The organism is Nguyenibacter vanlangensis (assembly GCF_038719015.1).
In the GTDB taxonomy this organism is placed as follows: Bacteria; Pseudomonadota; Alphaproteobacteria; order Acetobacterales; family Acetobacteraceae; genus Gluconacetobacter; species Gluconacetobacter vanlangensis.
Window position 1 is genome coordinate 2656537 of record NZ_CP152276.1, and the last position, 57671, is coordinate 2714207.

Annotated in this window: 56 protein-coding genes and 4 pseudogenes (2 of these 60 only partly in view); 11 read left to right on the forward strand and 49 right to left on the reverse strand. The window is 60.5% G+C overall.

The genetic code is table 11. The features are described 5' to 3' along the window. Nucleotides 1–260, forward strand: partial view of a hypothetical protein gene (locus AAC691_RS12310; protein ID WP_342627104.1) — the 3' portion only. The gene continues 7 nt to the left of window position 1, outside the view; 260 of the gene's 267 nt are visible here — the last part of the coding sequence; the start codon falls outside the window, past its left edge; it ends in the stop codon at nt 258–260. Between the two features lie 448 nt (nt 261–708). On the opposite strand, the gene AAC691_RS12315 is transcribed toward AAC691_RS12310, so the two are convergent. After that, entirely contained in the window at nt 709–1257 is a 549-nt protein-coding gene (locus AAC691_RS12315) for a cupin domain-containing protein (RefSeq protein WP_342627105.1), read from the reverse strand. A 142-nt stretch (nt 1258–1399) separates the two neighbouring features. Between AAC691_RS12315 and AAC691_RS12320 the strand changes: the two genes are divergently transcribed. Both AAC691_RS12320 and AAC691_RS12325 read left to right on the forward strand, forming a co-directional pair. Further along, entirely contained in the window at nt 1400–2734 is a 1335-nt protein-coding gene (locus AAC691_RS12320) for an aspartate aminotransferase family protein (RefSeq protein WP_342627106.1), read from the forward strand. Nucleotides 2735–2777: 43 nt separating this feature from the next. Then, nucleotides 2778–3167, forward strand: coding sequence for a tautomerase family protein (locus AAC691_RS12325; protein ID WP_182984525.1), 390 nt, complete (start codon nt 2778–2780; stop codon nt 3165–3167). A gap of 52 nt (nt 3168–3219) precedes the next feature. Here the strand turns inward: AAC691_RS12325 and AAC691_RS12330 are convergent. Next, a pseudogene (locus AAC691_RS12330) lies at nt 3220–3420 on the reverse strand (transposase); the annotation flags it as partial. An 84-nt stretch (nt 3421–3504) separates the two neighbouring features. Between AAC691_RS12330 and AAC691_RS12335 the strand changes: the two are divergent. Beyond that, a pseudogene (locus tag AAC691_RS12335) lies at nt 3505–3600 on the forward strand (IS5/IS1182 family transposase); the annotation flags it as partial. A gap of 59 nt (nt 3601–3659) precedes the next feature. Here AAC691_RS12335 and AAC691_RS12340 read toward each other — a convergent pair. From AAC691_RS12340 to AAC691_RS12350, 3 genes are all read right to left on the reverse strand, one after another. After that, nucleotides 3660–4577, reverse strand: coding sequence for a LysR family transcriptional regulator (locus AAC691_RS12340; RefSeq protein WP_342627107.1), 918 nt, complete (start codon nt 4575–4577; stop codon nt 3660–3662). Between the two features lie 159 nt (nt 4578–4736). Next, a complete protein-coding gene (locus AAC691_RS12345) occupies nt 4737–6179 on the reverse strand; it encodes an amidohydrolase (protein ID WP_342627108.1) in 1443 nt (480 codons plus the stop codon). A gap of 43 nt (nt 6180–6222) precedes the next feature. Continuing rightward, a complete protein-coding gene (locus AAC691_RS12350) occupies nt 6223–7395 on the reverse strand; it encodes a TonB-dependent receptor (RefSeq protein ID WP_342627109.1) in 1173 nt (390 codons plus the stop codon). A 65-nt stretch (nt 7396–7460) separates the two neighbouring features. On the opposite strand from AAC691_RS12350, the gene AAC691_RS12355 reads away from it, so the two are divergent. After that, nucleotides 7461–8530 (forward strand): IS630 family transposase gene (locus AAC691_RS12355; protein ID WP_342627110.1). Its coding sequence is split into 2 segments (ribosomal slippage): nt 7461–7947 and nt 7947–8530, totalling 1071 coding nucleotides; the frame shifts between segments, so codons are not numbered across the junction. On the opposite strand, the gene AAC691_RS12360 is transcribed toward AAC691_RS12355, so the two are convergent. The 10 genes from AAC691_RS12360 to AAC691_RS12415 all read right to left on the reverse strand — a co-directional run bounded on the left by AAC691_RS12360 (nt 8496) and on the right by AAC691_RS12415 (nt 18557). Then, a complete protein-coding gene (locus tag AAC691_RS12360; protein ID WP_342627111.1) occupies nt 8496–9725 on the reverse strand; it encodes a TonB-dependent receptor plug domain-containing protein in 1230 nt (409 codons plus the stop codon). The genes AAC691_RS12355 and AAC691_RS12360 overlap by 35 nt on opposite strands. Before the next feature lie 96 nt (nt 9726–9821). Continuing rightward, entirely contained in the window at nt 9822–11231 is a 1410-nt protein-coding gene (locus AAC691_RS12365; protein WP_342627112.1) for an amidase, read from the reverse strand. A 48-nt stretch (nt 11232–11279) separates the two neighbouring features. Then, entirely contained in the window at nt 11280–12572 is a 1293-nt protein-coding gene (locus AAC691_RS12370; RefSeq protein WP_342627113.1) for an MFS transporter, read from the reverse strand. Between the two features lie 400 nt (nt 12573–12972). Then, the gene (locus AAC691_RS12375; RefSeq protein WP_342627114.1) at nt 12973–13485 is read right to left on the reverse strand and encodes a PqiC family protein; all 513 of its coding nucleotides are present in this window, start codon (nt 13483–13485) and stop codon (nt 12973–12975) included. A 245-nt stretch (nt 13486–13730) separates the two neighbouring features. After that, entirely contained in the window at nt 13731–14705 is a 975-nt protein-coding gene (locus AAC691_RS12380) for an MlaD family protein (RefSeq protein ID WP_342627115.1), read from the reverse strand. Between the two features lie 3 nt (nt 14706–14708). Beyond that, the gene (locus AAC691_RS12385) at nt 14709–15470 is read right to left on the reverse strand and encodes an ABC transporter ATP-binding protein (protein ID WP_408906107.1); all 762 of its coding nucleotides are present in this window, start codon (nt 15468–15470) and stop codon (nt 14709–14711) included. Between the two features lie 55 nt (nt 15471–15525). After that, nucleotides 15526–16662 (reverse strand): ABC transporter permease, encoded by a 1137-nt coding sequence (locus AAC691_RS12390; RefSeq protein ID WP_342627117.1) that lies wholly within the window; start codon nt 16660–16662, stop codon nt 15526–15528. 55 nt (nt 16663–16717) lie between these two features. After that, nucleotides 16718–16933: a CoA transferase gene (locus AAC691_RS12395; protein WP_408905995.1), complete on the reverse strand. Its 216-nt coding sequence runs from the start codon at nt 16931–16933 to the stop codon at nt 16718–16720. Between the two features lie 523 nt (nt 16934–17456). Next, nucleotides 17457–17816, reverse strand: coding sequence for a hypothetical protein (locus AAC691_RS22330; protein WP_408905996.1), 360 nt, complete (start codon nt 17814–17816; stop codon nt 17457–17459). Nucleotides 17817–18170: 354 nt separating this feature from the next. Beyond that, nucleotides 18171–18557 (reverse strand): phosphate acyltransferase, encoded by a 387-nt coding sequence (locus AAC691_RS12415; protein ID WP_342627118.1) that lies wholly within the window; start codon nt 18555–18557, stop codon nt 18171–18173. A gap of 417 nt (nt 18558–18974) precedes the next feature. On the opposite strand from AAC691_RS12415, the gene AAC691_RS12420 reads away from it, so the two are divergent. After that, nucleotides 18975–20531 carry an ISL3 family transposase gene (locus AAC691_RS12420; protein WP_342627119.1) on the forward strand — a complete coding sequence of 519 codons (1557 nt, stop codon included), beginning with the start codon at nt 18975–18977 and terminating at the stop codon, nt 20529–20531. Nucleotides 20532–20634: 103 nt separating this feature from the next. Here the strand turns inward: AAC691_RS12420 and AAC691_RS12425 are convergent, their stop codons facing one another. The 14 genes and pseudogenes from AAC691_RS12425 to AAC691_RS12490 form a co-directional block, all read right to left on the reverse strand. Continuing rightward, on the reverse strand, nt 20635–21768 hold the full coding sequence (locus tag AAC691_RS12425; RefSeq protein WP_342627120.1) for a zinc-dependent alcohol dehydrogenase family protein: 1134 nt from the start codon (nt 21766–21768) through the stop codon (nt 20635–20637). Between the two features lie 27 nt (nt 21769–21795). Then, nucleotides 21796–23457: an acetolactate synthase large subunit gene (locus AAC691_RS12430; protein WP_342627121.1), complete on the reverse strand. Its 1662-nt coding sequence runs from the start codon at nt 23455–23457 to the stop codon at nt 21796–21798. 26 nt (nt 23458–23483) lie between these two features. Further along, the gene (locus tag AAC691_RS12435) at nt 23484–24437 is read right to left on the reverse strand and encodes an AEC family transporter (protein WP_342627122.1); all 954 of its coding nucleotides are present in this window, start codon (nt 24435–24437) and stop codon (nt 23484–23486) included. A gap of 55 nt (nt 24438–24492) precedes the next feature. After that, the gene (locus AAC691_RS12440) at nt 24493–24879 is read right to left on the reverse strand and encodes a carbohydrate porin (RefSeq protein ID WP_342627123.1); all 387 of its coding nucleotides are present in this window, start codon (nt 24877–24879) and stop codon (nt 24493–24495) included. A 187-nt stretch (nt 24880–25066) separates the two neighbouring features. Next, on the reverse strand, nt 25067–26038 hold the full coding sequence (locus tag AAC691_RS12445) for an AEC family transporter (protein WP_342627124.1): 972 nt from the start codon (nt 26036–26038) through the stop codon (nt 25067–25069). Nucleotides 26039–26099: 61 nt separating this feature from the next. Further along, nucleotides 26100–27026, reverse strand: coding sequence for a triphosphoribosyl-dephospho-CoA synthase CitG (citG, locus tag AAC691_RS12450; protein ID WP_342627125.1), 927 nt, complete (start codon nt 27024–27026; stop codon nt 26100–26102). 17 nt (nt 27027–27043) lie between these two features. Further along, nucleotides 27044–27577, reverse strand: a complete 534-nt coding sequence (gene citX, locus AAC691_RS12455; protein WP_342627126.1) for a citrate lyase holo-[acyl-carrier protein] synthase — start codon at nt 27575–27577, stop codon at nt 27044–27046. A 17-nt stretch (nt 27578–27594) separates the two neighbouring features. Continuing rightward, nucleotides 27595–29115 carry a citrate lyase subunit alpha gene (gene citF, locus AAC691_RS12460; RefSeq protein WP_342627127.1) on the reverse strand — a complete coding sequence of 507 codons (1521 nt, stop codon included), beginning with the start codon at nt 29113–29115 and terminating at the stop codon, nt 27595–27597. 28 nt (nt 29116–29143) lie between these two features. Next, the gene (locus AAC691_RS12465; RefSeq protein WP_342627128.1) at nt 29144–30010 is read right to left on the reverse strand and encodes an aldolase/citrate lyase family protein; all 867 of its coding nucleotides are present in this window, start codon (nt 30008–30010) and stop codon (nt 29144–29146) included. Continuing rightward, entirely contained in the window at nt 30007–30303 is a 297-nt protein-coding gene (citD, locus tag AAC691_RS12470; RefSeq protein ID WP_342627129.1) for a citrate lyase acyl carrier protein, read from the reverse strand. The genes AAC691_RS12465 and citD overlap by 4 nt, the downstream gene beginning before the upstream one ends. Continuing rightward, nucleotides 30300–31364: a [citrate (pro-3S)-lyase] ligase gene (gene citC / locus AAC691_RS12475; protein ID WP_342627130.1), complete on the reverse strand. Its 1065-nt coding sequence runs from the start codon at nt 31362–31364 to the stop codon at nt 30300–30302. Before citC ends, citD begins: the two co-directional genes overlap by 4 nt. Before the next feature lie 78 nt (nt 31365–31442). Further along, the gene (locus AAC691_RS12480; protein WP_342627131.1) at nt 31443–32102 is read right to left on the reverse strand and encodes an aldolase/citrate lyase family protein; all 660 of its coding nucleotides are present in this window, start codon (nt 32100–32102) and stop codon (nt 31443–31445) included. 602 nt (nt 32103–32704) lie between these two features. Further along, nucleotides 32705–32833 carry a hypothetical protein gene (locus tag AAC691_RS12485; RefSeq protein ID WP_342627132.1) on the reverse strand — a complete coding sequence of 43 codons (129 nt, stop codon included), beginning with the start codon at nt 32831–32833 and terminating at the stop codon, nt 32705–32707. A 251-nt stretch (nt 32834–33084) separates the two neighbouring features. After that, nucleotides 33085–33213 (reverse strand): annotated as a pseudogene (locus tag AAC691_RS12490) (IS110 family transposase); the annotation flags it as partial. Between the two features lie 604 nt (nt 33214–33817). On the opposite strand from AAC691_RS12490, the gene AAC691_RS12495 reads away from it, so the two are divergent. From AAC691_RS12495 to AAC691_RS12505, 3 genes are read left to right on the forward strand one after another with little or no spacing between them, the layout of a single operon-like run. Further along, nucleotides 33818–35404, forward strand: a complete 1587-nt coding sequence (locus AAC691_RS12495) for a carbohydrate porin (protein ID WP_342627133.1) — start codon at nt 33818–33820, stop codon at nt 35402–35404. 49 nt (nt 35405–35453) lie between these two features. Beyond that, complete coding sequence (locus AAC691_RS12500) at nt 35454–35735, forward strand: hypothetical protein (RefSeq protein ID WP_342627134.1); 282 nt, start codon at nt 35454–35456, stop codon at nt 35733–35735. A gap of 35 nt (nt 35736–35770) precedes the next feature. Further along, nucleotides 35771–37495 carry a thiamine pyrophosphate-binding protein gene (locus tag AAC691_RS12505; protein ID WP_342627135.1) on the forward strand — a complete coding sequence of 575 codons (1725 nt, stop codon included), beginning with the start codon at nt 35771–35773 and terminating at the stop codon, nt 37493–37495. Nucleotides 37496–37627: 132 nt separating this feature from the next. On the opposite strand, the gene AAC691_RS12510 is transcribed toward AAC691_RS12505, so the two are convergent. The 16 genes from AAC691_RS12510 to AAC691_RS12585 form a co-directional block, all read right to left on the reverse strand. Continuing rightward, nucleotides 37628–38401, reverse strand: a complete 774-nt coding sequence (locus AAC691_RS12510) for a Crp/Fnr family transcriptional regulator (RefSeq protein WP_342627136.1) — start codon at nt 38399–38401, stop codon at nt 37628–37630. A gap of 32 nt (nt 38402–38433) precedes the next feature. Beyond that, on the reverse strand, nt 38434–39000 hold the full coding sequence (locus AAC691_RS12515; RefSeq protein ID WP_342627137.1) for a hypothetical protein: 567 nt from the start codon (nt 38998–39000) through the stop codon (nt 38434–38436). A gap of 105 nt (nt 39001–39105) precedes the next feature. Beyond that, complete coding sequence (locus AAC691_RS12520; RefSeq protein WP_342627138.1) at nt 39106–40485, reverse strand: efflux transporter outer membrane subunit; 1380 nt, start codon at nt 40483–40485, stop codon at nt 39106–39108. Next, a complete protein-coding gene (locus AAC691_RS12525) occupies nt 40482–41642 on the reverse strand; it encodes an HlyD family secretion protein (protein WP_342627139.1) in 1161 nt (386 codons plus the stop codon). Before AAC691_RS12525 ends, AAC691_RS12520 begins: the two co-directional genes overlap by 4 nt. Further along, entirely contained in the window at nt 41639–43201 is a 1563-nt protein-coding gene (locus tag AAC691_RS12530; RefSeq protein ID WP_342627140.1) for a hypothetical protein, read from the reverse strand. Before AAC691_RS12530 ends, AAC691_RS12525 begins: the two co-directional genes overlap by 4 nt. Nucleotides 43202–43285: 84 nt before the next feature. Then, nucleotides 43286–43732 (reverse strand): MarR family transcriptional regulator, encoded by a 447-nt coding sequence (locus AAC691_RS12535; RefSeq protein ID WP_342627141.1) that lies wholly within the window; start codon nt 43730–43732, stop codon nt 43286–43288. A 450-nt stretch (nt 43733–44182) separates the two neighbouring features. Beyond that, nucleotides 44183–45925, reverse strand: coding sequence for a DUF3363 domain-containing protein (locus AAC691_RS12540; protein ID WP_342630211.1), 1743 nt, complete (start codon nt 45923–45925; stop codon nt 44183–44185). Between the two features lie 228 nt (nt 45926–46153). Next, the gene (locus AAC691_RS12545) at nt 46154–46801 is read right to left on the reverse strand and encodes a lytic transglycosylase domain-containing protein (RefSeq protein ID WP_342627142.1); all 648 of its coding nucleotides are present in this window, start codon (nt 46799–46801) and stop codon (nt 46154–46156) included. Then, the gene (locus AAC691_RS12550; RefSeq protein ID WP_342627143.1) at nt 46798–47139 is read right to left on the reverse strand and encodes a DUF736 domain-containing protein; all 342 of its coding nucleotides are present in this window, start codon (nt 47137–47139) and stop codon (nt 46798–46800) included. The genes AAC691_RS12545 and AAC691_RS12550 overlap by 4 nt, the downstream gene beginning before the upstream one ends. A gap of 1 nt (nt 47140) precedes the next feature. Further along, the gene (locus tag AAC691_RS12555) at nt 47141–47698 is read right to left on the reverse strand and encodes a S26 family signal peptidase (RefSeq protein WP_342627144.1); all 558 of its coding nucleotides are present in this window, start codon (nt 47696–47698) and stop codon (nt 47141–47143) included. Next, nucleotides 47695–48171 carry a DUF2840 domain-containing protein gene (locus AAC691_RS12560; RefSeq protein ID WP_342627145.1) on the reverse strand — a complete coding sequence of 159 codons (477 nt, stop codon included), beginning with the start codon at nt 48169–48171 and terminating at the stop codon, nt 47695–47697. The genes AAC691_RS12555 and AAC691_RS12560 overlap by 4 nt, the downstream gene beginning before the upstream one ends. Continuing rightward, nucleotides 48168–48923: a site-specific DNA-methyltransferase gene (locus AAC691_RS12565; protein ID WP_342627146.1), complete on the reverse strand. Its 756-nt coding sequence runs from the start codon at nt 48921–48923 to the stop codon at nt 48168–48170. Before AAC691_RS12565 ends, AAC691_RS12560 begins: the two co-directional genes overlap by 4 nt. Before the next feature lie 283 nt (nt 48924–49206). Continuing rightward, nucleotides 49207–50013 carry a replication initiator protein A gene (locus tag AAC691_RS12570; RefSeq protein WP_342627147.1) on the reverse strand — a complete coding sequence of 269 codons (807 nt, stop codon included), beginning with the start codon at nt 50011–50013 and terminating at the stop codon, nt 49207–49209. Continuing rightward, entirely contained in the window at nt 50010–50285 is a 276-nt protein-coding gene (locus tag AAC691_RS12575) for an AlpA family transcriptional regulator (protein WP_204737152.1), read from the reverse strand. Before AAC691_RS12575 ends, AAC691_RS12570 begins: the two co-directional genes overlap by 4 nt. A 107-nt stretch (nt 50286–50392) precedes the next feature. Beyond that, entirely contained in the window at nt 50393–50926 is a 534-nt protein-coding gene (locus AAC691_RS12580; RefSeq protein ID WP_342627148.1) for a DUF2285 domain-containing protein, read from the reverse strand. Between the two features lie 58 nt (nt 50927–50984). Continuing rightward, complete coding sequence (locus AAC691_RS12585; RefSeq protein WP_342627149.1) at nt 50985–51203, reverse strand: transcriptional regulator domain-containing protein; 219 nt, start codon at nt 51201–51203, stop codon at nt 50985–50987. Between the two features lie 227 nt (nt 51204–51430). On the opposite strand from AAC691_RS12585, the pseudogene istA reads away from it, so the two are divergent. Together istA and istB are read left to right on the forward strand one after the other, a co-directional pair. After that, nucleotides 51431–52724 (forward strand): annotated as a pseudogene (gene istA / locus AAC691_RS12590) (IS21 family transposase). Further along, a complete protein-coding gene (gene istB / locus AAC691_RS12595) occupies nt 52724–53524 on the forward strand; it encodes an IS21-like element helper ATPase IstB (protein ID WP_342626975.1) in 801 nt (266 codons plus the stop codon). The pseudogene istA and the gene istB overlap by 1 nt, the downstream one beginning before the upstream one ends. Nucleotides 53525–53764: 240 nt before the next feature. Here the strand turns inward: istB and AAC691_RS12600 are convergent, their stop codons facing one another. The 4 genes from AAC691_RS12600 to herA all read right to left on the reverse strand — a co-directional run. Next, nucleotides 53765–54172: a hypothetical protein gene (locus AAC691_RS12600; RefSeq protein WP_342627150.1), complete on the reverse strand. Its 408-nt coding sequence runs from the start codon at nt 54170–54172 to the stop codon at nt 53765–53767. Between the two features lie 31 nt (nt 54173–54203). Continuing rightward, entirely contained in the window at nt 54204–54374 is a 171-nt protein-coding gene (locus AAC691_RS12605; protein ID WP_342627151.1) for a hypothetical protein, read from the reverse strand. A gap of 985 nt (nt 54375–55359) precedes the next feature. Beyond that, nucleotides 55360–55686: a DUF736 domain-containing protein gene (locus AAC691_RS12610; protein ID WP_342627152.1), complete on the reverse strand. Its 327-nt coding sequence runs from the start codon at nt 55684–55686 to the stop codon at nt 55360–55362. Nucleotides 55687–56981: 1295 nt separating this feature from the next. Next, on the reverse strand, nt 56982–57671 hold the 3' end of the coding sequence (gene herA / locus AAC691_RS12615) for an anti-phage-associated helicase HerA (protein WP_342627153.1). It continues 1050 nt past the right edge of the window; the window shows 690 of its 1740 coding nt (coding positions 1051–1740); the start codon falls outside the window, past its right edge; the stop codon is at nt 56982–56984.

The window sequence follows — 57671 nt, forward strand, 5'->3', positions numbered from 1 at the left end:
GACGAGACGAGACGAGCGTTGAGCAGATTGGCGATCATCATGCCAATGACGCCAGCACCGAACAGGAAGCCATAAAACTGCGCGCCGACGTGATAATACGAAATATAGACAAACGGACTGCCCGCCACATAGGCGAAGCAGCCTCTGTAAATCAGAGCGCCTGCCCCGGCAGTCCCGAGCAGGCGTGGATTGAGGATCAGGGAGCCATCGCCGGCAAGAATGCGCCTCACGGACCGACGGAGCCGGCGCTCCGCCGGTAGGGTCCACAACGCCGCCAGCGTGACGACGCCGATGGCCACGAGGGTCCAGAAGATTCCACGCCAGCTCGTGACGCGCCGTTCTGGCGTCGAACATGTCTTCACCTACGAGAAAGGGTCCGTCCGTCCCCGCGTGAGGCCCTATCATAGATCGCCGTAAGGCCGGAAGCCGGCGCGACTGCGCCGTCTGTTTCGTCGCCCGAGCCAGAACACGAAGGGTTGCAGCACCATAATCGTCACGAAACACCAGCGCGTTGCCCGTCCTCATGAATCATATTGCGCCTCTCATGTTACCCCACGAACCCGCATCATTTGTCGAAGCAAAGCCAAATTGGTATAATGCCGATTTTGTGAAAGGGTGGACCATTCCATAAATTCAGGATAGGCCCATGATCCATTCTTTCTCGGCCGCCCTGAGCTTGGCATTCAGCGCCTCTCACGCTAATTTCTGTTAGAAGCTCGGGGGCGTGCAGGCACTGATGACCTGACACGCTTCCGACCCCACGCAACGAAAGCGATGCGGCCGATGGCTTTCGAAATAATAGGCATCGCCCGGCCCAAGGATCTTGCGTTCATCGTCGACCGTGACCTCCAGTCGGCCCGACAGAATAATGCCCCCCTCTTCTCCGTCATGAATCAGGGGGACCTTCCCTGTATCCGAGCCCGGCTGATAGCATTCCTTCAGGATCTGAAGACTGCGACCGAACAGATTGTCACCGACCTGTCGGTATGAAATCGCCCCCTTGCCGATTTCTGCCAATTCCTCCGATGCGTAGAACACCTTCCGGGAACGATCGGGCTCAAGCGCAAAGAATTCGGCCAGCCCGATCGGAATTCCATCAAGAATGCGCTTCAGCGCACCCACGGACGGGTTCGACGAGTTGGACTCTATCAGGGAAATCGTCGAATTCGTGACACCCGTCCGTTTGGCCAGTTCCCGCTGCGACAGATTATGGGCCAAGCGAAAATGGCGCAGACGATTGCCGATATCGACCGACATCTTGTTCCGTTCCCGGTGTTGAATATATCGCAAATCTAGGCATGACGCTCACGCCGATTCAAGAGGTTGCGCGCGAAGAGAAAAGGACTTGTTCACACGGCCGGAATCGTTGATCCCACAGGCTCATTCATGGGAGCCCGGCATGAGCCCGACCGCGAAAACGAATATGCCTGTTCTGGATAATTTCTGGATGCCCTTTACCGCGAACCGGCAATTCAAGGCGGCGCCGCGCCTCCTAGCCGGTGCCGAAGGCATGTATTACACCGACATCGATGGCCATCGGGTCATGGACGGTACCGCGGGGTTGTGGTGCGTCAATGCGGGCCATGGCCGTCGGCAGATCACCGACGCCGTCACCCGCCAGCTTGCGACGCTGGACTTCGCCCCGACCTTCCAGATGGGCCATCCGATCGCCTTTGAATTCGCCGAGAGGCTGGCCGCGATCGCTCCTGGCGGCCCGGCGGCCGGGCTCGACCGCGTGTTCTTTACCGGGTCCGGCTCGGAATCCGTGGAAACAGCGCTGAAAATTGCGATCGCCTATCAGCGGGCCATCGGCCAGGGCACACGTACCCGCGTCATCGGCCGGGAAAAGGGCTATCATGGTGTCGGCTTCGGAGGTATCTCGGTCGGCGGTCTGGTGAACAACCGCCGGGTCTTTCCCCAGATTCCCGCCGCGCATTTGCGCCATACGCTCGACATCCCGCGCAATGCCTTCTCGAAGGGGCTGCCGCGGCACGGGGTCGAACTGGCGGAGGATCTGGAACGTCTGGTCGCGCTGCACGGCGCCGAGACCATCGCCGCCGTCATCGTCGAACCGATGTCGGGATCGGCGGGTGTCGTCCTGCCGCCCAAGGGCTATCTGGAGCGACTGCGCGCCATTGCCGACCAGCACGGCATTCTTCTCATTTTCGATGAAGTCATTACCGGCTTCGGGCGGCTGGGCACCCCGTTCGCGACGGATTATTTCGGCGTGATCCCCGATCTGGTCACCACCGCCAAGGGCCTGACCAACGGTACCATCCCGATGGGCGCGGTCTTTGCCAGCCGCAAGGTCTATGATGGTCTCATGACCGGGCCGGAACAGCAGATCGAACTCTTTCACGGCTACACCTATTCCGGCCACCCGGTCGCCTGCGCGGCGGGTCTGGCGACACTCGACGTCTACGCCGAAGATGGACTCCTGACGCGGGGCGCCGAACTCGCCACCTATTGGCAGGACGCCCTGCACAGCCTGGCCGACCGGCCGCATGTCCTCGATATCCGCAATCTCGGACTGGTCGGCGCAATCGAACTGGCCGCGCGCGACGGCGCGCCCGGCGCGCGCGCCTATGACGTCTTCGTCGATTGCTTCCACAAAGGCCTGCTCATCCGCGTCACCGGCGACATCATTGCCCTCTCTCCGCCCCTGATCGTCACGACGGATCATATCGATACCATTGTCTCGATTCTCGGCGACGTAATCACCCGCGCTGCCTGACGGAGAAGCCTTCGTCAACGTCATTCACACGAAAGGAACGCCTATGCCCCTGATGAAATTCCACGTCCTGAAGGGACGGACACCGGCAGAGATCGATCAGCTTCTCGATGCCGCCCATGAGGCGATGCTGCGTGCGTTCAAGGTACCGGCCCGAGACCGCTATCAGATCCTGGTCGAACACGAGCCCACGCATCTGCGCGCGCTGGATACCGGCCTCGATATCCCGAGAACCGAGAAATTCGTCCTGCTCGAAGTCGTCTCGCGGCCACGCAGCCGCGAGGCCAAGCTGGCTTTCTACGAGATCCTCTGTGCCGAATGGCAGGACAAATGTGGAATCGCACCGTCGGACGTCATGATCTCGTTTGTCCAGAATACCGACGATGACTGGTCTTTTGGTAACGGTCGTGCCCAGTTTGTGACGGGTGAATTGTAATCTTCCAACCATGCGCGGATGACAAGACCGATGGGAATAGCCTTGCACGGTCAAAGTGCCTGGGCAAGCGCCGCCATTGGCAACCGGTCGTGACGATATAGAGGATCACCTCCATGACGCGGCGCAAATCAGTACGTCGCGGCCTCCCCAGTCGTTTCCGCTCGGGCATCAGTGGCGCAAGCAGCGCCCATTCCGCATCGCGCAGGTCGCTTGCATACTCCAGATTGTCCTCGCAATACTGCGCACGGGCGATTTCAGTCTACGTCCTGTCTGCATTCAGGGACTTCTTTTGAATTGAAGTTCAGATTCAGGGTTGCCGATGGAGGACGAGCCTTTCCAACGCTTCCGACGGATCGCCCTGCGATGCGAAAAGACACTCACCGCCATCATGGGCTTCACCCATCTCGCATGCGCCATGATCTGGCTACGCTGAAGGCAGACAGGACCTGGGCCATCTTGATCGCATCAGGTTCTCGCAAACCCACGGATCAGTCACAGGTGATGTGACGGCAACAGGGTCGGATCTGAAAGCGATTTCCGAACCGTCTCATACAGCTGTAGCACCGGCGCGGTAAAGACATGCCGGTTGCGGGCGACCAGCACCAGTTCTCGCGCGGGCAGCATCTCGCGAACCTGAATCGGCACCAATGTCTCCGCAATGGCGCGATGCGTGAACGACGCACTGGTCAACATCGTCACGCTGTCGGTGTTCACGGTCAGGAGATGCGCCGTCACCGTGGCCGTACATTCCGTCACCCGTTCGGGAAAGCGCAGCCTCTCCTGGGTAAACAAGCGGTGGAACGGCGCGGTCACATCGTCGCGCGGATCGTGGACCACCCATTCCTGGTCCAGCAGATCACGTATCGACCGCGCCTCACGCAGCGGATGCCCCTTGCGGCAGGCCAGCAGAGAGGGAATATGCCGTAGCAGCACACACTCGTCTGGCCGGCTATAGGCAGGCATCTGTGAACTGAGGGCGAAATCGAGCGTACCGTCGCGCAGTTCCTGCATCAGCTGGCTGGGACGCATTTCCAGAACCCGTAGACGGATCTTCGGATTACGTCGGCGAAATTCTATGATACAGTCACCGATTTCCTTCATGATCGAAACGACCGGGGTGATACCGATCGTCGTCGTGATGTTCCCGGAATCCTCCGCTTCCAGCAGGTCGTCCTTCGCCCGGCGCACGCTTTCATTGATGAAGCGGGCATGCATGACCAGCCGCTGCCCCTGCGACGTCAGACGCGCCCCCTTGTTCGATCGTTCGAAGAGCGCGATGCCCAGTGACGATTCCAGTTCCTTGATCGCCTTGCTCAGCGCGCCCTGGGTGATATTCAGCGTCTCGGACGCGGCATTGAAGCTCCCGGTTTCGGCCAGCGCGACGAGTGCGCGCAAATGGTGCAGCTTCACCTGGCCCTCCTCTCGGTCGCATCGCTTGCCCTGCTCCCGCGACGACACGACAAGCCGCCGGGAGCGTAACAGAACCCTAAAGGCCCGAAGACCATGTCACAAGACACGACCGGACGGAAAAGGCGACCGTGCCACCAGCCCGCATTTTCAATCAGGGTCTCAGATTTCGGGAACCAGGTCGAGCGACGGCGAGACATCCGCCGGAATCGGGCAGACATAAGAGGCCCTACGCAGCTTGTCCGCCAGAGCCGAACGGGCCGCATCCAGCAGGCCGGGCTGGGTCAGCACCTCGATGGCGGTGGCAGCCATCAGTTTCGCCACATGGATCATCCCCGTATGCGCAAGCGAGGATTTTCCCTGGGCCACCATCTGCCAGGAATGGAGCGCCGTCCCGATGGCACAGGTCGCGCCGAGGGCCTGCACGGTCGGCACCTGCCAGCTCACATCTCCGACGTCGGTTGACCCCATCATCCCGCCGGGCGACTGCCCCTCAGGCAGCAGGGGCGGCACCACGTCACAGACCACCAGTTCTTCGCTCCCCCGGACGAGGGGCGCGAGCAGCCGGCGAGCGGTCTGCAATTCACCTTCCGAGAAGGTCTTCCGCATCTCTCGGGCAACAGCGCGATCGGCCTCCGAGAACCGCGGCGGCCCCAGGCGCTCCAGGCATCGCTGCATCGCCTGCTCCAGCGGGCGGTTGGGCAGCAGCTCCGCCATGCCGCTGATCACGCGCGACGACATCGTCGTCTCCGTCATCATCGCGGCCCCTTCCGCGATTCTCCGCACCCTTCCTGCCAATTTCAGCATTTCGTCCAGTTCCATGGCGCGGACGGAATAGGCCAGAACGGCCCGGGACTGCACGACATTCGGCGCGGTGCCCCCCGCATCCACATAGGCATAATGGATCCGCGATGTCGGCAGCATATGTTCACGCAGGTAATTCGCCCCGATATTCATCAACTCTGCAGCATCCAGTGCCGACCGGCCCAGAAAGGGAGCGGCGGCGGCATGGGCGGCCCGCCCGACAAACGTGAAATCAATCCGCTGCGAGGCCAGCGATGCGGCGGGTGCCACGCCCGCTATCCAGAACGGATGCCACGAGATCGCGATATCGACGTCATCGAACACGCCCTCACGCACCATGAACCCCTTTCCGGCCCCGCCTTCCTCCGCCGGGCAGCCATAATACCGTACCCGGCCGGGCGTGCCGGTGGTCGCCAGCCACTCCCTGATGGCATTCGCGGCCAACGCGGCGCCCGCACCCAGAAGATTATGTCCACACCCATGACCGTTGCCATCACCCGACAGAGGCATGCGTTCCGTCGCGCCCGCCTGCTGGCTCAGCCCCGGCAGCGCGTCATACTCCCCAAGAAAGGCAATGACCGGCCCACCCTCCCCAGATTCGGCCATGATGGCGGTCGGCAGTCCCCCCACATCGACGGTAACGCGGAAGCCTTCTTCCTCCAGCCGCCGCTTGTGCAGCGCGACCGACCGGTATTCCTTGTAATTGAGTTCCGGCGCCTCCCACACGGCGTCGCTGAGGGCGGTAAAGCGCTGGCTGCCGGCATCGACCAGCCTCCAGATCGTCTCGCAATTGCCGCTCATGAAATATTCTCCTTCCAGGATTTTCTCTTTTTAAAAAAAATGTTCAGAAATTGAATCCGAACCGCCCGCCGATGAAGCGCGGTGGAGAAGGCATATAGTAATAGGTGGTGGTTTCCATGCCAGCGCTCACCTCGTAATGGCGCTGCAGGATGTTGGAGGCATAGGCGGTCACAGACCAGCGGCCGGAAGCAGGCCGGAACGTCATATGCGCACCCAGCAGGAAATATGACGGCATCAGGGACATGCCGGAGGTCACGCCGGGCGACATGGCCTGCGCGCCGCGATAACTGCCGTCGACGGCGGTGACCCATTCATATCCGTTCAACGGATTGAACCGGTATTCTGCCGTTCCACTCATGGAAAGTTTCGGCATGCCGGTATCGGTCCCGGAATAATCGGTATAGAAGGCCTGCCACACACCACCATGGGTCTGAGCATATGCGGCGACGGCAGCCGTGTTAAGCGTCTGGTATATCTGGTAGTTTCCACGCTGGTAACCAAGATTCCCACTAAGGAAGATATGCCTGAAAGGATGGATTTCCGTATTCAGTTCAATCCCCCAGATCTGTGATTTTGGCGCGTTCATGAACATTCCCAACGGCCCGTAATTCGGCACGAGAAGCGACGTCAGCACCTGCTGGTCGTGGTAGTCGTAATAGAATGCGGCCCCGTTCAGGCGAAAGACATTCGGAACGATATCGCTCTTGAAGCCCACCTCATAAGCCAGCAGCGTTTCTGGCTTATAGGGTGCAAGTTGCGCCTGGACCACGGTATTGTTCGCGGTAAACCCTCCGGGCTTGAACCCCTTGCTGACCTTGAAATAGGCCATCAGGTTTGAGACAGGCTGCCACTGCACGCCAACAACGCCGCTGAACTGGTTAGCAGACGTCGCTTCATTGTTGAAGTTCAGGGTGCTGATCCCGAAATGCCTTGTGGCCAGTCCCAGAAGCTGCCGGTCGTCTGCCTCATGCGTAATGCCGCCAAACAGGGTAACGTTATGCGGAAATCTGTACGAAAGATGCGCAAACTGCGAAAATGTCTGCTGGTTCTGCTGGTACGATGTTTCGGACATATAGCCGCGCTGCGGCAGATATTGCGTGAAGTCCATGAAGAATTGCTGCGCCATGCGGACGCGATCGTAATAAGCCCCGATGTTCCACTGGAAGGGGCTCTGCTGATGCGCCGATTTCAGGCTGATACCAAAGGACGTAGCCACTGACTCGTGTGTGAAGTGACGAACGGCGCCGGCTCTGATTCTCTTGATGCGGGAGGATCTGGCTGATGACGGCGGCGGTAAAGCTACGAGATGACTATTCGGCCTCTGATCTGAGGCGACTTGCGGCGCGCAGCCAGCAGGCGAACGCTGCGCGCCGGCTTCTGGCCCTGGCGGCGATCCGTGACGGGTCCAGCCGGACGGATGCGGCCCGCGTAGGCGGCATGGATCGCCAGACATTGCGAGACTGGGTTCATCGCTTCAATGCCGAAGGACCCGATGGCCTGCGCGATCATCAGCACGCGGGGCCAGCCTGCCGATTGAACGGGGCACAGCAGGCCGAATTGAAGGCCCTGGTCGAGGCGGGCCCGGATCGGCAGCGCGATGGCGTGGTGCGCTGGCGCCGGGTCGATCTGCAACGCGTGATCGAGGAGCGCTTCGGCGTCGTCTACCACGAGCGGCACGTGTCCACTCTGCTGAAACGGCTTGGTTTTTCCCATGTCAGCGCCCGGCCACGCCATCCGGGTCAGGACGCTGGCGTCATGGAGGCGTTTAAAAAAACTTCCCCCGCATCCTGAACGCCCATATCGGCCATCTGCCTAAGGGCAAGCCGATCGAGATCTGGTTCCAGGACGAGGCCCGGATCGGCCAGAAGAACGGGATCGTCCGACAATGGGCCCGGCGCGGCACGCGGCCACGCCAGCCGGCCGACCAGCGCTACGAGAATGCCTGGCTGTTCGGGGCGATCTGCCCGGCGCGCGGCAAAGCCGCCGGCCTGGCGCTACCGTTCATCGGCACGGCCGGCATGCAACTGCATATCGAGGAAATCTCACGCTGCGTCGCCCGCGGTGCCCACGCTGTCGTGCTGCTCGATCGCGCAGGATGGCATACCACCGACAAGCTGAAGCTGCCCCGCAATATCAGCCTGATCTTCCTGCCGTCCCGCGCTCCCGAACTGAACCCGGTCGAGAATATCTGGCAGTTCCTTCGCGCCAACTGGCTGTCCAACACCGTCTTCGACGGCATCGATCACATCATCGACGCCGCCTGTTCCGCCTGGAACAATCTCGCCGCCCTCCCGGAAACCATCCGATCCATCGGACTCAGAAAATGGGCTCACACAAGTCTGTGTCTATAACCGTTGGTATGAGTTCCTGCGAGAACGTGTTGGCCACGACGTTGCGGTACTGGTCGCCGGTCGCGTATTGCGTGGCATCCTGGTCGGTATACTCGCCGATCCGCTCGGTCTCGAACGCGCTGATGCTGCTCAGCGTGGCAAAGCCGAGTTGCCGCGACATCTTCAGGTCGGCGCCCCAGAACGTGTTATGTTCCGAAGGCTTGATACTGGCTGAACGCCCGAACAGGGCGGCGAATTGCGGGCGCAGGTCCCATTCGGCCTGGTAGAACCCCATATTCGGGCTCGGTCCGACCGGTTGGACGTTCAGGAACGGCTTTCCCGCCACGACCTGGGAGTCGTCCTGCACCCAATGGCCCGTCAGCATGATGTCGGTCTTCTCGTCCGGCTGCCATCTCAGTTTCGCCCTCAGCGCCCCTTCGTTGGCATCTCCCAGGTGCGATCCATCCAGCGGCATGCTCTGCCATCCACCGCCCTGCTGTGCCTGCCCGGCAATGCGGAATGAGACGGTGCGCGACAGTGGACCGGAAACATAGAAATTCGTGCGGCTGCGCGCGTAGCTGGCAATGTCTTCCGACAGCCCGCCATGCCATGTCGCCGTCGGGTCAGCGGTGTGGATGTTGATTTCACCGCCAGTATCGGTCTGGCCATGTTCCGTTCCGACCGGACCGGGCGTGACGTCGACTGAAGCAAGGTCGAACATCATGCCATTGCTCATCTGCCCCAGCGGAAACGCAACACCGTCGATATAGGTCATGACCGACGACATGGCGTTCTGCGTGTAATCGTTCATGCCGACGCCGCGCAGCAGGTAATTGATCGTCGAGGTTCCGTTCATGCTCTGGATCGTCACGTTCGGCAGCAACTGCTGCAAGTCGGCGATGGTGACGACATTGCGGTTGGTCAGTTCCTCGGCGGTGATGCGGGTCGCGGAATCCGCACTATGCTGCGCCTGGGAAAAGCGGAAGGCCCGGCGCGCGCCGTTGACATCGACCGTCTCGCCCACCGCGACCGGCAGGCGGGTATCCCGGGCCTTTGCTCGTGCGACGACGGTCGGCTGGCGCCTAGGTGCTGTGGTGGAAGAGTGGGCGGCGCGAACCGGCTTTTTCGGCCCCGCTGCCGCCCGTGCCGAAATATCCGACATGATCGTACAGCCGAACAGCATGCAGAAAATTGCGGCGCTTTGTCGCGAAGACATGACCTATCCTTTACCCTTAGCGGGTTTTCGCAATCCCCGAAAACGAGACGATCCGAATGATCTGGTGAATGGAGCCGAGCGAAGCGCTGCGGCGATTCAGGCGGGCGGTTTGGGCCAGGCGTGTTGCGTTGGCCGCATCAACTCCCATGCGCGTGCCAGGCGAAGCACGCCGATATCGTCGAACCGGCGCCCGGCAATTTGCAGGCCGATAGGCAGGCCGGCTTGCGTGTAGCCACAATTGATCGCGGCCGCTGGCTGTTCCGAGACGTTATGAACGCAGGTGTAGGCGATATCGTACATCAGCCCGGACTCGGGGTTCGCACACCAGGATTCAGCGGCAAATGCGGGCACGGGCGAAACGGGGGACAGGACGAAATTGAACCGGCCGGTCACCTGCGCAGTGCGCTGGCGCATCGCCAGGACGTTTTGGTAGGCCCGATAGAACGCCTTTCCGCCGATAGCAGGCTGTTTCAGGAGGGCTTCGCGAAGCTGTGGGTGTAACCTCGCCTGCTGTTCTGGTGTCAGATCCTCCAGATCTACCGCTGCCCGGATATGCATGAACGTGCTGAACCCATCGCGCATGGCGGGCTCGATCCAGTTCTCGACCAGTTCCACATCGGCACCATGCGCCTCAAAGGTTCGGGCGGCGCTCGTGACGGCCGCCTCCACCTCCGGGTCCAGGCACAGGCCGCTGCCGGGGTCCAGAAGCAGGCCCAGACGCAACCCCTTCAGGCTGGCATGCGCCAGATCGCTCCAGGCCACAGGTTGGAAAGGGAGGCTCATGTAATCGCGGTCATCCGGCAGGGACATCACCTGCATCATGGTCGCCGCGTCGGCCACATCCCGCGTGATGGGGCCCGTGACACGAAAGAAATAGGGCGGCAGGTGCGGCACGCGCCCCCAGCTCGGCTTCAGTCCGAATACGCCGCAGAAACCGGCGGGAATACGGATCGAGCCGCCGATATCGGTACCGACATGCAGCGGACCGTACCCAGCGGCGGCGGCGGCGGCGGCACCGGAACTGGAGCCGCCAGGGGTCTTGCTCAGATCCCACGGGTTGCGCGTTAGCGGATGGAAGCTGGACGGCGAGGCCGCCAGCAGACCGAAATCCGGCATGGTGGTCTTGGTAACCAGAATGGCGCCGGCTTCCCGCAGCCGCGCCATCGGCGGCGCATCCTGCGTCGCCGGCACCAAGTCCGTCGCCGCACTGCCCAGCGGGGACGGCACGCCCTTGCTGGCGATGTTTTCCTTCACGGTGACCGGCACGCCATCCAGCAGACCCAGCGGCGCATGATCGCGCCAGCGGGCCTCGGAGGCGCGCGCCTCCGCCAACGCGGCATCGGCGCTCATGGCATAGGTGGCGTGAAGGGCCGGCTCCCATGCCTCGATCCGCTCCAGCACCGAGCGAACCACCTCGACGGGCGAAAGCGCGCCGCTGCGATACCGTTCCACCAGGCAAGCAGCACTCAGTTCGGCCGGCGAACCGGTCGTACATGTATCGTACATCTCAATTTCCTGAAGCTATCGTAGAATTATTATATTCGTTTTTGATTTCTATTCCGTATTTTCAGACGGAAAGAAAATGACCGTCATCATACTGACCATCATGGCCGCGAACAGATACCAGGCGGGGGCCATGACATTGTGGGTGACGGCGATCAGCCAGGTGACGATCATGGGGGCGAACCCGCCGAAAATCGTCACGCCGCAACTATAGGATATGGACATTCCGGCAGCCCGGTGGCGACAGGGAAAGGCTTCGATCATCAGGGCGGTTCCCGCTCCCGTTCCGATGGCCCCCGTTGCAAAAAATAACGCCATGACTGAGAGAATAATGAATGGCGACGCTTCCGATGCCAACAGGTGAAACAGCGGAAAGATCAGCAGCATCTGGAACACCCCAAGCCCCATTGGCAAGGATTTGCGCAGCCCCAGCCGATCGGCGAGGCGCCCACCCAGCGGTCCGATGACAAGGATGGCCAACCCGGCGATGCAGGGTACGGAAAACGCGATGGTCTGGGAAAAACCGAGCGAACGCACCAGATAAACCGGCATGTAATAGATCATGATATAGGTGGACACCGTACTCCCGGCCATCAGCAGAATCCCCTGCAGCAACGTCTTCCATTCGCTGACGAAGATGCCCGACCAGCGGACGGGGACAGCCTCCGCGGGAGGCGCCGATTCGCGCAGGGTGCTGCGAATATAAAGGCCGAGCGGCCCGATCAGCAGGGCGATCAGAAACGGAACGCGCCAGCCCCAGGCCTGCATAGAGGCTTCGGACATCAGTCCATGTACCGATACACCGACCAGGGCGCCGAAAAGCGCGGCCCCGCCCTGACTTGCCGCCTGCCAGCTCACCAACTCGCACCGACGGTCACGACTGGCGCTCTCAAGCAGCAAAGTCGTGGCGGTCCCGATCTCGCCCCCCGACGAAAAGCCCTGAAGCAGACGCCCGATAACGACCAGCAGCGACGCGGCGATGCCGAATCGCGCATAGTCCGGCGCGAACGCGATGGCGGCGGTTCCCACAACCATCAGGCCGATCGTCAATGTCAGAGCCGGCTTGCGGCCATGGCGGTCGGCATAATGGCCGATGATCGCGGCGCCGAACGGCCGGGCAAAGAAACCCACGCCGAACGTTGCCAGCGCGACGAGCAACGAGAGCAGCTCGCTGCCGTCAGGAAAGAATGCCCGCGCGATATAGGTGGAGAAAAAACTATAGACGGTAAAATCATAAACTTCCAGGGCATTGCCCAGGACAGCGGCGATAATGGCGCTGATCGATGACGTTGCGGCGGCCTTGCTTTGGACGGCTGAAACCTCTGCTTCGGCGACGGCCGTCATGTTGCCAATCATATCGGTGCCTTTTCATCATACTTCCATTATTACCGTATCGATATGGACGCGATGTGGCATCGTAATTTTATTCATGGCTATGAATAACGAGATCCGCCGCGCCCGACCACTCGTGTGTGTGCCAGGCGAACCGTCTCATCCTCAAATTCTTGCGTAAAACGTCGTTGCTTCGTCAGGGATAGAGCCTTTCATGCTCAGAAAGCGGTCTCCACTTTTTCGAAGCAAATCCACGTTATCGTTATGCGCCCATTGCGTTGTTCAAGCCGATACGGATGGAATATTTATGGGTTAGATTCTCGATCTGCAGAACTAGACCGCGGCGGCCGCCATGATCTGCGTCTTCCGTCCGGTTACCGTGCAATACAAAATAAAATATCAATGGTGACCTCTATCGCGGCCAGTCGGCCGTGATCCGCTCCGCCAGATCGTCGAGGATCGACTGGGTGAGCGTTGCGACCTGATCGTCGGTCGTGGCGGGGCCCTGGCGGGTCAGGGTGGCGCGCTGGTGGATCAGCGGCTGGTGTTCGTCATGCGGGATGATCGACCAGTCGGCGGCCAGTGACGCGGTGCCGTCATGGGCGATGTCCAGACGGCTGATATTGACCGCCAGCCGCCAGGTGGCGGGCAGGATTTGTGGCTGGTCGGTCACGAACAGGTCGGTGCGGCTTTGTGCCAAGCGCGCCGTGATCAGGTCGGTGGCGCCCAGGGACTGGCGGCTGGCCCAGCGGCCGGTGGCGCTGCGTTCGATCCGGTTGCCGTCGCGGGCGATCAGGTCCTGGCCATCCAGATAATCGGGCAGGGTGACGCGGGCGACCGCGACGGTCGGCGTTGCCGGCGTGACGGCGCCGACCGGCACCGCACCGGTCGCGATGGCCGGCGCGCCCAGCGTGTAGAACCGCACCGGCGGCGACGCGCAGGCGGCGAGCAGGGCGGGGAGAACGAGGCCAGCCAGCCACGCCGGAACGCGTTGATCCCGGCGTGGGAGAGGCTGTTCTCCCAGCCGGTCTGCCGAGCGAGAGGGCCGCGAAGCGGGCCGCCCGGCGTGTGTTTCCGAGCACCGGAGCGGAGCGGCCTTGATGGCCGTGAGCACCGGAGCGCAAGAAACGCGCGTCGGATCGCCGGCAGACCGACGTGCAGAGCGGTTTTTCATGGGCGGCGTCCCATTAGGAGGAGTTGCGGATTGCGTTCGACGTCGCTGGCGAAGCCGCGCAGGGCAGCGGCGGCGGCGGACAGGTCGCGCAGGGTGGAGTCGATGTTCGCGCGGTCGGCCGAGCGGGGCGATGTCATGTCGTGCAGGGCGGACAGGCTCTCGCGGGCCTGGATCACCGTGTCGTTGGCGTTGCGCAGCACTTCGTGCAGGTCGGCGCCGCGGGCATCGAGCTGCTGGGTGCCGGTATTGGCCAGCCGGTCGATGGCCGTCAGCGTCGTACCCAGCCGTTGCTCCAGGTCCTGGATGGCGTGGGTCGCGCTGTCGACGGCGATGCGCGAATGGTCGGAGGTCTCTTTGATGCTGTCGACCAGCGGAGGCAGGTCCTGATCCAGCCGTTCGCTCAACTGCTTGATGCTGGCGAGCGCTGCCTGGGCGTTGTCGGCCAGTTCCTTCAGGGGAAGCTGGGTCAGGGTTTCCTGCACCTTCTGGATCGCGGACTGGCGGGTCGGGATCTCAACCCGCTTGCCGGATACGATGTCGGGGTGCAGGACCGCAGGGGCGGAGGGGTCGAAATCGAGGTCGATCTCCGCCTGGCCGGTGACGAAGCTTTGCATGTTCAGCGAGGCGCGCAGCCCGTGGTCGATCATGCTCTGCAGGGTCAGGCTGTGGTGGCTGCCTGACCTGCCGGCGATCGAGATGCGGTTGGGCTGGAGTTCGACCGTTACCGGGATATAGGCGGCATGGGTTCGGGCATCATAGGTGATCGAGATGGAATCGACCGCGCCGACCCGGACCCCGCGGAATGTGACCGGGGCGCCGATGGTCAGGCCCGAGGTCGAGCCCTGGAACACCACCATGGCCTGCCGGGTGGGCGAGAAGAGGTTGAAATTGCCGAAGAAGACCAGGGCCCCCATGCCCAGGGCCACACCCCCGACGACAAAGGCGCCAACGATCGTTTCTCGATTTGCCATGGGTCAGTCGGTCCTCCCGGACTCGGTTTCGCGTTCGCGTTCGCGGTGCATGAAGGCGTGGACTTGCGGTTCGTCGCAGTGATCGTGGAGCCAGGACGGCGCGCCGTGGGCGATCGGGGTCCTGGTCTTGGCGTCGAGGAAGATCCCGTCATCGGCGATCTTGAACAGGCTGGGCAGTTCGTGGCTGACGATGACGATGGTGGCCCCCAGACCGTCGCGCAGGTTCAGGATCAGATCGTCCAGCCGGGCCGACGTGATCGGGTCCAGGCCGGCTGACGGCTCGTCGAAGAACAGGATATCCGGGTCTAGCGCCATCGCGCGTGCCAGCCCCGCGCGCTTCCTCATCCCGCCGCTGAGTTCCGACGGATACTGGTCGATGGCGTGCAGCATGCCCACCAGCCCCAGCTTCAGCTCCACCTGGTCGCGCACGGTGGTCGGGTCCATCTTCGTGAGCATCTGCATCGGCAGGGCGACATTTTCGCCGACCGTCAGCGAACTCCACAGCGCGGCGCTCTGGAACAGCACGCCGAAGCGCCGGCTGACCGCCTGCCGGTGGGCGTCGTCGGCCGTCCAGTAGGCGTCGCCATCGACCAGGTACTGGCCGGCGGCGGGGCGCAGCAGGCCGATCATGCTCTTGAGGACGGTGCTCTTGCCGCAGCCCGATCCGCCCATGACGGCGAAGATGCTGCCGCGCCGGATGTCGAAGGAAATATCCTTCTGGATCACTTTCAGCCCGAAGGCGAGCGTGACGCCCTGGAGGGACATCAGGATGTCGTCCCGCGTACCGCCCCGTCCGGGGGCCTGGGTGGGGGGTGCCATGTCAGATTCCGATCGTCGTCGCGATGATGGCGAAGATCGCGTCCAGCGCGATGACGCCCACGATCCCGACCACCACCGCGCGGGTTGCGGCCACGCCGACATCGGCGGCGCTGCGGCCGGCCTGCAGGCCGATGCGGCAACTGGTCAGCCCGATCAGGGTGGCGAAGAAGATGCTCTTGACGAAGCCGAACACGAACTGGTTCAGCGCCACGGCATTGAGCGTCTGGTGAAGATAGCCGGCCCCGGTGACCGACAGCATGCTGATCGCGACCGCGAAGCCGCCCAGCATGCCGACCAGGCTGCCGTACAGGTACAGGAACGGCATGGTGGCGGTCAGGCTGAGGATCGACGGCAGGATGATATAGCTCGAGACCGGAATGCCGAAGACCGTCAGGGCGTCGATTTCCTCGTTGCCCTGCATGGTGGCGATGCGCGCGGCATAGGCGCCGCCGGTGCGTCCGGCCATGATGATCGCCGTCATCACCGCCGACATCTCGCGCACCATGGCGATGCCGACCAGGCTGGCGACATAGATATCGGCCGCGAATTTGCGCAGCTGCACCGCGCCGACGAAGGCCAGGATCGCGCCGACCAGGAAGTTCACGACGCTGACGATCAGCAGCGCCGACGGGCCGGCGTCTCGGATGTTCGACATCAGGTCGGTCAGGCGCATCCGGCCGCGGCCGGTCACGCTGGCCACGCCGCCGCGGGCGGTCTCGATGCCCAGCTCGGTCACGGTGCCGATTTCGGTCAGGCTGTCGATGGTGACGGTGCCGATCGTGGCCAGTGGGGCGAAGCGACGGCGAGGCAAGGGTGGAGCGGGCGCGGGACGGTCGGGCAGCAGATCGAGTAGCTTGCGCGCCGCGTCCGGCAGGGTCTCGGCGCGCATGTCGAGTTGGGCCTGTGCCGCGCCCTGCTTGAGGGCCCACAAGAAGCCGATCAGCCCGGTATCCCAGCGCCCCAGCCCGTCGGTGCTGAAGGTCAGGGGCTGGTTCGGCCGGGCCTGGTGCAGCCCGTCGGACGGGAAGTCGGGGACATGACCCTGCTGCGCGATCCAGTCGCCGGACAGGACGATCACGTTGGCATTGTCGCCGGCATGCAGGGACCATTCCGGTTGGCCGCGATCGGTACTGTTCACAGCCTCTCCATATCGCAGTGTGTTTCCCAGGGCTTATAAAGCCGTGGAGGACTTCTCAACATGGACCAGAAGTCCGAGAGAGTTCAGCATATGGAATACCGATTGTCTGTATCAATTCCCCTTCCAACATACTGCGGGTCACGTCACCCTTGCCGGGCAGTTCGATCTTGAGCACCTCGGCTCCGAACCATGCAAGCATCTGTGTGCAAGACGGACCGGCCTGCACACCGGTAAAATCGATAACTTTGATGCCTTCGAGCGGAAGCGTCATCGGAACCCCCAACGGTGCGGTGTTGCACAGATGTCAAACCACACAAGCCGACAGACGGAGGTTGATACGCATCAATTCTATCTTGGAATTTATAAATATTCTGATGCGTACAATTATTTTACAATCAGATATTTCGCATGCTAAAGGCATGCGTACCGGACCATGACTCCGTACGAAACGCATTTCCGGTTGGCGGGCCACGATCGCTTCCGCATCGGCGGCGTCATTCTTCTGACGCTTGACGAACGGACGGACATATTGCGGCGGGATCAGTTTTACCTCGTGCCCCGCATTCATTAGTTCGCGCACCCAGTAATGGGCGCTGCCACACACCTCACCACAAGTGCCGGTGGTTGGCTCACCATGAAGTGTAGAAACTGTGGGTGACGAATTTTCTTGCGGAACAGCAATTCGCTCGTCAGGGATGACGCGTGAGTCTGGAGGGCTGTCTTAGCCAGATCCACTCCAATCAACACGTTGGCATATCGCGATGCCGTTCGGGGAGAACGGCATCCACCTCATCTCACAACCTGACAATACCAACAGCTTGCCCCGCCAATACTCTCTCAAAGGTATCGATCTTAGCCAGCATTGCATCAAGGAACTGAGCGTTGTTGCCCATGCTCTCAGTACAAGGCCACGAATAACACTCGAATGGCGAATGTCCGCGGAAGCGCTCGACCAACAACTCAAACAGGATATGATCGAAGGTGTTGCAACGACCGGTTGAATCCGCCCAGATCCCTCGATCCGATACTCCGAGAGACTGACCGAAGCTGAAAGCGCTACCTCGGTCGGCAGCATCGGCGATTCCTATAAAAATGCCATGGCTGAAAGCATCATTGGCCTTTTCAAGACCAATGTCATCAAGTTCCTTGCCCATGGAGGTCTGCGAGCAGGTCGAATGGGAGACTCCCAAATGGATCGACTAGTAACGACACACGCCGACACAACGCCTTTGGTTGCATCACGCCGATCGAAGCAGAGGAGACCTTCGACGCAAACTTGAACGCTCACGAAAAAGCAGCTTAATCATAGGACCAGAAACTCTTTGGAGCTTACCTCCCGCAAAGGGCAGAAGGGATGGAAACCGTCGGGGATTGCGACAACGATCAGTCATACTGACATTCGACATCGGGCAATTTTTGCCGTACAAAGTGCTCGACAAGACACTCAGGCCGTCTCAATGTCCTGCCAAAACATGTTTCCTAGAATTTTCAACTCCGAACTTCACGTTTCAATGGACCGATTGGCCGGCCAGATAATGTGCATACAGCGAGCCGACTACGGCAGACACAAAGCGCGCTTGTACATTATCGGCGCGACTGGTCAAGAGCACCGGAACACGGACCCCCAACACGATCCCAGCCGAATCGGCTTCGGCCATAAAAATCAGATTTTTGCTGAACATATTGCCAGATTCAAGATCGGGTGCCACAAGGATCTGGGCCTGCCCTGCGACAGGGAAAACTATCCGTTTGATTCTTGCGGCCTCGGGATTGACGGCGTTATCCATCGCTAGTGGCCCGTCCAGAATACCGCCTGCTATCTGCCCGCGCTCGGACATTTTGCACAGAGATGCGGCGTCGATAGTAATTGGAATCTTCGCAGTAATTGTCTCCATGGCCGATAGAATCGCGACATGGGGGGGGGCCTAGACCAAGTCCGATGTGCAGATCAATGGCGTTCTGAACAATGTCACGCTTGTCATCGAGAGATGGGGAAAATATTGATAGCACCATCTGTAACGAATATAATATTGTCGTAGCGGGGATCCGCAATCAAAAAAACATGGCTGACGCGGCGCGCTGTCCGAAGGCTCCCATCGCCTCCCACCACTGCATGCATCAGCACGTCAGTCTCCAGGCTGTTAATTTCTGCTGAGATTTGGGTTCATCCGCACTTTGCGTGCAGGCTGGGATTGTACGGCGGCCGAAGATTTGGGAAAGGCTGAGGATCTACCACTGATCCGGATCCCGCGCCCTTGTCCGCCGTTCGAGCCCTTGATTTCCCTTCGTCCTTGTCCGCTGGTCGTCCGGTCATGGTGGCTGATCATTTGTGGGTGGAGACGAAATCCCGTTGTCATGGAGCAGCCTGTCCCGATTGTGGGACGGTGTCGCATCGACGTCACAGCCATTATGTTCGCAAGCTTTCTGACATGCCGGCGCATGGACGCCGTGTTTCCCTGTCGATGACGGTGCGACGTTTTCGTTGCACCGACAAAGGATGTCAGCGCCGAACCTTCGTCGAACCATTGGGGGAATTCGCGGCTCCCTACGCGCGGCAGACGTGTCGGCTGGCGAACCTCCACACCTACGTAGCCCACGCGCTGGGCGGGAGTGCAGGTGCCCGTATGGCGGCGCGCCTGTGCTGTCCCATCAGCGCCGACACGCTGATACGGCGCATCGTCAGGATGGCAGCGGTCGCCGGCCGGCCTGAAACGCCCCGCGTGCTCGGTGTCGACGACTGGGCCTGGCGGCGTGGCCGACACTATGGCACCATTCTCGTGGACCTCGAACGAAACAGGGTGGTCGATCTTCTGGCCGACCGGCAGGGGGACACTCTCGCGGCGTGGCTCCGCGATCATCCCGGTATCGAGATTGTCGCCCGTGATCGCGCAGGGGCCTATGCCGACGGCATTCGGCAGGGCGCCCCGGCCGCCATTCAGGTCGCAGATCGCTGGCATCTGATCCGCAATCTTCATGATGCGTTCCTGACCGTCGTCGACCGGCACGCCGTTCTGGCCAGGCGCATCATGGCCGATATCACGAATGAGGTCTCCCCGGTCGGACAGCCGGTCGACGCAGGAATGGTGAGCGATCCGGGCGAGACTGGGCCCGTTGCGTCCAGTCAGGCCCGTCAGGGACAGCGTGAAGAGCAATACCGGCAGGCGGCCGCCATGCGGGCGAAGGGACAGACGATCAGCCGTATCGCACAGACAATTGGCGCGGAACGCAAGACCGTCCGGCGGTGGTTGCGACAGGGTCACCCCTCGACGTGGCAGCGTCGCATTTTTCGGCCCGGCATCATGACCCCCTACGCCACCTTTCTCGATCGACGCCTGAAGGAAGGATGTCACAATGCCGCCCGTCTGCATCGTGAAATCACCGCCATGGGGTTCTCCGGTCGATATGGAAGCGTCCGGGACTGGGTCTTGTCGAGACGATCCACGGCAGGTGCATCTCATCCGGTGCCGATCAAACCCGTGCCCATGGGTAGAAACCTGGCTCGGATGCTCACGACCGAAACCAGCAACCGGTCAGATATGGACGTCCTGTTTATCCAGCGCCTGATGACGGCCGCGCCGGTGCTGGCGCAAGCCACGGTCTGGGTAAGAGACATGCAGGATCTCTTTACCAGAAAATCACAGGCATCCCTGGAAACCCTTCTCGAAGCGGGGGAAAGAACGCCTCTATCCCGTTTTGTAACTGGCCTGCGGCGAGACCTTTCCGCCGTTCAGGCCGCACTGCACCACCCCTGGACCACCAGTCCCGTCGAAGGGCAGATCAGCCGCCTCAAGATGATCAAGCGCACCATGTTCGGTAGGGCAGGCTTCAAACTCCTCCGCGCCCGTGTCATGCACGCAAAGTGCGGATGAACCCAATTCTCAATGAAAATTTCCGCCCCTACAGGGTCAGTTCTCGCTGGAAATCAACAACGTAATCTAGCAGACTCTAAGCGACTGACATAGGCAAGCTGCTTCAAGCTGGGAATTCTATGACCTGGCGCACGGCTTCGGCCGCGCTCAGCCGGTCGAAGGCGGCATTGATGTCGTCGATGGCGATGCGGCTGCTCAACAACCTGTCCACCGGCAGGCGCCCGGTCCGATATAGCGCCATGTAGCGCGGGATATCGCGCACTGGCACGCATGTTCCCATATAGCTTCCCGCGAGCGTCCGCTCCTCACCCACGAGACTGGCGATGTTCAGGGAAAGCGTGGCATCCTTCGGCGGCAGGCCGGCGGTCACCGTCATGCCGCCGGCACGACGGGTCATTGCCACCGCGCTTTCCAGGGCACGGATCGATCCCGCCATCTCGAAAGCATAATCGACGCCGCCGCCCGACAGCCGCCTCACCTGCGCGATCGCATCCATAGAGCCCGCGTTCACCGTCATGGTGGCCCCGATCTCGCGCGCAAGCGCCAGCTTGGTGTCCGAGAGATCGACCGCGATCACCTCCCCCGCCCCCGCCGCCCGCGCTCCCATGACGGCGGCGAGACCGACGCCGCCCAACCCGACCACGGCGACGCTCGTGCCCATCGTGACTTTCGCGGTATTGACGACTGCACCCACCCCGGTCATGACCGCGCAGCCGAACAGCGCGGCTTCCGCGAACGGCACGTCCGGATCGATCCTAACCAGCGAGTCGGGCGACACCACGGCATGATCCGCGAAGCTCGAGACGCCGAGATGGTGATGGACCGGCTTTCCATCCAAGCTCAGCCTGACGGCCCCGCCGATCAGCGTGCCAGCGGCATTCGCAACGCCACCGGGTTCGCACATCGCCGGACGGCCGCCGGCGCAGATCGGGCAATGACCGCAACTCGGGGTGAACGTCATCACCACATGGTCGCCAACCGCGAAGTCCGACACATCCTGCCCCACCTCCTGAATCACGCCCGCCGACTCGTGTCCAAGCACCATCGGCATGGGACGGGGCCGGCTGCCATTGATGACGGACAGATCCGAGTGGCACAGGCCCGTGGCCATGATCCGTACCAGAACCTCCGCTGGACCAGGAGCGGCCAGGTCGAGGGTCTCGATCGAAAGCGGGCAGCTTTGCGCATAAGGCGCCGGCCTCCCCATTTCATGCAGAACGGCAGCCCGGATTTTCATGATGCTGATCCTTCTTTTCCGTGACTGTCAAAGCGCGATCGTCAGTTCACCGAGGCGATCAGTCAATTTTATATTCTCGGAATAATCGACAGGGCACGCAATGATCGACACGCCGTCACCCGCAAGCGCCGTGCGCAGGACCGGCAGCAGGTCAGTGGCGCGCTCGATCGCATAGCCATGCGCGCCGAAGCTCTCGGCATATTTGACGAAATCCGGATTACCGAAATCGACATCACGATGATGCTTCAGTTCCAGGTCCATCTTCCACTTGATCAGCCCATAGGCATTGTCCACCCATACCAGAACGACCAGAGGGATTTTCTCGCGCACCGCGGTCTCGATCTCCTGCGAGTTCATCAGGAACGAGCCGTCTCCCATCACGGCGAGCACCTTGCGCCCTGGACATGCCAGCTTGGCTGCGATCGCTCCGGGCAGGGAGAAGGCCATCGTGGAGAGACCGTTGGAGATCAGGCAGGTCAGCGGCTTCTGCGCGGGATAGAGCCGCGCCATCCACATCTTGATCGCTCCTGTGTCGGCAAGGACGATGTCGTCGTCATCCAGCGCGGCGCGGATGTCGGCGACGATGCGCTGCGGCACCAGCGGAAAGGCATCGTTGGCCGCACCCGCCGAGCACTCCGCCTCCAGGATCGCGCGGATCTTCGCATCGGTGCTGAACGGACCGGCCGGCATGGCCTCGAACGTGGCGATCAACGCGTCCAGCGCGGCATCGATATCGGCCTCGACCGCGACTGCGACCGGGTAGGCGGCATCGATGTCCTCGGCGAAGCGGTGAACGTGGATGATGGTCTTGTCCCGCGCGGGATTGATGCGCGACGGCGCGAATTCCTGCAATTCGTAGCCGACCGAGAGAATGACGTCGGCGGCGTCGAAGGCGAAATTCTCATAGTCATGGCGCATGAAGCCGATGACGCCCAGCGAATTGGGATGTCGCGCGGGCAGCACGCCTTTGGCCATGAAGGTCGTCGCCACGGGAATGTTGAGCATCTCCGACAGCTTTCGCAGCTTGTCCGAGGCGCGTGCGCGCGCGACCCCGTGGCCCGCCAGGATGACCGGCCGCCGCGCCGCGCGCAGGATATCCGCCGCTGCCGCCACGCGGCCCGCGTCGGGCGCGGTCGCGTGCGACGGACGGCAGCAGAGCGGGGCGAGCCCGGCGGGTGCCGCCGTCGCTTCCAGATCCTCGGGGATCGCCAGATAGACCGCGCCAGGCCGCTCGCGCTGGGCGAGGTCGAACGCCTTGCGCACCATCTCCGGCACGGCGAGCGCCGTCGTCATGGTCGCGGCCCATTTGGTCACGGGGCGGAACATGCTTTCGAGATCCACGTATTGATGCGACTCCTTGTAGATCCGGTTGAGCCCCACCTGCGCCGTGATCGCGACCAGCGGCGTGCTGTCGGTATTGGCGTCCGCCACGCCCAACAGCAGATTGATCGCCCCGGGGCCGAGCGTCGCGGTGCAGACGGCGGCGCGGCCCGTCAGGCGGCCGTAGATATCGGCCATGAAGGAGGCTGCTTGCTCGTGCCGGACCAGCACGAAACGGATGGAGGAGCCCTCGGTCGCATCGACGAGACGGATGTTTTCCTCGCCCGGTATGCCGAACATGTAGCGCACGCCCTCGGCTTCGAGGCAGTGGACGACCAGTTGGGCCACAGTCGTTGACGGATCGGACATAGCGATATTCCTCTCTTGGGAGGCGCCTACAGGCTGGTCAGCCAGATGAAGGCGCCCATGGTAAGCACGGACAGCATGGTGGTGAAGAATAGCACGGAGGCCATCTCCCGCTCGGCCACGCGATATTGCACGGCCAGCATCACCGCGATCGAGGCGGTCGGGATGGCCATGGTGACGACGCTCTCCTGCCGCAGCGCGGGCGACAGCCCCAGGACGAGGGCCGTCCCCCAGGTGATCGCCGGCATCAGCACGTTCTTGGCGAAGACGGCGCGGAACACCTGTCCGTCCCACATCACCTGGCGCGAGAACAGGATGATGCCCGATGCGAACAGAGCGACGCCGCCGGTGGATTGGCCCAGCAGCGTCAGCGAGCCACGAAGCGCGTGCGGCAGCGAGAGCCCGCACAACACCAGCAGCAGGGCCGCGAGCGGCGCCCACACGACCGGCTCCTTGCACGCATGGACCCCATAGTCGACGAAATTGCCGCCCTTGGGCGCATTCGCGGCCGTGTCGTCCGTCGCCTGGGCACCGGCGACCAGGAAGATGAGGGTCAGCGGCACCTGCACGAGATTCATCAACAGGCTCGCGATCGCGATCGGCACTGCGCTCGCGGGTCCGAAGATATGGCCCAGCACCGGCACGCCGACGAAAGGAACGGCCGGCCCGCTGATGGCCAGTGCCTCCAGCGCAGCCACGCCGATGGGGCGATGGAACAGATAGCGGGCGAAGCCCAGCACGACGCCGTAGCTGCCGACCATCCCGAGCGTGATGACGAAGAGCAAGGGTCCTGCGGAGAGAACCTGATCGCGCGGCGTCGCCATGATGCCGGCGAACAGATTCAGCGGCAGAGCGTAGAGCATCACCATCCGGTTGAGGATGGCCGCCTGATCGCCACTGAAATTCCGATCCCATCCCGCGAGATAGCCCAGAAGAAGCGTCACGACGATCGGCAGCAGGGCTTCTACGATGGTCGAACTCATGGATGCGGCGGCCTTTCGAGCACGGAACGGAGAGGTGGGCGGCACGCGGGACTCGTCATAGCAGGGCCGTCGCCTTGAAGCCGATCACGCTCGCGTTGCGGATATGGGTCGAGCCGCCTGGATGAACGACATATTCGTATTCCGGCTGAAACAGCATGCCCCGCCACACCGCCGCGCCATAATAGACTTCCATGATTCCCTCATCGGATTGCGGTCCCATCAGGCCGGCACCGGGGCTGAGGCCGGCGGCTTCGCGTAGTTCCTCGCCCCGACGCAGAGCGAAGCTGAACGTGTAATGCGAGAATACGATGCCTAACCGGTCATGATCCCGACCCGGCACGACGCTCGGCGCCGTGAGGCCGATGAATTCCTGCTCATGAAACACGCTGATCGACGCGTTATTATAAATAAAACCGCCGAACAGGATGCCGCCGCTCGTCATCGAGCTCTATATCTACCTGATGGGCCTCGCGGTCCATAACGAACCCCTCTTCTATTAGATACTGCGCGCGGGTGATTTCAGTCGAGCCATCGTGATCTCATTAGGTTCTCGCAAACCCATGAATCATAACCAAGTGAAATCACACAACTTATTTTCGGTGAGACACTCAATTAACAAGAGCAACCCATCAATGTGTCAGTGCGATGAATGCGCCTACGGTTAATGGCGACATAATTGTGCTTATCAGGAGAATCGACGGGGCGGATTCCTCGGCCACACCATATTCCAGCGCCAACATCACGATGATTGGCATGGCGGGGATAGCCATGGTGATTACAGCCTGAGAAATGATGCCGCGATCTATGCCGAGCCAGAAAAGGCAACCAAAAACCAATCCCGGCTGTACAATGTTCTTGAGAAAAACAAAAAGCAAAGTGTATAGATCGATTTTGACCTTGTAGGCAGCCAGCACAATACCCGCCGCAAAAAGCGCAACACCCGCAGAGGACCCTCCCAGAAGAAGAAGCGACTTCCCGACGAGAGGCGGCACGGGGATGCCGACCACCACGATGATCGTACCGAGAAAGGGCGCCCAAACCAGCGGTTTTTTGCACGTTTCCTTGATTTGCGCCACGAGTATTTCCCTGGGTCTGCCTGGAACGCTCTGGCGAGATCCTTCGGGTAGGTTAATGGCTTTCTCGCCCTTACCTAGTGTCAGGAGAAAAATTGTGAGCGGCACGACCGTCACATTGATGACAATGCTGGCGACAGCGATCGGAATAGCGCTGCTAGACCCGAAGACGCCGCCAAGGATAGCGGGACCGAAAAACGGTACCGCAGGGCCCGCCGCGGTTACCGCGCCCAAAGCACTCGTGCTCACCGTCAAGCGAAAGGCTAGACGACACAACATATACACCAATGCATACATGCCGATGATGCCAATCAGAATAGCGATAACGAGTGGAACGCTCTTGAGCAGATAGGCCCGCGATGTGCTGATTGTCCCGGCAAATATAGAAAGCGGAACGGCGTAAGTGATCACCATGCGGTTCAGAGTGCCGGCTTCCTTGCCGGTGAAGTCATGATGCCACGCAGCCACAAAACCCAGGCACAGCGTCACGACGATAGGAATCGTCGTGCTCAAAATCGTCAGTATCATGAGAAATCATCGCCTTTCTTATGGATTCAAAGCCCATCTGTTAACTTTTTCGGCAATTTGCCTAGGTATTTACAATTCTATTCATTTTTTTACAAAAATGTCGATCGACGCATTCAAGAGTCCAAATTTTTGATGCCGGAAGTTGCGCAAGAAACCAGGTTACCGCAAGTAGATCAGCACTCCCTCCTGGACTTAGATTGCGGGCTATGAGGGCATCGTCAAAGAGACAGAGCTTATCCAGAAGATCGGATGCAGGTTTCGGGTTCTGTAAAAGCAGGTTCGACGCGTAGTCCCTAACGAACGTAAGGCCGTCAACACCGCCCCGAGATACAAGGTTGGTATCCGCATTGAAGGCGAGCAACTCCAGGAGTACTCGCATGAGTGCGTGATTTTCACAGTCGCCTTGCTGGAGTAGATCATCATAAATCGGGAGTGCGAGTCTACGGACCGTCGCAAAGCCCGACTCTGCCTCACCACGTGCGCCGGAAAGACCGTAGCGTCTGTAAACCCGCTCGCCCGCTGTCCGGGTGCGTCCGGCGTTCCCCAGCTCACGCCCCACGATACCGTGACAGAAGTCGGCAACCATGAAACACAGGTTTTCTCGTGTAATGTCGATCCTAAGAGCCTCGGCACGCCCCGCGGCGACCGAAAGCAACCCCAAGGCGAAAATCGCTCCCTTGTGGGTATTGATCCCACCTGTCGCCGCGAACATGGCCGTCTCGCACTCAAAACCAATGGGCCGAATAAGCGCCAGACATTCACCTGGCGCTATTGTTGCATTCGACGCTCCCCACTCGAAAAATCGCAGGAACCAAGGAGAAATAGCGTTGATGCTTCTGATGAAGGTTTGAAGTGTCATATCGTTATGAGCGCCGCTATTGCGCCGATCCACTAATCCGGGTTTCGGTGTTAAAAACAGTTCAGTCAGAAGTGCGCGTTCCGCGTTGCAACGAATCCTCACTGCCAATTTTTCGTTACTGTGGGACATCGTACCGAGTCTTTCTATCAAAGGATAACGACATCGGCGTTATCGATGATCCGCTTTACGGCGTTTGTTAATGATACCAATGAATGTTTGCGCGAACGCCCACATTCAAAAGCGGGTGCATTGCAGACAAGACACTTCCTTCCGTCGAATCCTGACTCCTTACGTGACAGAGATTGTCCATCCGCCCCTATAACGTCGAGATCCCATAGTCTTCCCAGTGGCATGGTGTTCTCCAGGAAGACAAGATGCGATTTCAGGGCGCGGATATCGGCGTCGAATACGTATAATGCTTCAGGTCCGGTTTCCAGAAAGGTGACGGCACGATAACGACACGGCCATCCATATTGTTTTTGGGCGGCTTCGACCGCGGCAATTGCTCCTTGGAAAACCGTCCTCAATCGCGAACTGTCCTTCACTGGTCCGGGGGCGACAAGCGTTATAGACACAACCGCCTTGCCAAAGCGCGCTCGCACCTGAGCCTGCCGGATCGCCCTTTGCTCACGTGCGTCAAGAATTTGCTCAAGACTTACCCTGTTATCGGCCGCCCCCATGATCAAATCGCACTCAATCAACAGGCGATTTTTCGAACAACATCAATGACTGTGCCGTCACGGAAGCGAACGATACCGACAATTTTATCCGAAAATTCAAGTGGCTCGGGAATACCGGTAAGCGCTATCCCCTTTTCGTACAGTTGCTGGATTGTATAGACTGGCAACCCAGCATCTTTCAGTCTCTGGGCTACGTCAGCGCGCGCCGGGTTGACCGCAATACCTTGATCCGTGACCAGAACATCAATGCATTCGCCGGGAGTAACAAGCGTCGTGACTTTCTGAATGATCGTCGGAATTCGGCTGCGCACCAACGGGGCGACGACGATTGTCAGATTGGCACCGGCGGCGACATCGCAATGGCCGCCGGACGCTCCGCGCATCACGCCATCTCCGCCCGTCAGAACATTAACATTGAATTCCAGATCGATTTCGAGCGCGCTCAGAACGACAACGTCTACATGATCGACATACGCGGCCTTCGATGTCGGATTGGCATATTCGCTGGCCGAGATTTCGACATGTGTGGGAGAAGTTCGCAACGATTCGGCGGCGTCCGCGTCGAACGACTGCACATCGACTAGAACCTTGACGAGGCCCTTCTTATGCAGATCGACAATTTCTCCGGTAATTCCCCCCAAGGCAAAACTTGCTTTTATCCCACTTTCCTGCATCTTCGCTTCAAGGCAGCGTGTCGTCGCCGTCGAGGCCCCTCCAGACCCGGTTTGCAAGGAAAATCCGTCCTTGAAATAGCCGGAGTGTTCGATAACGTCTGCGGCGTATCTCGCAATAAGAAGATCCCGCGGGTTTCGTGTGATCCGCGCGGCACCGACGCTGATCAGCTCTGGATCACCTACCTGCTTTACCTTTACGACAGCATCAACGTGAACTTGCGACAAGCTCGCGGGACAATTTGGAAATTCGACAATTTCCTCGGTCATTACGACAACATAGCGCGCGAACTCCGCGTCAACTTTTGCATAACCGAGTGAGCCGCAATTGAGCTTGCCATGTGCCCCATTTGCATTCCCAAATTCGTCCGCGCAGGCCACGCCCAGGAACGCCACGTCTATCTTCAACTCGCCGGTCTGAATCAGATGCGCGCGACCGCCATGCGAATGGATCTGCACAGGATGCGCCATCAGGCCGCTAGATATCGCCTCGGCGAGCTCACCACGAAGGCCGGACGTGAAAATCCGAGTGATGACACCACTTTTTATGTGCGCGATTAGCGGATCATGGCAGTTCAACAAAGAGCTGGACGCAAGAGTGAGATTACTAAATCCCATTTTCGCTAGGGTATCCACCACTTGGAGAACAATCTTGTCGCCCTCGCGGAACGCGTGATGGAACGAAATCGTCATTCCGTCCTTCAGTCCCGATCTCTTAATGGCATCTTCCAAGCTCCCACAGATCTTGCGGTGAAGTTTTTGTTCACTGTCATCCAGATACGGGGTGACGGCGGTAGCACCTGCGTATTCCCGAAAGGCGGGTCCATCTGGAATCTGAACCGCCAATGCCTCGATTATACCAACCATTTCCTGCTCCTTTGTCCTTACACCGAACTCAGACAGCCACCGCACGTTGAAGAACGGCTTCGGCCTCGTGAATCACCGGCGGATCAATCATCTTGCCATCGAGCGAAACGACTCCCAGCCCCCTTGCCTGCGCCTGCGATGCCGCGGCGAGAACGCGCTTCGCATAGTCAAGCTCCGCCACCGTGGGTGCATACGCCTTGTGCAAGAGAGCGATCTGTCGAGGATGGATCAGTGACTTGCCATTGAATCCCAGCTGCTTGGCAATCATTACCTCGCGCAGAAATCCCTCATCATCATCCACATTTCCGTAAGCGACATCATACGCGGCTATGTGAGCGGCGCGAGCCGCGTGAAGGACAGCGGCTCTCGCGTAAAAGAGCTCGGGTTCCGAACCGCCACTCCGCTTCGTCTGCATATCGACAAGATAATCGAACCCGGCAATCGCAATCGCCATCATCCGGGGAGACGCGGTCGCGATGCTTACCGCGTTGACGACGCCGGAGGCCGACTCGATCGCGGCCATCAGCTTCGTTTCACCGAGAGGCCGCCCGGCCGCCTTTTCGATCGCCGCGACATGGGATTCTATCTCGCGAATGTTATCCGCACTTTCCGTCTTGGGAAGGCGGATAACGTCGGCGCGACCGCGAACCGCCGCTTCGAGGTCTTCTCGCCAGAACGCTGTATCCAAACCGTTGATTCGGACTACTCTCTCAATGTCACGGTAAGCTGGATGCAGCAATGTCTGAAAAACGAGTAGTCTTGCTGTGTCCTTTTCCCCTATGGCAACGGCGTCCTCAAGATCGAACATCACCGAATCCGGCTTGTAAATAAAAGACGTGCTCAGCATACTGGCATTAGAGCCCGGCACGAACATCATGCTCCGTCGAAGTTTCATGACAGCTTCTCCATCGGAACTTCTGGGGCTTCAGCGCCACGAAGGATAGCCGCCTGTACACGTGCCTTAATGACACAATCAAGTGCGCCCTTATCTTCGATTTCGATGGATACCGAACTCACTAAGAACGTCTCCAGTGTTTTAGAAACGGTCTCGCGGATTTGCTTTCCAAATCGCTTTTCCACAGCGCTGCGAATCACGATGTCTATCACCGATCCATCACCAGGTGAAACTTTGACGAGCAAGTCACTTGATTCCAGTGTCCCCGCCACTGCGGGCTTGACAATTTTCATTTCACCACCTCTTTCGTTGACGCAACGTCATGCGCGCGTCCGTATTTCTGCCTGAGAAATTCGAGAGTCGTATTCGGGACCATGCGCGCAATTCTGGCAAAATTGCCGCTATGTATCAGCTCCCTGACTTCGCTGGCCGAAATCGCCTCGCCATCGACCGATATCCTCGGAATCTCAACGACATCAATGTCGGGCCCCAAACCAGCATCGCCCTGCAACCACATCCGCATCTGGGTATTGTAATGCCGGGTGGTCGCATCAAACGGCTCCGTGCCGACGAAGCGATGAGTAATACCCAAGGCGGGTCCGATATATTCCCGAAATAGAAGAAGATCTACCGCCGCCCATCCCCGATCGACCTGCGCTTTGTCCTTCAGGAAATATCCGGGAAAGGTCGCCCGAGAAACGATATAGTTGGAGCCTTCCTGTATAGTAACATTTTTAATGTCCGCCAGCCCCGCGACAACAAGCATATGGCGTTCGGCATAGGAGAACATCGACGCCTCTTCCCGCACAAGAAATACGTGAAGCCAATCACATTTCTTAGCGGCCTGTATAGCCAAGCTGCGATGACCAAGCGTAAACGGATTGGCGTTCATGACAATCGCCCCGATTGTCTTTCCTGGTCGTCGGTCCCGGCACACCTTGCGGCAATAATTCCCAATCGCCACCGAGCTGTTTTCCATGAGCATGACCATGTCAGGGACTTCAACCAATGGGTAGAATCCCCATCCACGAAAGAAAAGACGGTTCTTCGGCGAGGAATAAAGAAACAGATCAAACACCCCGCGTGACGCCGCAACCTCTATGATCCGACTTCCTAGCGTCAAGCTAATCTTTTCTCCACGCAATCCAGAGTCGATAGCCACGCATTTGATCGTCGCATGATCCAAGCCTGCACATGCGACCAAGCCGCTCTGGTTTTCACGTCGACCGACAACGAATACTTCAACCTGATCATCCATATCAAGATCATTGTCGTTGAGAAATCGACGAATTTCGTCGATTTCTTCAGTATCGACGTCGTTATACACGCAATAGAATGCAACATTCTCAATCACATTTCACTCCACCCGTGAAAACGAGAAATAAATTCAGGACTGCAATCTGTACATCTACGATACCCAAGCGATAGCAAGCTATTCAGCGGCAAAGATTGCATTGACGGTGGCAATCTGCTCGACATGTAACGCAGCCTTTGCAGTCATGCCTAGCTTGCGACTTCCGGCTGCTTCCGTCGCCAGCCCAGCCTCGTCGGATTTAAAATACGGCACGTCGATCGCCGCGATGGAACGCGTCGCCGCCGCCGCGACGATGCACGAGCGGGCGCAAAGCAGGCTCTCCCACGAGCCATCGGCATGCAGGTCCCGCGCCAGATCGCCCCCCCCGAGGAAGAGTGCGCTGACACGCTCATGGGAGTTGGCGATCCGTTCGGCCGCGAACAGGGCTCGCGCCAACTCCACCATGGGAATGATGCCGATCGTTGAAAGCGGCCCATCAAGAATATCGGCGACGACGCCTACCTCATCCGGTGTCCTGCATAAGGGAATAATGATGGCATCAGGCTTATACTCAGCCCCATGAAGCGCAATCAGATCCTTTAAGCCGATAACTGATCTTGGGCTGTTGATCCGGACGATTCGAACTGGATTTCCCTCGACAGAGCGAGCGAGCCAAGCTATGGCGGCGCGGCGAGCCTTATCCTTGTCGGCCAGCGGAACGGTCGACTCCAGATCAAGAATGACACCATCGCCGAGATAGCCGGTCTCGTAGCGCTCCGGATGCGAGGCAGGGGTCAACAAAAAGCTCCGGCAGGCTCGCAACCGAGCCTGTAACGATACCACCTCGCTGCTTTGCGGACGGCAAGGAACACTTGAATTCATCGCAAACAACTCCAAAATATAATAATAGCGCGAGAATTACCGTACATCGTCCAAAGACAAAACTATATGGCACTGATGTCAGCATAAAATCGCTGTATAAGCCGATGGCATTAACATGGCGAGCCCCTAAGATAAGGCGCTAAGGAAGCGCCATTGAACGCATGAACTGAACGCCGATCCCATCTGCCGGAAAATTCTCTCGCTCCGATCTCGTTCCATACCTTCCATTTAATTCCCGCCGTGTCATTGACGGGCGTCACGCGCCGTAAAAATTATGGCAGGTTGCCGCTTGTCCCCGCCCGGTGAGCTGGAACTCGGTTTTCCGCGATATCACAGACCGTTGGATTACGTCCAAATGAACCCTCTCGATAGCGTCGCACAGTCCGGCATCGCGCCGCTCGCGGGGCGGCAATCGCTATGGGTCGCCAGCACGCACGGCATGCTCATACCAGGTCGACGGGGCATACCGTGCGTGCTGGCGACCCCATACTTCCGGCGGTGCTGGTACATGAAGGCGATCATGGCTTGTGTCGACGCCCGCACTCCACCATCGCAAAATAAGCCGACGCCTTGCGCGCGATCTCATTGGCATGCCGCAGTTCGCGGACCTCGCGCTTAAGGGCCTTGATCCGCTCGATCTCTGCCATGCTCGGACCAGGCCGCACTCCGCTGTCGTGCTCGGCCTTATGCGCCCAATTCCACAGCGTCTCCCCGAGCAGCCGATCTTGGCCGCAACCCAGTTGATTGCTCCCTATTGCGTCGCATGCTCGTCCTGCTGCTCCAGCACCGGACACACCGCACGTTCGCTGACTTCTCGTGGCAATGGTCAATTCGTCTTTCTCGTCATGACCTCACTCTCTCAAGAGTTGAGGTCTCCACCAATCCCGGCGCGGTTCACCTGAAAAAACCGGAGAACCTCGTTGCGTCGCAAGCGACGTCGAACAAGGATGTTTCCCTCGCTGTCGATCCCACGTAACTGGAAAACACTCTTGGCCAGATCCAGTCCAATCGTCGAAATTGTTCCCATAAGGGCCTCCCGGCGTTGTAGACGGCGGCGCTTTTATCCTCGCACGTTCCCCGCCGGAGCCGTCCACAACATCACTTCAATCGTCACGCGCTTTCACTTCAAACTCTATTTGTGCGTCTCCGGACGCATCGTTGACGCCCGTCAATGTCACAACCGAAAAATTATGCTCTGGATAGCATGAGTAGATACGGACAGAAGCTGATAGTTGGGACGAGGGTCATGGGAAAAAAAAGCAGGCCCTTGTCGCAAGAGGTCGTCGATATCTCAACCAGAATCCCAGTACTTTCCTGCAATGCGTTTTTATTTGTCTTATTTATTTGTCTTACGGAAAAAAAATCTGAGAAGATACGAAATCATGAAGGGCGGACTCGGGCGCTGGACCATAGAGATGAAAGATCAAGATCTTTCCCTCATGTTGAAGGAATGGCGCATTGTCTGGCGTATACAGCGCACGGCTATCGCCTCATGGGGCTATTGGCCGTGCCGTTCTACCAATTAATCGGAAACAGAACTCTTCGAGCAAAATTAACTCCATATTCGCCGTGTCCGGGGCTGTGGTCTTTTAACGAGATCGTTCCAATATTAACGTGTGAGATTGACGCTCATGAACAAAAATCTTTCTCTTAAAAGTTTTCTGCTTATTTTTAAGGGTGCGTTGTTGAGCTCTGTTACAATCAACGTTTTTGTAGCGCAAAATGTACAAGCGGCCGAGGTTGGCGCGTCTGAATACCCACTTAATCCCGCGAATCCCGTGCCGACCGCGGAAAAAACATCCAAAGTGCCGAGACTAAAATCGATGCTCCCCGTGAATCTGTATTCTAGCACAAATGGTGAGCTGGCGGCTCTTGATGATGACGCGTACTTCCGTCATTTTCCGGCACTGGACGTCCTCCCTGGATACTACGGCCAGGATCGAAACTCTATTATTGTGCGCGATTTCGGCGCGACCCCTTCTCCACCCCAGCATCTGTTGCCCGAAAGTATGGCACCGATACGCCGCTTTCTTCTGTCACACGGCATCAATGTTCAATTGACCTACGTGTCGGAGCCGATGTGGAATGTGGCGGGAGGCCGCGAACGGGGCGGAGATTATGCTGCGCAGTTATCGCTTCAGCTTGATACCGACCTCAAACGATTGACGCATCTGGCATTTTTAGATGGCTTCACGACACACATGATGATTCTTCAGCGCTCCGGCCGAAGCCTGACGAATGACAGGGTAGGCGACCACGATCTCAATCTCGTCGGCGTTTATGGCGTGGGTAACAATGTCATTGCGAAGCTTGGTTATTTTTACATCGAAAAAGACATTCTTGATCATCGAATAAATCTAGCCGTCGGACGAATGGCGGTTGCAATGGACTTCGCCACGTCCCCTGTCTATTCGTCATTTTTGTCGATCGGCCTGGCGCCCATCGCCCTGAAAACTGCCGCTGGGTTCGAAGCAACTCCCAACTCAGTCTGGGGAGGACGCGCTCGCCTTCGACCATTTCTCGACAATTATCTCTCTTTCGGCGCCTATCAGGTGAGCCCCAATTATGGCGGCATTTCAGGGTGGAGTTGGTTCGAGCCGGGCTCCCAGGGCGTTATCCTTCCCGTCGAGGATGCGTGGACTCCTTACATCGGCCGGCAAGGTCTGGTTGGACACTACCGGGTAGGCTTTGCTTATAATAGCGTTCGTTATCCGAGCCTAGCAGGCACCATTCCCGCCCAAAGCATTACCGAGATTCATATGGGTGGCCCTCGTCATCGTGATAGTTTCTGGGTGCTGGGCGATCAGATGCTGTTCCGGACAGGTCATACTGAATATAGCGGAGTTATCGCGTTCGGAGGATATGTCCATAATACTCAGAGTATTACGACGTTTCAGGATCAGATATTCGGTGGGCTACTGACTCCCAGCCCGATACCGGGACGAAAGGATGACCAGTTCGGTTTTCTTTTTTCATATTATCATTACAGTACAACTCTTCGCAGGGGCGAGGAGATTCGGATCTCAGATGGGCTTTCCCCCGGAAAGAATATTTATGGTCCGCAGTCCGATTCCAATTCCATCGAGGTATTCTATAATATACCCGTATTTCGCGGTATTCGTTTTTCGCCGGATTATGAGTACTTCGTCCGTCCGGGCGGGTCCAGCTATCTGCGAAGTGCCAGCTTCGTAGGGTTCAAAACATCTATTCTGCTGTGAAAAAATAGCACCGTGTTCATCGCCATCGATCGTTGCGGCGGTTTATACATTGGCGTCCAGCCGCCCTGTCGTCCGGCAGGACACTGCGGGCGGCTGTGATGTCGAATTCGGCACCTGCAACGCCCGGACGCGCACGCTTGCCGCGTTCACGACCGGCAACTGGTGGCATTTTCTGGAAGGTCACTGCGGTAGTCTCATGGGCGGCGCGCAATACATCCATATCCAGATATTTGCCTTCTACGGCAACGATGGTGAGGAAAACAGCGTCTACCCGCAGACGAGTGTCAACACCGTTTGCGTGACCATCCGATATTTCCATTTCCAGCAATGACCGAAGATTTCTTCGTTCACTCAAGGATTACGCACATGTCCTATACAGTCGGCACCTACCTTGCCGAGCGCCTGTCCCAGATCGGCCTCAAGCATCACTTCGCGGTCGCAGGCGACTACAACCTCGCCTTACTCGATGAGCTCTTGAAAAACCCTACTTTTGAACAGGTTTATTGCTGCAATGAACTAAACTGCGGCTTCGCGGCCGAAGGTTATGCGCGCGCCAACGGAGCCGCCGCAGCAGTCGTTACCTTCAATGTCGGTGCCTTCTCGGCCCTGAACGCGATCGGCGGCGCGAACGCCGAAAACCTGCCCGTCATCCTGATTTCCGGTTCTCCCAACTCCAACGATTATGGAAGCGGGCATATCCTGCACCACACGATCGGCTTTCCGGATTACAATTATCAGCTCGAAATCGCGGAAAAGCTCACCTGTGCTGCCGTCTCGATCACGTCGGCCCACGATGCGCCGGAAAAGATCGACCATGTGATCCGCACGGCCCTGCGCGAGAAAAAGCCAGGTTATATCGAAATTTCCTGCAACGTTTCGGGTCAGCCTTGTACGACGCCCGGCCCGATCAGTGCGGTCATCGGCCATGTGCCGAGCGATCGCGCAACGCTGCAGGCAGCGATCAAGTCGGTTGCAGCTTTCGTGGACGCTCACGAAAAGCCTGCCCTGCTGATCGGCAGCAAGACGCGGGCCGCCGGAGCGGAAGAGGTATCCGTCAAGCTTGCCGATGCATTGGGCTGTGTTGTGGCGACCATGGGGGCTGCGAAAAGCTTCTTCCCCGAGGATCATCCGAACTATGTCGGCACGTTCTGGGGAAGTGCGAGCTCGGCGGGCGTGCGCGAGATCTTCGACTGGAGCGACAGCATCATTGCTATCGCCCCGATCTTCAACGACTACTCGACCGAAGGATGGACGGCCTGGCCGAAAGGCCCAAACGTGGTGCTCCTCGACAAGAACGTCGTGAAAGTAGGCGATCAGAGCTTCAACAATATCGCGTTGGCCGATCTACTCGAAGGACTTGCCGCCTACTATGCCGAGAAGCCTAAAAAAAATGCGACGCTTGTCGAGTTCGATAGGATCCACGGCGCATCCGGCATGGCCGACGCCCCTGTTGCCCAGAAGAAATCTGAAATCACCCGGACGACCGTCGAAACGAAACTGACCCGCGCTGACATTCAGTCCGCGGTGCAGGGCCTCGTGACGCCCGAGACGACTATTTTCGCCGAGACCGGCGACAGCTGGTTCAACGTCATGCGCATGAAGCTGCCGCGCGGAGCGCGCGTCGAACTTGAAATGCAGTGGGGCCATATCGGCTGGTCAGTGCCGTCCATGTTCGGTTACGCCGTGGGCAGCCCGGAGCGTCGTCACATCCTGATGGTGGGCGACGGCTCGTTCCAGCTCACCGCGCAGGAAGTCGCCCAGATGACGCGCCGCAAGCTGCCGGTCATCATCTTCCTCATCAACAATGGGGGCTACACGATCGAAGTCGAGATCCAGGACGGTCCTTACAACAACATCAAGAACTGGGACTACGCGGCCGTCATCGAAGGCTTCAATGCGCAAGACGGGAAGGGGCGCGGCCTGCGCGCGACTACCCCGGCCGAGCTTGAGGCGGCAGTGAAGACGGCGCTCGGCAATACCGAGGGACCGACACTGATCGAATGCGTCATTCCGCGTGACGACTGCACGAGCGAGCTGATTTCCTGGGGTCGCCATGTTGCGGCCGCGAACGCACGACCGCCCGCGCAATAAGCTGCAGCCGCGGCCATGCGGGCGAGCCGCATGGCCGCGGCGCCACCCCGAACTGAGCGGAGCCACCATGTCGGCCTCGAATACCAATGTCAGTCCGATGCGACAGACGACCCAGGCCACGCCCAGGCCTCACTAGAGCAGATCATTCCCGGTCGATGTGGCTGCGGCGATTTTCTTCAGATTCGGAAGGTCGATTCTAAATGTGTTGTCGTCTATCCGGATTATGAGCCTCTTTTTGGTCAGGTCGGTAAGGTTTCGGCTGATGCTCTCGCGCGTTGTTCCTATGTAGTCAGCAATGTCGATGCGATCCATCGGCAGTTTCAGGATCGACGTGTCCGGATTGAAATAAGGCCTGTCGTGATTGCAGAGCTCTACCAGAAAGCTGGAAAGTCTTTCAATTCCCTTGCAATGGCTCATGACAATCAGGCGCCTTTGCATCAGCCGAATTTCGGCTGTGGCTTTCACAAGAAGGGGCGTCTGCAGAGAGGGCTGTGCGTGTACCAGTCCATTTGGGCCGGATATCCTATAACGGATTGCCTGAACGTCGGTCAGGGCATCGGCCCGATTGACATATTTTCCATCGACGGAAAGTCCGATGAAATCACCGAACCAGTGGAATGCCAGGACCTGACGCTTGCCATTTGCCAGATCATGTGAAATCCGGACCAGACCGGATTCGACAAGATAGATGTAATCCGACCTTTCGTTTTGTCCAAAGACGCATTCGCCAGAACGAAAGGCAAGCGGCTGTCCGATCCGTTTCAATACATCTTCATCTTCCGGACTAAGCGCAAGGTCCTGGGGGCCGTTTTTCGGATTGAGCAGGTCGGACGGGGCGTTGATATGGATTCGATCTTTGGGCAGGGCCATCTTGTGTGTCTCGGTAATGGAGAGGGACTGGTTCATAGATGATATCTGGCGGTGTCCAGGTTGCCGGATCACTGTGGAACGCCATTCTGTCCATCCTTTCTAGCCGGATGAAGCCAGGATATTTCGGGGGAACGGTCATTCGTTCCCGACAGGTGATGGCGTGAACGCCATGTGCTTCTGCCCAGTCGTTGAAAGATTCCGAAAAGGAATGCCGTCGACATCCCGACGAGGAGCATGCCCGAACAGGCTTCGACGGCACCCAGGACGCGCCATTGCCGATCAAGGACGATTCCGCTGACACCCCTTGTTGACATCGTGTCAAAAGAATAGAAAAGCGCGTCACTGCAATTTCGTATGGCTCCAAGATATACGAAAAGAACCGCCCATGATATCGATTCAAGCATATGCAGGAAGCCAAGGCACACACAGATCACCGTAATGAGGAACGTCTGCTTGGTTATACGTTTCCAGTGCCTGCTGAAGTCAAAATTTAGGGCGAAATAGGGACTGTCGACCAGCATCTCGAGACTGCCCATACCGATGGCATGCAACAGGGTGCAGCCTATGCTGACTAGAAGGCCTATCAACCACGGCGCCATGAATGTACCCTTCGTTGGTGCAAATGTCTTTTCCATACGACATGCAGGGCCGGTCTCTCGGCGAAACCTGTCGTCAGCCAGGCCCGGCGGGAACATTGCCGTGATCGGTCCAGTGATATCCTGTGACCGGAGCGTCCGAGCCTATTTTCCCCCCGTCGCCTGATACAGTGTCGCGATTTCGCCTAGGCGGGCGGCTCGGATCTGCACCCTTTGCAAAGTCGTTTCCAGAATATCATATTCCGAGTTCGCGACATCGAAGTAATTGACATACCCGGTGCGCAATTCCTTTCGAGCATCCGCCAGCGTGTGCTGCCTGTCATAGAGTGCGCGTTGCACCTGCTCTTCTTCTTCAGCCAGGTGCGTCAATCCGGCGAGAGCATCCTCGACCTCGCGAAAGGCTTCGATGGCGGCCTTGCGGTACGCCCAGGCGGCCTGATTGCGGCGGGATCGGGCAATACGCTCATTGGCCTGCAATTCGCCTCCTTCGAAGATGGGAGCCAGGATGCTGCCCCCAAGGGCCCAGGCTGTTCCGGTGAACGGATTGCTGCCGCCGATCGTGCCGATCCCAGGGTTGATGACGATATCGGGCAGGAAGGCTGCCCGTGCGGATTGGAGGGAATGATCGGCGGCTATGATGGTGTCGCCTGCCTCCACCAGATCCGGCCGGTTGGCCAGTACGCGTGCCGGAACGGGTTCGATCACGGGCGGAAAGCGAATATTGTCGAGTTGCGGGCCGTCTGTTGCAATCGAATCGATATCATTCGGCATATCCCCCAGCAGCACCGCCAGGGCATCTTCCTGTCGTGCGATCTGAAGTTTCGTGGCTGCGATCTGTGCCTGCGCATTGCTGACCAGGGCATCTGCCTGATCGGCAGAGCTGCGCTTCTCGTAGCCCGCAGTGACCTCATGGGCGATCCGGATGCGTTCGGCTTCACGCACGTCACGTGTATGTTCCAGAATCGTCAGGGCCTCACGGGACGACTGAAGCGCGACATAGGCCCGTACGGTATCGCCAATCAGGGCCAGTTCCACTGCGTCCCGATCGGCGGCACTGGCCAGCATCCGGGCCTTTGCAGCCCGTGTCTGCTCACGCAGACGTCCGAACAGGTCGGTATCGAACTTCAGGCCGCCACCCAGAATATACTGGCTGAATTCCATCGTACTGAAGCGACCGTTCCCGATGCCAATGCCGCTGCCCTCGACATGCGGTAGTTCGGCACTGAATGAGAGGCGCATCTGCGCGCGGGCTTCCATCACGCGCTCCGCGGCGATCGCCATGTCGGGATTATTGTGGACGGCGCGGGCAACAAGGCTGGTCAGCACAGGATCGCCGAAGCGGTTCCACCACTGTTCCGGTACAGATGCGGTCAGGGCCTGTCCGTTCGGTCCCGGACGCCAGGAGGATGAAGGAATGACTGCCGAACCCGATGGCAGGATTTCGTCATGGGCGCTACAGGCGGCGAGCGTACATGATGCAAGCAGCAATGCCGGCAGATACCATGAATGGCGGGCTTTCTTCACGGTCTGGTACCATCAGCCCACGTGTCGGGTATGTGTGCGGTCGTGTCAGACGGTGTAGCGACAAAGACTTCCACCGACATGCCTGGGGCAAGTCGTTCCGCCAGCTTCTGACCAGGGTCGATGGCGATGTAGATACCGATACGTTGTGGTACTTTAACGAAATTTCCGGTTGCATTGTCAGGTTTGACTAGCGCGAATTCAGATCCCGTTGCCGGTGCGACGCGCGTGATATGTCCGCTGAATTGCTCCCCGGCCAAGGCATCCACAGTGAAGGTTGCATGCTGACCGACGCGCATACGGCTGGTCTGCGCTTCCTTGTAATCGGCGATCACCCAGCGTTCGTCGGGGACAAGCGAAAACAGGGCCGTACCGGCACCGACATAGGCACCGACATGGGTGCCGCCGGTCCGGCCGATAACCCCGTCGCTTTCGGCACGGATATGGGTGCGATCCAGATCGATCAGGGCGGAATTCAGGGCTGCCTTCGCCTGCCTTACGATCGCGCGAAGCACCTGCTCTTCCACGTTCGCTGCCGTTACAGCGGTCTCGGCGGCCCTGAGGTCCGCGCGTGCCTGCCGAACAGCGGCTTCGTCCGAGCGCAGTGTGGCAAGCCCCGCATCATAGTCCCGGCGGGAAACCGTCTGATCGGCGACCAGCAGTTCCTGCCGATGATGGTCCGCGGAACTCTGTGCCAGGTGGGCAAGGGCAGTTTGCAGGGCGGCATCGCGCTGTTCCAGCCCCGCACGGGCCGATGCCTGGTTCTGGCGGTTATTGGCCAGGGTGGCCTCGCGGCTGGCCACATCCGCCTGTGCCTGTGCGACACGGGCATCATAGGAACTTTCGTCGATCTGAACGAGAACCTGTCCCTTGCGGACGTGGGCATAGTCGTCGACCAGAACCTGTCTGATATAGCCGGGTACCTGTGGGGCGACGACGGTGACGTGACCCTGCACATAGGCATCGTCCGTCCGTACCCCGTCAAAGCCGAATGGAGGGAGTTCGAACGCGGACAGCGTGCATGCCACCGCGATGGCTGCGAGCATCAGCGTTATCGTAATGACGATCGCGTTCCGCCGTGGGGGATGCCATTCAACGGTCGGAGACGGCGGGTTTCCCATGTCCTGACTGCCGCTCGCCGATCCGTCTTGCTGTGTCATGACGGACGCCCCGCGGCATGGCTGGTAACCCGCATCCACAGGAATGACAGTGCAAGCAGGGCTGCGACGCCGAAGGCAAGATCGCGGACGAAGCCGAAGACATTGATATAGCCAAGAACGGCGGACTGGTCGGAAAGGTTGCTGATCAAGGAAGATGCACCACGGTTAAGGACGTCCAGCGAAGTGGAGGCCGAGCCGGCGAGACGGTTGGAGAGGCCCGTCAGCGCGTAACGTTGATAGTGATATTGCAGGCTGCCCAGCACGGCGGATCCGATGACACTTCCAAGGCTTTGTGAAATCGCAAACACGTAAATGGCCGAGATGAAATTGCTGGTATCGGATCTGAATACGAGAATGATGTCATACAGAAGGGCGGGCCCCACGAACAACGTCGTGCCGAAACCCAGAAGGGCCTGCGAAAAATACATATCGACCGGGCGGCTCTGGGCATTGCTGCCTGTGTCAAGGGCGGCCGCAACAGCGATGACGACGAGTGCCGCGATACACTGAAACGGTATGGTCCCGGGGGACAGGGTCAACGCCATGGTGGCGATACCACACACCATACCGAGGATGACCCACAGATAAAGCGTATGGAACTGATCATTGAGCAGGCCCGCATGCGTGAACAGCCCGATGACACCGGTATCCTGTTCCGATAGGAGCAGTCGCTCCATGATGGCGACTACGACGAACTTCACAAGTGTCGATGTCGACAGCCATCCCATTTCCAGCAGAGGCCGGGTACGGCACAGTTCGACGGCGACGGCCGGCGCAAGAAACAGGATCATCGTGACGAGAAGCCAGCCGATCCATGGCGTGTCCGTCCACCACAGGGTGCGGCCGAGCGTCAGTACAGCAACAAGGGTCACCGATACGATGCTCAACAGCGTGGCCGGAAGCAGGTCGACCGCACCGATCACCGGGCCGGTATAGGTCTTCGGCAAGGGTAGAAGCAACACCGCCAGCAGTTGCAGCGATGCGAATGTCGTGGACAGGCAGGCAAAACCCTTATTGCCGGAATGGGTCAGCATCTCCACGGGAAACAGGGCCGCGATCGGATTGGCCAGTTGGAGGCTGGCGATGGCCAGCGCGATGGCGAGCACTCTCCGGGATTTTGGAAGGGCCTGTATGAAATAGTATACGCCGGCCGCGACACTGGTGGAGACCTGCAGGCCATTGGTCACGCGATTGACGACCATGCCGATGAAACCATGGGCCAGAAGCATAACGAGGCCGCTGGCGACATTGGCCACGAGCAGCCAGTGAAGGATACGCATGATTCCGAATTGCTGTCGGCCCTTGATGACGACCAAATTGGCGTACGCCGCGGCCGCCACGAAGGCGACGATCAGCCATTCACTTTCGGCTATAGTCAGCCCGGCTTCCCCCGCAACACTGCCAAGATTGCCGGACAGCAGTGCGTTCTGTGTCGATGCGATGATCGGCATGAGGAAGCCCATGCCGATATAGGCCACACGGCGCGCCATCGGGTGATGCGCGATATAGGGCGCGCCCAGCAGCGGGGGGCGTTCAAGATCCGAAGGTACTTCAGACATTGACCTGGCTTTTCAGCGACGTTTTTTCCGGATTTCAAATAAACGAATCACGAAAGAAACGAAGATGTTTAGATTGAAGAAGGTTTACAGCTTCATCCTGACGATGATATCGAGAATTTCGCCAAATATCTCTTTTGCTACCGATCCATGACTTCCGAGTTTTTCGATAACTTCCTCTTCGATTCCGGACGCGGCCTGCAGTACGGTTTCGATGCGTTCATGACCGGTTCCGGTCAGGACGATGCAATAGGCCCTGCCGTCCCTTGCATCGGGAATTCGGGTGATGAGGTCAAGCGCTTCCAGAGCCCGCAATGTCCGTACCACCGATGATTTGTCCAGAAGCAGTGCGTCGGCGATTTCCTGCTGACTCATGGGACGGTTCTGCCGACTCAACTCAAGCAGGGGCTGCCATGTCGCATCTGTCAAACCGTATGGAAGCAGGCGTGTGTTCAGGATATGGCGCCAGCGCCGGGCAATCTGGGCAAGCATGCGGCCAAGAGTGATGGCCGTATCGTCGCCGCCGTTCTGCATCAGTCTGTGTAATCCGTTTCGTTCGATGGCCCCGCTATGAAGAGAAGCCGGCTAATGAGATGGCGCATACAGATGGGCTTCGCGCCTGCGCGCGCAGTCGATCTGAGAATGAGGATCGTGAAGTGGTCCCCATGCCGGGACCGCTTCATCAGGCAAAAAAGTTTGTATGTCAACCAGTATATTTCTGATGACGACATGGTCCGTTTTTCCTTCTGGGGGTCAATCAGCGAAAGGAGCGAGACTCCACCTCTAACTGATAACAATCAGGGGATTACATAAACACGAGCCCATGTGGCAGCAGCGAGTCCCGAAACCATGGCGACACCGAGTCCGGCCACCACCAGAGAGGCAATCACACTGCCCGCCCCGGCGATCCAGCCGGCCTGCATGAAGATATGCGGCGCATAGCATGACGCTGCGCCAGTCAGGAACCACGATAGCTTTGCCATCTTACAGCCCGATCCCCATGTCCCGCTTCCGGCCGAAGGACCAGTCCACCCCGCCATCGCCGCGCGCGATCCCGGAGACCTGCCGGCCAAGCTGTTTCTCCAGGGACGGCGTCCAGGGCACCAGTTGGAACCCCAGCCCGTCATCGATCATGGCCATACGCCCCGAGGCCAGGGCAAAGCGCTGGCGATAGGTGCCCGTCACATATTCACCCTGGGCCGAGGGCTGATGCGGCAGTCCGCTCTGCTGCTCCAGACGCCTGACCAGGTCAGCGACCTCGCGCTCCCGCAGTGCCACGATCATGCCATGCGGATAGCGCACCTGCTCTCCATCGCGCTGGGCAATGCCCTGCGCGACCAGATGCTCCGACCGCCGGGTCAAAGCATCCCGCACCTCGGCGCCGTATCCCCCCTCCCCCAGCGCCACCGGCTCACGCGCGATGAGTTGCCGGTCGAGCCAGGTCGCGCCCCGCGCCGTCACCTGCTCCGCGACCGACAGGTCCGAGCGCACCGCCAACGCCACACGGCGACGGCCATTGGCGTCCTCGAATTTCCGTACCTCCACCACTGACCTGGACGGACTGTCGCCGGTCGCCTCCAGCGTCGGCAGATGGACGTGATGGGTACGTCCATCCACCCCGTCGATCACGGCATAGGCCGTGCCCTTCAGTTCGTCGTCGAGGCCGCGCGCCACCAGTCGCCCGATTACCGGTTCGGCCAGTTCTTCCCCGGCCAGCACCCAGGCTGACGCGGCGCGCTCGATGCCCTGTTCGCTCAGGCCGCGATGGATGCGCTTGATGATATCCCCACGCTGGCCCATCTCGCGCAGGGTCGGTTCCGCCGCCTCGTCCAGCCGCCATCGTCCGTCCCCGACCTGGTGCGCCAATCCCATCCGCTCCAGGCGCCGCAACCGTCCCACCTTCAGCACCGCGAAGAGATCCGGCCGGCGATCCGGATGCGGGGCTAGGTTGAGAATTCCCCGCTCATCGGCATCCTGCTGCAATTGCCGGTCGAGCTGGGTCCAGCGCTCGGCCTCGACCTGCCGTTCCACGGATTTGCGGATCTCGTTCTCAGTGCGGAGACCGAGTTCCAGCGTGACCAGGTTCTGGGCGCGGGCGCGCAGGCCCTCGCTGATATAGTCGCGGGCGATCACCAGATCCTCGCCCTCCTGGTCCTTGCCACGCACGATGATATGGATATGCGGATTATCGGTGTTCCAATGCGACACCGCCACCCAGTCCAGCGTCGTGCCGAGATCCTGCTCGGCCTGGGTCATCAATTCGCGCGTGAAGGATCTAAGGTCCGCCAGCGCCGGCGCATCCTCCGGCCCGATGATGAAGCGGAAATGATGCCGATCATCCGCGCACCGCTCGGCGAATTCGGACGCCGGCACCGCGTCGCGCTCGGCGCCGAACAGCTTCGCCTTCTCGCCGTCCTTCGTCACCCCTTCACGCTGGAGGTAGGACAGGTGGGCACGCAGCGAGGCCCGGCCGCCATGGCGCACGACACGGGCCTTGACCACAGCAAGCCGGGTGCGCCGCGACAGGATGCGGTTGGCGCGCAACGTGGCGCCCCTACCCCGCCCAAAGGTCGACGGACCCGTCCCGCCTCGTCCTGAACCCGGACGCGCCATGCCGCCGGCCCGGTTGGTCGCGGCGAGAACCTTGCCGATAAAGGACCGCCCCTGACCCGCGCGGGTCGCGCGGATGCGGCCGGGTCTGACCCGGAATTCGTCATCCTGCACCACGGAAACCCTGACCTTGCTGGAGATCATTGAAAAGATATCGAATTCTTTGGGCGAAACCTTTGGACGGCAAAATGACCTTGCAGAAACACGAGAAAATCCGCCATCCCCAACCGAGACGCACCTTGCGGCTTTTATCTTGCCTTAAGCCAAAATGGCCCACTCCCCGATAAAACTGCCGACTCCACCGCCGATTTCCGAGGGAGAACATCAGCCCGCCGTGTCGATCCCTCATGGTTCGGCGCTCCCCGAACGGCGGATGAACAGCGTCAATGATGCTGCAGACGGACTGCTGACAGGATGCGACGAACCGGCGGACGACATACCCACGAAATGCGCGGCGAACAGCATCGCCAGCCGCCAATCGGTCGCGGCGAACCGCTCGCGGACGTGCGCTGGCGATGCATCGCCAGTGCTCCGGCGCAGCAGACGAACGACCGAGGCGACGTAATCGCGCGTCTCGGCGGGCAGCGGACGCCCGGTTGCCAGATGATCGTCATAACGCCCCGGCCCGGCATTATAGGCGGCCAGGAAGCCGGCATCGCCATAGCGATCATGCAGCAGCCGAAGATAAGCAGTCCCGGCGACGATATTGTCATGGGGGTCGAACGGATCTGCGCCGAGATTGAGATCCTGGCGCAATTCCCGCCATGTGTTGGGCATGATCTGCATCAGCCCCATCGCGCCCTTCGCCGAAATGGCGTGCGGATCGCCGCCGCTCTCGATGCGCAACACCGCGCGGACCCAGTCCTGCGGAATGGATGCCTGCCGCGCGGCCTGCTGCACGAAATCGTCGATGCCCTGCGCACGGGAAGGACCAGGCGAGAGCAGCAGCGCGAGCCCGAGCGCGCCGCCCGCGATCAACGCGCCCCGCCTCATTCGCGTGCGCCCTGCCGCTTCGCGGATCGGTTCCACACCAATTGCCAGGCGCGCCCGCCGCGACCGGCCTGGAACAGGGTGGCGCGGATCGGCTGGGTCAGCGACGGATCATCGAGCAGCACCGAGACATACTCACCGGCGCGCTCTCCGGTGCGGGTCCAGCCTGCACCGATCTCCAACGTCTCTGCGCTATCACCGAGATGGATACGGTAGTCGGGCGCGTTCTCGGCGTCCGATCCCTCGACCCGCGCGAAGGTCAGTTCGGCGTCGAGGGCGAGCGTGCGCAGCCGCCCGGCAAAACCGGTGGCGGTGCGGGTGAACAGACCGATCTGGGTCATGTCAGGGTGCTTTCATGGTGGGGGGTGAAGACAAGGGCGCCGCGTGTCGGGTCGCAGGCGGCAGCCAGAGCGGCGTCGCGCGGCCGATCACGTCGGCAGCAGGAAGGGAGCCGAAATAGCGGCCATCGAGACTGCGCGGCTCGGCCGGGTTCATGACGAAAATCTGCCCGGCGGAGAGACGACGGCAGCCGTGCCAGACCGGCAGCGAGCGGCCGCGATGATCGACGGTCCGCGCATCGCCGACGACCACGCCGTCGATGGTGATACGCAGCGCAATGCGACAGACACTCTGCCCGGCGACCGCCGCCACGGGCTTCAACAACGGCACGCCCAAGGGCAGATAGCCGCGCGCCGCCAGCAGGCTGGCCTGCGTGTCCGGCAACCGCAGCGCGACGACATCGCCGATACGCGGGCTGGGATCTGGATGCAGCCGGTAGAGCCCGACCGGGACGCTGGCGGTGGCGTTCCAGAGCAGGCGCGGGACCGGATGGACCGCCAGCGCGGCGCCGATGCCGAGCACGGCGACATAAGTGGTGAAGAACCAGCCGCGCCGGGTCATGATGTCGCACTCCGCGCCTGCCAGGCATGATGCCGCGACGGCGCATAGGCGTGGATTGCCGCGCCGACGCGCAGACGTTCGGCCACCTCCCGCCAATATGCCGGGTCGATCCGCGCGGGATCGATGCGCTGGCGCTCGATGCGGTCGATGGCCTCCAGCACCATCCGCACCTGCGGCCAGCCCGTCCCATGCAACAGACGTTCGCCGCCGGTCGGCACGAACGGCAGGCAGTCGCGCGGCTCGCCGAGCAGCGGCGCGCGGACGATGTCGATGCAGCAGGTCGCCGCACCGCAATCGGCCTGGGTCCAGCGCAGCAGCGCGAAGACGGCGCCGGGCGCGAAGCACAGGCGGCGGCGATAGCGGTCGATGGGATGCGTGTCGACAACAGGACCGAAGCGCAGCCATTGTTCGATGCGCTTCTCCAGCCAGGTGAGTTCGAGATGCGTCAGCATCTCGCGATGAGCATGGCTCATGCGCTGTCTCCGACGGGAAAGGGAAGGATGGCGGCGAGACGATCCCGGGCGCGTTGCGCCATCGCGGGATCGATCCCGCAGCCGACAGAACGGCGGCCGGCCAACCGGCGGGCGACGCCGGCGGCGCCTGAACCGGCGAACCAGTCTCCGACCACACCGCCCGGCGGGCAGCTGACGCGGATCAGCAGATCCAGCAGGGCGACGGGCTTTTCGGTGGGATGGATGGCGCGGCCATGGACGTTGCGGAAGCGCTGCACCGAGCGGGCCAGGCGTGGTCCGCCATCTTCGCTGCGATACGACGCTGCGCCGATGTCACCGGTATGGGTCGGTCGGCGCTTGCGGCGGACCACCCGTGCCCGGGCGTCATCCGTCGTGGCCACGGCGTTGTAGATCGCCTGCCAGCGCGCGGATTCGGGATAGAACTGCACCAGCACTTCATGGACGCGGCGGAAGCGATCGGCATGAAAGACGCTACCGTTCTGCTTTTCCCAGACGATCTCCTGCGCGTGCCGCAACCCGGCGGTGTGGAAAGCGTCGGCGGTCGCCATGAAGCTGCGCAGGGAGCCGCAGACCCAGAGCGAGCCATGAGGCTTCAATGCCCTTGCCGCCAGTTGCAGCCAGCCCGACACGCGCCGGTCCCAGGCCAGCGACGTTTCGCCATAGGGCGGGTCGGCGAGGATCAGGTCGTAGGGACCATGACCGGGCATGAGATCCCGGCAATCGCCCGTCAACAGCAGGAAGGGGCCGGTCATGGCCCGTCTCCCGCAGCGTCACGGCTCCGAAGGCAGGTCCACACTGTGAGGACAACCGAGCGTGACGGCCGGAGCGTAGAATTGTCGGAAATTGTCAGTCTATAGCAGCGTGTTTTCGTGGTAGTCGAAGACTCACGCGCACGCGCCGGCGCGGTGTACAAGTACTGAATAGGTGTACTTAGTACCTTTAGAGGGCGACGATTTCCGATTTTTAAACAATGACTTATCGAAAAACCCCGTTCCTGTTCGGCCGGAGATTCGATTCCTGAAAGGACGGGGGCCATCACACATCCCCCACAGGGTTATCCACAGATGGCTGTGGATAAGAGTCGGCGGCGGTATCGGGCGCGAAATGCAGGACCGGCGTGCCGTTGGGATCGATCTCCAGCCACAACCGGTAGCCGGGCAGGCTCTGGGCCTCGACCAGGCGACGGATCTCGAAGACGAAGCGCGGATAAGGCGACAGCGCGGCCGACTTCTCATGGAGATGCTTGAGATCGAAGGACCAGCCATCACGCTGCCGGCCGGCATGACGGCGGACCAGCAGATAGAGCCAGCGCACAAAACCGCCGGTCAGCGCGAAATAGCGGGAGTCGAGGTCGAGTATGGCGCGGCCTTTGACCGCGTCGCACAGCCAGGGCGGCAGGATCAGGTCGAGTTCGCCGCGCCGTTCCTGCCAGGCGACCAGCCAGGAGAAGCCGGACGCGCCATCGCTTGTCTGGCGCAGCGAGGTGGTGACCTGAGTATCGGTCAGGCGGTCGAGGGCGGCGCGCAGCCGGACATAGCGGCTGGCGGAATCCCCGCGCCCGAGAAAGCGCAGGATATCGCGGGTCGAGCCGCGCACATGGGACGAAACGAGTTGCCGCTGCCGGCGCGCCGCGATCAGGGTGGAGACCGCCCATATCAGGATATCGGCGTCCCAGATCGTCGCCATCGGGCTGGCATCGCGGCCGGCCACCGTCATGCTGACGCGCCCCATGCGAAAATCGACCGGGACATGGCGTGGTGACTTGGCGAGGGAGAAGAATGGCCACGACATCAGGTCGATCAGCAGGCAGGGGGTCAGCGCCCGGGGCGCGCGGGCGGTCATCGCCGCCGGCTCCGGCCGAGGCTGCCGATCCGGCGCGCCGTGTCGTAGATCTCTTCCGAGGTGGAATGGCAGGCGACGCGCTCGATCCAGACGCGCACGTCGTCGACATGATAGAGGACGCGGCCGCCCATCTTGCGGAAGACCGGGCCGACACCCCGGCAGCGATAGCGTTCGAGGGTGCGGGGTGACAGGCCGAGCTTGTCGGCGGCCTGCGGCGTGGTCAGCAACTGCGCGTGCAGGAAATGCCCGGGCGGCGGATCATAGGGCGACATGGCGGCCTCTGACGGTTGGAGCGTAGCGAGGCCAAGCGTGGTCGGAAATTGTCGGTGGCGGGACGCACGAAAACGGGGATAGGCTTATGGAGCGACCGTGCGGCGCGTCAGACGCGAACCGTAAAACGCGGGGGCCGGAGCAGGGTCAGGTAGCCGCGACGCTCGGTCAGGCCATGCGCGGTGCGCAGCAGCCGGGCGATGCGCGAACGCTGCGGCGACGAATCCCACTGCCGCGCATTCATGGCGCGCACCGCCGGATCGAGGACGCAGCCGATGTCGCGCTGCGAGGCGCCGGCAAGACGCCCGGCATAGGCGCACAGCACGTCGGCCAGCCGCCAGGCTCGATAGGGCGGCAAGCGCAGGGCGCGCGGCAGCGCCGCAACGGGCTGCCTGGCGATCCGTTTGAGCAGGCGGCGCAGTTCGCCGACCCGGAGATCCTCGCCACCGTCGAGCGGAATCAGCGCCGCCGGACGGGCGCGGGCGGCGGGGCCGAACAGATGCAGCCGATGCTCGCCGGTGGCGTCGGGAACGACGATCGCGATCACGCCCGGCGCGGATCGTGTCGTGCCGCCGCTGGCGAACAGGTCGTCAGGAAGCGACCGGACCCGGAACAGTGCGGGCGCGGTAACGAAGACCGTCACTCCCGGATAGGCATCGGGGCTCCACAGGGCCGGCGCGATCCAGGCCGGTTTCTCCGGGTCAACAGGGAAAGGACAACCCCCATTGAATGGCGAAACCGACGATCAGGTCGTAGCGCCGATGGAGATCCGTCAGCGCTTCCAGCTGACGGCACAGAGCGCGATAGCCGGCGACATAAGCGGGGATGCGGCGCAATGTCTCCTGCGCCAGCGCCGGCCTGTCCAGGGTCCGCAGGGTCTCGCGGAACCGCGCATCGTGCCAGTCGTGCTGATCGGTCATGAACGGACTCCTCCCATTACGGACGACCGTTACCAATCTGGCGAGGCGGGGGCATAGCGTCCGCGATCGTGGCATCACCGCAGCGGAATGATGCACAGGTGCAATGACGATCGTAAAAGCGTCGTCCCGAACGACGCATAATTGAAGACCACTGTCAGGCGAAGTGAGAAAGTGACCCCCTGTCGCAATGAGGAACTGACCCCCCTTCGTTTTTGAAAGGGGCACCGATGACGGAAGAAAAGAGCATGATTTCCGCATTGTCTGGAACGATGCGGGGAACGGGGATGCTGCAACCCGAGCGAGGTTGCCGCGATGATGCGGCTGCACGGGCTTGGCTGGGGAGCCAAGCGGCTGGCGCGGGAGTTTGGCTGTTCGCGGAACACGGCGCGACGATATGTCCGTGCTGGCGGGGCGATCGCGTATCGGCAGCCTGAGCGGCGGTCGGCGTTCGATGGTCTGGACGATTGGCTTCGGGAGCGGTTCTTCCGGCACGACGGCAATGCCGACGTGATCCGCCAGGAACTGGCGAGCGAGCATGGGATCGTCATTGGGCTTCGCTCGGTCGAGTTGAAGGTCCGGCCGTGGCGGCGGGAGTTATTGGCCCGGAAGCGGGCGACGGTTCGCTTCGAGACGCCGCCTGGGCGGCAGTTGCAGATCGATTTCGGCGAGACGCGGGTGTGGATCGGCGATGAGCGGCTGCGGGTGTATCTGTTCGTGGCGACGCTCGGCTATTCGCGCCGCCTGCATATCCGCGCGTCGCTGAGGCAGGGACAGGCGGACTGGTTCGCGGGCATGGAGGGCGCATTCCTGCGGTTCGGCGGGGTTCCGGCGGAGATCCTGCTCGATAATGCCAAAGCTCTGGTCGAGCATCACGACGCGACGACGCGGGAGGTTCGTTTCAATGGGCGGCTGCACGCCTTTGCGCGGTATTGGGGCTTTGCGCCGCGTGCCTGCGCGCCGTATCGCGCCCGGACCAAGGGCAAGGACGAGCGCGGGGTCGGCTACGTCAAGAAGAACGCGGTCGCGGGACGGCGTTTCGCGAACTGGGCGATGTTCGAGGCGCATCTTGACCAATGGACGCGCGAGATTGCCGACCGGCGCGTGCATGGCACGACGGGCGTTGCACCGTCGGAGCGTTTCGCCGGCGAGGCCGAGGCCCTGCGCCTGCTCGGTGGACGCGCGCCGTTCGGCCAGTTGCGCGATCTGGTGCGCAAGGTTCAGGCCGATTGCGCGATCGACCTGGACACCAACAGCTACTCCGTGCCGTGGCGGCTGATCGGCGAGAGCGTCCAGATTGTGGTGCTGGGCGGACGCGTCGTCGTGCGTCATGCCGGGCAGGTCGTGGCGGATCATCCGCTTTGCGCGGGACGCCGGCAGCGGATCGTCGATCGCTCCCATCTCGCCGGCGTGGTCGGCGGACCGGCCGCGAACGGCCCATCACTTGCCGGGCTACCGACCCTGCTGCTCGACCTGCTCCGGCCGCTGGCCGAATATGAGGCTGTCGCGGGAGGGGCCTGGTGATGGCGGGCGTGGACCATGCGGCATTGGTCGGGATGCTGGACCGGCTCAAGCTGACGGCGATCCGCGACCAGCTGGACACGCTGCTCGACGAGGCGGCGCGCTCGGACATGACGTTACGCGAGGCACTGGCATTCCTGGTCGGGCGCGAGATCGCGCGACGCGACGAGCGCCGCATCGCCATGGCGAGCAAGATGGCGCAGTTCCCGTTCGTGCGGGAACTCGACGGCTTCGAGTTCGACGCCCAGCCGTCCCTCGATCCCCGGCAGGTCCGCGATCTGGCCGAGTGCCGCTGGGTCGCGCACGGCGATACGATCCTGCTGCTGGGGCCGCCGGGAACGGGGAAGACGCATCTGGCCGTGGCGCTCGGGCGCGAGGCGATCCGGCGAAACTACAGCGTGCAGTTCGTCACCGCCGCGACATTGGTCGCCATGCTGGCCAAGGCGCATGCGGACGGCGCGCTGGACAAGCAACTGGCGCTCCTATCGCGACCGAAGCTGCTGATCATCGACGAACTGGGCTATCTGCCGTTCGAAGCCAACGCCGCGCATCTGTTTTTCCAGCTCGTCTCAAGGCGCTACGAGCGCGGCTCGATCCTGCTGACCTCCAATCGCTCGGTCGGAGAATGGGGCGAGGTCTTCGGCGACCCGGTGGTGGCCACCGCCATCCTGGACCGCCTGCTGCACCATTCCACCGTGATCACCATCCGCGGCGACAGCTACCGTCTGCGGGAGAAACGACGCTCCGGCCTTCTGCAGAAGGCCGGAGCGTCCATCAGAGAAGCCGAGACAACCACTTCATGACGGGGTCAGTTCCTCGCTTCGCCAAAGGGGTCAGTTCTTCAATTCGTTTGACAACCACAGCGGAAAGGATACCAACTGGACCGGCAGAAACCACCGGACCGCGCGAATGACGACAGTGCCTCACGCCAATGATGCACTGCATCACATGGGCGAGGCACGATCACCCGTACGTGACAAACCCGGCGCCCTGGGCGCCGGGTTGTATCCGGATATCGCGCATCAGGACACGCCCCCTTACGGTCAGGACGATCCGATCGCCGAGAGACGAACCCAAGCCGTACCGCCGGCGACCGTGGCACCGATCACGGCCAGCAGGTGGGACAGGAGAAAGCTGCCGGTGCCCATCTGCGCAAACCCGAGCGTCATGCAGTAGCCCATCGCCATGGCGGGCACGGCGAAGACGAACACAACCACGGCACGCAGGGCCGGTTCGGCGCTGGTCGCGAGCATAAAGCGGCCGATCGCCGCCGTAGCGATGCCCGTCAATGCGCCGAGCGCCAGCGCACCCGCGCCGGAACCGGCGTGGTCGCCATGGGCGAAGACCATGGCGCCGACGAAGACGGGCAAAGCCCAGACCGCCGCCATGAACAGCAGCCAGCAGAAAAAACCCAGCCCGCACAGGCTGAGGGCGAGAGTGAGGACCAGCATGTCAGGCGCTCCTTGCAGGGACTCTCCCGCATCAGGCGGGAGACGCTCGCGGGAAGCGGCCCTCGACCTCCTCCGCCGTCGCGGCCTGCGCGGCCACGGCGCTGGCCAGTTCGCGTTCGATTTGCGCCCGCTCGCGGCGGCTGAGGTGAACGCTGGTCAGTTCGGCGCGCAGCATCTGGATCGTGTCGTGCAGATTGGTCATCGTCCTGCTCCTGTCGTTTGTCGAAGACAGGACGCCGCCTCATGCTCACGGGAACCGGGTCAATGATCGCCGAAGGCGACCGCGCCAGCGGCGCGCGGGGGAGCCGATTTTTTCGGTGCGTCCGCAGGGCGTGCCGGAAAAATTGGGGGGACCGCGCGTCTTGAGGCGGTTTCCGTGGGCATGGTACGATGGGAGGACTGAGGGAAAAGTCTCTTCTTCCCCGTGGGACGGAGACTGCCGGGCGACAGGGACGACCGCCGCCTCATCCGATCGACGGTTCGTGGCTGCGTTCCACCCGGTGGTCCGGTAGGCTCGCGATGGGTCGATCAGACCCTGTCGCCGCAACGGAGTGGGTGGCTATTCATTGAAGTCGCTCACCTTTTCTGCGTGCAACGCGCGTGAGCGACTCAACGTGGTCCCTGACTCTCACCCAGAACTCTGCCTCGTCGGCGAGATTCTGTTCGACGCAACGGGCGATATGCCGACGGACGGCGAGGTAGGCGTCCGCCCCGAAGCCTCTGATGAGGCACGCCGCAACGTCATAGGCCGACATGCCCAACGCCCTGCTTTCGTCCCGATCCGCCATTCCGACCTCGTGCGCTACCGACGGCGTTCGACGCCGGCAGGACGAAACAAAGGCGAATCCAGGTACGCATCGTCCCGCCCTTCCTGGCGTCGGGCGGGTGATAACGTGTTTCAAAAGGGCAAAAGCACGCCCTGCCTATTCCCCAGACGGCACGCAACCGCGGTTACGCACCGCTGGACCATAGGTCCGGGTGTTGTATTCGGCAGGCCACCCGACATAGGAGGCCGCCCTTTTGAAAAGGCGTTATCACGCGCCATCTTCATATTAGCATGGTATAAGCGCTCCCGTCACCTGCTCACGGGGCGGCGTTGCGATGTGCCGTAAACCGCGATTTCCCAGGAAGATGCCGGTTGCGCCGAAGCCCCGCCCGGCGAACCGGGCGGGGGCCTGATGGGGCGCTCAGTCCCCGTTGCGTCCGGTGCGGGGGCGGGTCCAGATCAGGGTGTGGCCCTCGCCATCGTCGTCGGCGAACAGATTGGCGAAGATCGGAGCGGCGAAGGACGGATCGTCCAGCTTCAGGCTCAGATAGTTCCGTCCTTCGGTGGAGCGCTTGGCCCAGGCCGCCCCTAATTCGATTCTCCCAACATAGACGCGATAGTTCGGGGCATTGTCGTTGGTCCGGTTGGTTTCGGGCACCAGGCGGACATTGCGGGTCTGGAGCGCCAGGGTGACGATCTCGCCTTCGAAGCCGTCGCCCGTCTTCTTGAAGGAACCGATGTTAGCCATTGTCCTATCTCCTTGCTGGATCGGGCCGCGACCACCGTGGCCTCGATGGCGATCGTCCAGCCGGAGGCGAGCGGCCAAGCGCCTGCTTGCAGGCCGAAGCGCAGCGAAGGGCGGCAGGATCGGAACTTTCTTGTCCCGCGAGGAATGACGGCGCAGCCGGCAGGGGAAGAAAGTTGCGGAACGCCGTCGCGACAGCCGGGCGAGGCGCAGCCGATCTTCGGCTAGATCAGCCATCTGACAGAGGCCATGGTGTACGGCACCCTCAGCCTCAGGAGAGACATGGCGACCGCACACGGTCCGAAGACCGGGCGGGAACCGAGAACCGGAGATCTTGCCACTGACGCAAAACCCGACCGTTCATGTTCCGGTGCCCGACAGGGGCGAACCGGGTGCACACCACCCCCTGCCCGACGCCTCCTGTCGGACAGACCGATGCCAGGGTGGTCAGATCCTGCATTCTGATCAACGAAGGCCGGACATGACCGGGCCTCGGGATAATCGGTCCCTCCGCGTGACCATGGCAGCCCTGTTCCTGCCGACGCGATCAGCGCGGGCAGCCTTCCGGCACGACACGCCAGACGGCCCAACGGATATGCGTCCCGGGTCACCTCCCGGTTCGCCGGGTGGAGCTTTGGTGCAGGTTCGACCGCCGAAAGCGACTACAATGGGGGATTCCGGTCTGTCCGGTTCCGGCCCAGAACTCAAAATATCGGACATCTATTCGGGCTACCAGCAGCTTTCGACTGTTACCAGGGGAACAATTCCTGTAAAAGTTTAGACCACAACTGCCAGATTGGTGGTTTTTATTTATTCCCACTCAATTTGTTGCAGCATCATAAAAGAAATATTTATCATTATGTTATAAAACCATAAATCAATAATGCCATAGTTGATACCATACTTTGAGCTAACGACCCAGAGACGCTCCCTATTGCCGTCCAACAACGACTCGCCACGACTAAAGGCAGAAGTTGTAAATATGGCCTGACCTTGGGGACAAACCCGCCGTTCGCGATCATATGGGGAGCGGCAGGTTTCGGTTAAAGCCGACGTTGGAGTTTTGCCGCAACCGCCCCCGGAATGAGCAGCCCTGGCCGTTGGCGGACTGGCAGGTCTTGATCTATGAGTGCGGGAAAGCTGCCACTCACCGAGCTTCGGGCGAAACGTCACATCCGGAGCCGACGGCGGTCTGGCGGGTTTGGGGTTCACGGAACCCCGGGTCAGCCCGGTTTCATTCGGTTCGGATCATTTATCCATATCGACAATCTGGACCTGTGATCCTTGATCAGCACCCGTCACTCTCGCCAGTTATCGGCACGCTTTTTGAAGTCGATATTCTTCCACTCCGCTTTCCAGAGCGTGAGATATTTCACGTCACTGGACGAGGGTTCGGGGTCGCATTTCTCCACATACACGACACACGGCATGATGACGGCGTCCCCGATCAGAAGCGCCTCCCCTTGCTCAAGCGCGGGCATTCCCTCGGTCAAATTGCCAAGCGTATCCGGCAGTAGTCGGCGGACATAACTTTGGTCATCGGGATTAGTAAGACGCATCGCCAAGAAGTTGGAGCATTGCGAAAAAATAGTTTCTGAAATTTCAGACGGTCGCTGGCTCGAAATCAGTAGGCTGATGCCGTATTTTCGGCCTTCTTTGGCTATGCGTTCGATAGCAGCCAGTGAAGCCTTATAGCGGGCAAGACCGCTCTTCGGCGCATATTTGTGCGCTTCCTCATAGACCATCAGGAATGGCTGTTCGGTTTTGCTTTCAACGCGCCGGGCATAGTAGCAAAAATCGAACATTAGACGGGAGATGAGCGAAACGGTGATGCTGAGCAGTTCAAAAGGGATGCCGCTAAGGTCGATGATGGTGACATTCGACTCACCTCCCGCGTTGTAGCCAGTGAACTGTCTAAGCACATCCTCCAAAGACGCCTTCTTAGCCTTTTCACCGAAAATAAACCCTAGGCGCGTGTTCGCGATTTT

What these genes read in the sequence shown, in the direction of transcription:
- AAC691_RS12315 (WP_342627105.1), bottom strand. Translation starts at nt 1,257, where the DNA reads ATGTCGGTCGATATCGGCAATCGTCTGCGCCATTTTCGCTTGGCCCAT.
- AAC691_RS12320 (WP_342627106.1), top strand. Translation starts at nt 1,400, where the DNA reads ATGAGCCCGACCGCGAAAACGAATATGCCTGTTCTGGATAATTTCTGG.
- AAC691_RS12325 (WP_182984525.1), top strand. Translation starts at nt 2,778, where the DNA reads ATGCCCCTGATGAAATTCCACGTCCTGAAGGGACGGACACCGGCAGAG.
- AAC691_RS12345 (WP_342627108.1), bottom strand. Translation starts at nt 6,179, where the DNA reads ATGAGCGGCAATTGCGAGACGATCTGGAGGCTGGTCGATGCCGGCAGC.
- AAC691_RS12360 (WP_342627111.1), bottom strand. Translation starts at nt 9,725, where the DNA reads ATGTCTTCGCGACAAAGCGCCGCAATTTTCTGCATGCTGTTCGGCTGT.
- AAC691_RS12365 (WP_342627112.1), bottom strand. Translation starts at nt 11,231, where the DNA reads ATGTACGATACATGTACGACCGGTTCGCCGGCCGAACTGAGTGCTGCT.
- AAC691_RS12370 (WP_342627113.1), bottom strand. Translation starts at nt 12,572, where the DNA reads ATGACGGCCGTCGCCGAAGCAGAGGTTTCAGCCGTCCAAAGCAAGGCC.
- AAC691_RS12380 (WP_342627115.1), bottom strand. Translation starts at nt 14,705, where the DNA reads ATGGCAAATCGAGAAACGATCGTTGGCGCCTTTGTCGTCGGGGGTGTG.
- AAC691_RS12385 (WP_408906107.1), bottom strand. Translation starts at nt 15,470, where the DNA reads ATGTCCCTCCAGGGCGTCACGCTCGCCTTCGGGCTGAAAGTGATCCAG.
- AAC691_RS12395 (WP_408905995.1), bottom strand. Translation starts at nt 16,933, where the DNA reads ATGACGCTTCCGCTCGAAGGCATCAAAGTTATCGATTTTACCGGTGTG.
- AAC691_RS22330 (WP_408905996.1), bottom strand. Translation starts at nt 17,816, where the DNA reads ATGGGCAAGGAACTTGATGACATTGGTCTTGAAAAGGCCAATGATGCT.
- AAC691_RS12415 (WP_342627118.1), bottom strand. Translation starts at nt 18,557, where the DNA reads ATGGAGACAATTACTGCGAAGATTCCAATTACTATCGACGCCGCATCT.
- AAC691_RS12420 (WP_342627119.1), top strand. Translation starts at nt 18,975, where the DNA reads ATGGTGGCTGATCATTTGTGGGTGGAGACGAAATCCCGTTGTCATGGA.
- AAC691_RS12425 (WP_342627120.1), bottom strand. Translation starts at nt 21,768, where the DNA reads ATGAAAATCCGGGCTGCCGTTCTGCATGAAATGGGGAGGCCGGCGCCT.
- AAC691_RS12430 (WP_342627121.1), bottom strand. Translation starts at nt 23,457, where the DNA reads ATGTCCGATCCGTCAACGACTGTGGCCCAACTGGTCGTCCACTGCCTC.
- AAC691_RS12435 (WP_342627122.1), bottom strand. Translation starts at nt 24,437, where the DNA reads ATGAGTTCGACCATCGTAGAAGCCCTGCTGCCGATCGTCGTGACGCTT.
- AAC691_RS12440 (WP_342627123.1), bottom strand. Translation starts at nt 24,879, where the DNA reads ATGACGAGCGGCGGCATCCTGTTCGGCGGTTTTATTTATAATAACGCG.
- AAC691_RS12445 (WP_342627124.1), bottom strand. Translation starts at nt 26,038, where the DNA reads ATGATACTGACGATTTTGAGCACGACGATTCCTATCGTCGTGACGCTG.
- citG (WP_342627125.1), bottom strand. Translation starts at nt 27,026, where the DNA reads ATGTCCCACAGTAACGAAAAATTGGCAGTGAGGATTCGTTGCAACGCG.
- citX (WP_342627126.1), bottom strand. Translation starts at nt 27,577, where the DNA reads ATGGGGGCGGCCGATAACAGGGTAAGTCTTGAGCAAATTCTTGACGCA.
- citF (WP_342627127.1), bottom strand. Translation starts at nt 29,115, where the DNA reads ATGGTTGGTATAATCGAGGCATTGGCGGTTCAGATTCCAGATGGACCC.
- AAC691_RS12465 (WP_342627128.1), bottom strand. Translation starts at nt 30,010, where the DNA reads ATGAAACTTCGACGGAGCATGATGTTCGTGCCGGGCTCTAATGCCAGT.
- citD (WP_342627129.1), bottom strand. Translation starts at nt 30,303, where the DNA reads ATGAAAATTGTCAAGCCCGCAGTGGCGGGGACACTGGAATCAAGTGAC.
- AAC691_RS12485 (WP_342627132.1), bottom strand. Translation starts at nt 32,833, where the DNA reads ATGGCAGAGATCGAGCGGATCAAGGCCCTTAAGCGCGAGGTCCGCGAA.
- AAC691_RS12495 (WP_342627133.1), top strand. Translation starts at nt 33,818, where the DNA reads ATGAACAAAAATCTTTCTCTTAAAAGTTTTCTGCTTATTTTTAAGGGT.
- AAC691_RS12505 (WP_342627135.1), top strand. Translation starts at nt 35,771, where the DNA reads ATGTCCTATACAGTCGGCACCTACCTTGCCGAGCGCCTGTCCCAGATC.
- AAC691_RS12510 (WP_342627136.1), bottom strand. Translation starts at nt 38,401, where the DNA reads ATGAACCAGTCCCTCTCCATTACCGAGACACACAAGATGGCCCTGCCC.
- AAC691_RS12515 (WP_342627137.1), bottom strand. Translation starts at nt 39,000, where the DNA reads ATGGAAAAGACATTTGCACCAACGAAGGGTACATTCATGGCGCCGTGG.
- AAC691_RS12525 (WP_342627139.1), bottom strand. Translation starts at nt 41,642, where the DNA reads ATGACACAGCAAGACGGATCGGCGAGCGGCAGTCAGGACATGGGAAAC.
- AAC691_RS12530 (WP_342627140.1), bottom strand. Translation starts at nt 43,201, where the DNA reads ATGTCTGAAGTACCTTCGGATCTTGAACGCCCCCCGCTGCTGGGCGCG.
- AAC691_RS12535 (WP_342627141.1), bottom strand. Translation starts at nt 43,732, where the DNA reads ATGCAGAACGGCGGCGACGATACGGCCATCACTCTTGGCCGCATGCTT.
- AAC691_RS12545 (WP_342627142.1), bottom strand. Translation starts at nt 46,801, where the DNA reads ATGAGGCGGGGCGCGTTGATCGCGGGCGGCGCGCTCGGGCTCGCGCTG.
- AAC691_RS12550 (WP_342627143.1), bottom strand. Translation starts at nt 47,139, where the DNA reads ATGACCCAGATCGGTCTGTTCACCCGCACCGCCACCGGTTTTGCCGGG.
- AAC691_RS12555 (WP_342627144.1), bottom strand. Translation starts at nt 47,698, where the DNA reads ATGACCCGGCGCGGCTGGTTCTTCACCACTTATGTCGCCGTGCTCGGC.
- AAC691_RS12560 (WP_342627145.1), bottom strand. Translation starts at nt 48,171, where the DNA reads ATGAGCCATGCTCATCGCGAGATGCTGACGCATCTCGAACTCACCTGG.
- AAC691_RS12565 (WP_342627146.1), bottom strand. Translation starts at nt 48,923, where the DNA reads ATGACCGGCCCCTTCCTGCTGTTGACGGGCGATTGCCGGGATCTCATG.
- AAC691_RS12570 (WP_342627147.1), bottom strand. Translation starts at nt 50,013, where the DNA reads ATGACCGCCCGCGCGCCCCGGGCGCTGACCCCCTGCCTGCTGATCGAC.
- AAC691_RS12575 (WP_204737152.1), bottom strand. Translation starts at nt 50,285, where the DNA reads ATGTCGCCCTATGATCCGCCGCCCGGGCATTTCCTGCACGCGCAGTTG.
- AAC691_RS12585 (WP_342627149.1), bottom strand. Translation starts at nt 51,203, where the DNA reads ATGACCGATCAGCACGACTGGCACGATGCGCGGTTCCGCGAGACCCTG.
- istB (WP_342626975.1), top strand. Translation starts at nt 52,724, where the DNA reads ATGGCGGGCGTGGACCATGCGGCATTGGTCGGGATGCTGGACCGGCTC.
- AAC691_RS12600 (WP_342627150.1), bottom strand. Translation starts at nt 54,172, where the DNA reads ATGCTGGTCCTCACTCTCGCCCTCAGCCTGTGCGGGCTGGGTTTTTTC.
- AAC691_RS12605 (WP_342627151.1), bottom strand. Translation starts at nt 54,374, where the DNA reads ATGACCAATCTGCACGACACGATCCAGATGCTGCGCGCCGAACTGACC.
- AAC691_RS12610 (WP_342627152.1), bottom strand. Translation starts at nt 55,686, where the DNA reads ATGGCTAACATCGGTTCCTTCAAGAAGACGGGCGACGGCTTCGAAGGC.